Source organism: Herbaspirillum sp. LeCh32-8 (assembly GCF_017814915.1).
Classification (GTDB): domain Bacteria; phylum Pseudomonadota; class Gammaproteobacteria; order Burkholderiales; family Burkholderiaceae_D; genus Herbaspirillum.
Genome location: NZ_JAGIPZ010000008.1, coordinates 113058 through 170728, shown reverse-complemented (window position 1 = coordinate 170728; position 57671 = coordinate 113058). Strand labels below are relative to the sequence as shown.

The window sequence follows — 57671 nt, the reverse complement described above, 5'->3', positions numbered from 1 at the left end:
TTGACGGCTTTGAGCCCGCGCATTTCGCGTTCCTCGTTCAGCGCCTCGGAGAACCATTGCATCTGCACTTCGTTTTGCAGCTTGCGCCAGGCCAGCTCACCCGGGCCTTCCGGCATCCAGATATCGATATTGCGTCCGCTGGCGGCGGCCGGAGTCGAGGTGCGCAGGCCGTGCCAGGGGTCGGCGCGCAGGAACCAGGTGCGGGCGTCGCCATAGACGATGTCATGGCCGATCTCGGTGAACAGCGACTCGGCCGAGGCGAACAGTTTCCTCGACTGATCCTCGTCCAGCGCCAGCTGGCCGACGTCGGTCAGGACCAGGTGGTCGCGCGCAACGTGGATGTGGGCCGGATGCAGCACGAACCATTGGCCGGCCGACGGCGCGTGGCCCAGGCTGCGCATCAGCGCGGCGGCGGCGGCCGGGCTGCTGTCGGGCTCGGCGCGCGGCAGGCCGAAACGCCGGGCCAGCCAGTGTTCATGCGGCAGCGCGCGCGAGAAGGGGTCGTGCGCCTGCACCGGCGCGGCCTTGCCGCGTCCCAGCAGCATCGCCAGCGCCGGCGCCTTGCACTGGCGCAGCAGGTCGCGCGCCAGTTCGGCCGGGGGCAGGGCGAAGGGGATGAGGATATCGAGTTGATTCATGGGGCGATATTTTAGCGGGTGGCGGCGCAGGCTGGCGGGATGGCTTGGCAAGCGGCGATGCGTTGCGGCAAACGACGCTGGGTCCCGGCCTGCGCCGGGACGACGCTGAGGAGGTAGCTTCAACCTCTTCAGATTCGCGTTTCTTCCGGGCTGTCGTTCCTGCGAAAGCAGGAACCTAGTGTCGTTCGTTGCACTTGTACCAGCGTGGTGAAGGCGCAATCTCCGCCAACGACGCTGGATCCCTGCTTTCGCAGGGACGACGCTGAGGCGGTGGCTTGAACCTCTTCAGATTCGCGTTTCTTCCGGCCTGTCGTTCCTGCGAAAGCAGGAACCCAGCGTCGTTTCGCGGTGATCGAAGCATGACGGACGTCCCGGATTCCGCGTCGTCAAGGCAACTCAGCTTTTCTTCCACGCATTCCTGGCACGCTGCCGTACCAGCATCTTCACGCTTTCCGGCACCGGCGTGCGCGCGCCGTTGGTTTCGGCCGAGAGCCATAGGCTGTCTTCGAAGTGCGGCAGCATGCGCGGCGTGACGAAGCGGCTGCGGATGGCGTTGACGTGGCGGTCGCCCTGCGGCGTCTGCTGGGTGATGTAGAAACGCTGCGGCACTACCAGGTGCAGGTGCTCCTTGGCGCGCGTCATGGCGACGTAGAGCAGGCGGCGCTCCTCGGCGATCTCGGCTTCGCTGCCGGTGGCGAGGTCGGACGGGATGCAGCCGTCCACCACGTTGAGCACGTGCACCGAGCGCCATTCCTGGCCCTTGGCGGAATGGATGGTGGACAGGGTCAGGTAGTCCTCGTCGCGGTAGGGCGGGGCCGAGTAGTCGCTGCTCGACTCGGGCGGATCCAGCGTCAGCTCGGTCAGGAATTTTTCGCGCGAGGCGTAGCCGCCGGCCAGCGCGGCCAACTGCTCGATGTCGGCGGCGCGCGCCGATGCGTCTTCATATTTGCGCTCCAGCTGCGGCAGGTACCAATCGCGCGCAGCATTGACGTCGGTCGGCCAGGGCTCGGCGGCCCGGCGCATCAGGGCGTAGGTGTCGGCGAAGGCTTGCCATTGCAGCGCGATATTGGCCGGTGCGGAGAAATTGAGCAGGGTGTCGGCCGGATCCTGGGCTGCCGCCATCAGGTCCAGCACCTTCTTGGCGGTGGCCGGGCCCACGCCCGGCACCAGCTGCAGCGCGCGAAAACCCGCCATGCGTCCGCTCGGATTGTGCGCCAAGCGCAGCAGCGAAAGCAGGTCCTTGATGTGGGTGCTCTCCAGGAATTTCAGCCCGCCGAACTTCACGAACGGGATGTTGCGGCGAACCAGTTCCAGTTCCAGCGCCGCGCTATGGGTGGCGGTACGAAACAGCACCGCCTGCGACTTGAGCGTCATGCCTTCTTCGCGGTGCGCCAGCACCCGGTTGGCGACCCAGCGCGCCTGCTCCACCTCGTCCGGGATCAGCACCAGTTGCGGCTTTTGCGAGGACGGCCGGTCGCTCCACAGGTTCTTGTGGTGCCGTTCCGGGGCGTCGGCGATGACGGCGTTGGAGGCGGCCAGGATGGGCTGGGTCGAGCGGTAGTTCTGCTCCAGCGTGACCACCCGCGCCGGCGTGGAGAACAGCGACGGGAAGTCGAGGATGTTGCGCACCGTCGCCCCGCGGAAGGAGTAGATCGACTGCGCATCGTCGCCCACCGCGGTGACGCCGGCGCCGCTGGGCTTCATGCGCTGGATGATCTCGGCCTGCAGGCGATTGGTGTCCTGGTATTCGTCCACCAGCACGTGGTCGAAGCGCTCGCCCACCAGGCGCGCGATCTCCTCGTCGGACAGCATGTCGGCCCAGAACAGCAGCAGGTCGTCGTAGTCCAGCACGTGCTGTTCTTCCTTGGCGTCGACGTAGCGCGAGAACAGTTCGGCCAGCTGCGGCTCCCATTCGCGGCACCAGGGGAAGTGGGTTTGCAGCACCTGGCCCAGGTCGTCGCGGGTGTTGACCGCGCGCGAGTAGATGTTCAGGCAGGTGGCCTTGAGCGGGAAGCGCTTGTCGGTGGCCGACAAGCCCATCTCATGGCGCAGCAGGCCGATCAGGTCTTCCGAGTCGCCGCGGTCCTGGATGGTGAAGTCGTCCTCCAGCCCGATCTGCGTCGCATAGTCGCGCAGCAGGCGCGCGCCGATGGCGTGGAAGGTGCCCGACCACTGTAGCTCGGGCGGGGAGGCGGAGGGCGACAGCTGCATCACTTGGCGGATCACCTGGCCGACGCGGCGGCCCATGTCGGCGGCGGCGCGGCGCGAGAAGGTCAACAGCAGGATGCGATGCGGGTCGGCGCCGTCCAGGATCAGTTTGGCCACGCGGTGCGCCAGCGTGTTGGTCTTGCCCGAGCCGGCGCCGGCCACGATCAGCAAGGGGCTTTGCTGCGCCGGCGCGCGCTTGCTGTCGTGCTCGACGGCGGCGCGCTGCTCGGCGTTGAGCTTGGCGAAGGGATCGGCGGGCGCCTCGCCGGCGGGCGACAGTTCTGGAGCGGGCGTGGCAAGTTCGGGCATGGACGGGATGGCGTACGGCGGGGCGGAAAGTCGGATACTGTATATATAACCAGTCCACCCCGCAATATATCCTGCGCGGCTGTTACCAAATGACCGCGAAAAGTTGTCGCCGGGGAAACGACGCCGTGTATCCCGGACCGGGCCAAGTGTAAGGACCGGTTTCACCGGCGAACCTCTGCAGCAAACCGCGCTCTATCCCGAACGGCAGGCAAGGCCGCGCGGGAAGGGACGCAGTGACGGAGCGCAGGGCAGCACGCGCCCGGGGATGGGCCGGCTCTCCATTCTGTGGCAAACTTCGCGCTTCGCCTGTCGGATCGCATCGGCTCGCGCCTGTCATTGCGACTGCGCCGAACCGACTTTCGTGGGTCCCTCTCTCGGAGCAATTTTGAGTCTGATTAAAAACCTGCCGTTCGAATGGCTGGTCGGCATCCGCTATACGCGCGCCGGCAAGCGCAGCGGCCGCAACAGTTTCATCTCTTTCATTTCCCTCATTTCCATGGCCGGCATTGCGCTCGGCGTGGCCGCGCTGATCGTGGTGCTGTCGGTCATGAACGGCTTCCAGAAGGAAGTGCGCGATCGCATGCTCTCGGTGCTGGCGCATATCGAAGTGTTCGATGCCTCCGGCGCCATGCGCGACTGGGAGTCGGTCGCCAAACAGACCTTCCAGAACAAGGAAGTGCTGGGCGCCGCGCCTTACGTGGCCGCGCAGGCCATGATGACGCGCGACGACAATGTGCGCGGCGTGCTGGTGCGCGGCGTGCTGCCGGACCAGGAGCCCAAGGTTTCCGACGTGGCCAAGCAGATCAAGCAGGGCAGCTTCGATTCCCTGAAGCCGGGCGAATTCAACATCGTGTTGGGCGGCGAGTTGGCGCGCGGCCTGCGCGTCGGGCTGGGCGACAAGGTCACGCTGATCGCGCCGCAGGGGCAGGTCACGCCGGCCGGCGTGCTGCCGCGCCTGAAGCAGTTCACCGTGAGCGGCATCTTCGAGGCCGGGCACTATGAGTTCGACTCGTCGCTGGCCTTCATCCAGATGCAGGACGCGGAAACCCTGTTCCGCCTCGAGGCCCCGACCGGCGTGCGCTTGCGCATCCGCGACATGCTGCAGGCGCCGCAGGTGACCCAGCAGCTGGCCAATACGTTGAGCGGCGACCTCTACCTGCGCGACTGGTCGCAGCAGAACAGCAACTGGTTCGCCGCGGTCAAGACCGAGAAGCGCATGATGTTCATCATCCTGACGCTGATCATCGCGGTGGCCGCGTTCAACCTGGTGTCGACGCTGGTGATGACGGTGACCGACAAGCAGGCTGACATCGCCATCCTGCGCACGCTGGGCGCTTCGCCCGGCTCCATCATGAAGATCTTCGTGATCCAGGGCGCGCTGGTGGGCCTGATCGGCACCGCCATCGGCGTCGGCCTGGGCGTGGCGGTGGCGCTCAACATCGACGTGGTGGTGCCGGCCATCGAGCGCGCGTTCCACGTGCAGTTCCTGCCCAAGAGCATCTATGTGATTTCTGAATTGCCGTCCGACCTGATCTGGTCAGACGTCTACACCATCGGCGGCGTGGCTGTGGTGCTGGCGTTCCTGGCGACGCTCTATCCGAGCTGGTCGGCCGCCCGCGTCAAACCGGCGGAGGCGCTGCGTTATGAGTAATGCGATGAACGAGATGAACCAGAAGGAAGCGGTGCTGGCCGCGCGCGGCCTGGGCAAGACCTTCACCCAGGGCAAGTACTCGGTGAAGGTGCTGCAGGGCATCGACATTGACGTCCATCACGGCGAGCAGGTGGCCATCGTCGGCGCCTCGGGTTCCGGCAAGTCGACCCTGCTGCACCTGCTGGGCGGGCTGGATACCCCCAGCACCGGCTCGGTAACGCTGCAGGGGCGCGACTTCGCCAGCCTGGGCGAACGGGTGCGCGGCGAGCTGCGCAATAAGACGCTGGGCTTCGTCTACCAGTTCCATCACCTGTTGCCGGAGTTCTCGGCGCTGGACAACGTGGCCATGCCGCTGATGATCCGCCGCATGAAGCGCGACGAGGCCCAGACCCAGGCGCGCGAGATGCTGGCCAGGGTGGGGTTGGACGCGCGTGTCTCGCACGTGCCGGGCGAGCTCTCCGGCGGCGAACGTCAGCGCGTGGCGCTGGCGCGCGCGCTGGTCACGCGGCCGGCCTGCGTGCTGGCCGACGAGCCCACCGGCAACCTCGACCGCGGCACCGCCGACAAGACCTTCGAGCTGATGATCGAGCTGTCGCAGACCTTGGGCACGGCGTTCGTCATCGTCACGCACGACAACGAACTGGCCGGCCGTTGCGGCCGCGTGCTGCGCTTGTCCGACCAGGGGCTGAAGCAGGACTGACTTTCGACAATCCAATCGCGACGGGGGGAGCGATGCATACAACTACAGCAACGACAATTCGAGCGGCGGCGCTGGCCGCTCTGATGTCCTGCAGTCTGACGGCACAAGCGGACACCTTGCGTGTGCAAGTGCCGGCCCAGTATGCCGACAACGCGCCGGTGATGGACCGCATCCGTGATGAGTGTGCGGTGGAGGAGATGGTAGGCAACTACGTCTTTCGCCATGTGTCGCGCAAGTATCCGGATGCGCTGCAGGCGTCCGACCCGGCCGAGCTGAATAAGGGGCGCGTGCTCAAGCTGACGATCTTGTCGGTGCAGGGTGTGGGCGGCGGCGGATGGAGCGGCGCCAAGGCTATCCTCGTGCACGGCGACCTGATGCAGGATGGCCAGGTTGTGCGCACCGCCGTGCAGCGTGATCATTCGCGCGGCGGCATGCTGGGCGGCATGCGCGGCACCTGTTCCATCCTCGAGATCGTCGCGGAGTCGCTGGGCAAGCAGTTCACCGCGTGGCTGGTGCGCATGGACGGCGTGCAGCCGTCCGCCACGCCGCTTGCTGCTCCCGCCGTCGTGACGCCGGCCGACATGCCGGCCGCTGCGTCAGGCGCACCTCAGGCACAGGCCGAAACGCCCGCGTCGGGCGGCAATGTCCAATCAGCGCCATAATGTCGGCTTGCGCCTTCGGCTTTGCTGCCGGGAACGGGCCTATCCTTTTTATTTGTTGAGTAGCAAGAATCATGATGAACACTCGCCAATGGCTAGAAATGCTGGTCGGCTTCGACACCACCAGCCGCAATTCCAACCTTGAACTGATCGCGACCATCCGCGACAACCTGGAGCAGCAGGGCGTCAAGTCCTGGCTGGCCCACAACAAGGAAAAGACCAAGGCAAACCTGTTCGCGACGCTGCCGGCCACGGCCGGCGCCAATGCCGGCTCCACTGAAGGCGGCATCGTGCTGTCCGGCCACACCGACGTGGTGCCGGTGGACGGCCAGAAGTGGGATACCGATCCCTTCAAGCTGACCGAGAAAGACGGCGCCCTGTATGCGCGCGGCAGCTGCGACATGAAGGGCTTCATCGCCACCGCGATGGCGATGGTGCCGGAGTTCCTGGCCATGCCGCGCGTCAAGCCCATGCACCTGGCGTTTTCCTATGACGAGGAAATCGGCTGCATCGGCGCGCCGGTGATGCTGGAGGAGATCGTCAAGCGCGGCATCAAGGTCGACGGCTGCGTGGTGGGCGAACCCACCAGCATGAACGTGGTGGTGGCGCACAAGGGCATCAACGTGTTTGCCTGCAAGGTGCACGGCAAGTCGGCGCATTCCTCGCTGACTCCGCAGGGCTGCAACGCCATCGAGTACGCGGCGCGCATGATCTGCGCCATCCGCGACTTCGCCGATGCCTACAAGGCCAAGGGCCCGTACGATCAGTTCTTCGACGTGCCGTTCACCACCATGACCACCAACCAGATTCGCGGCGGCATTGCGGTCAACACCATCCCCGAGCTGTGTGAATTCACCTACGAGTTCCGCAACCTGCCGGGCATGTCGGTGGCTGACATCCAGGCCCAGATCGACGCCTACGTCAAGGAAACCCTGCTGCCGAAGATGCGCGCCGAGTTCGCCGATGCCCGCATCGAGATCGACAACTTCGCCGGCAGCCCGGCGCTGGAAGCGGCCGAGCAGGCGGCGATCACCGAGCTGGTGCGCGCGCTGACCGGCGACCGCGAGACCCGCAAGGTGGCCTACGGCACCGAAGCCGGCCTGTTCCAGCAGATCGGCATCCCGACCATTGTCTGCGGCCCCGGCGACATCGGCAACGCCCACAAGCCCAACGAGTTCGTGACGCTGGACCAGATGGCGCGCTGCGAGCAGTTCCTGCGCAAGCTGGGCACCTCGCTGCAGACCGCGTAAGCGAGCGCGCTTACAAAGGTCAGGAAAAAAGGACGCAAGCGATTGCGTCCTTTTTGTTTGCATGATGCGGCCTCGTGCAGTCTCTGGTTAAATTCGGTTTGCGTCGTTCTTTACCTTTGTTAAGAGTTGCAAGTGGCCGTTAAACGGTAAACTCCCGCTGCTGAACCCGGTATGAAACCGGGTATGCTGCATAAAAACAATGCGCTTCGGGGGAAGCGATGTCAGCCCGACAATGGCTGCTGAGTTGCCCTCGGCGCGTGCGCCGCTCCTTTCACGACAGGGCGGCGTTTGACCTGAACCCGGCTATCACGACTTACCAGCAAGCACATGTGGGTTGACACGCACTGCCATCTCGACGCCGGGGAATTCGGCGGCCACTCAGCCTCCGTCGCCGACGGCGCGGCGCAAGCCGGCGTGCGCGCCATTGTGATCCCGGCCATCGCGCGGGTGAATTTCGGCACGGTGGCGCAACTGGCGCGCGAAGTGGGCAACGGCGTCTACGCGCTGGGCATCCATCCGCTGTACGTCCCGACCGCGAAAGAATCCGACCTTGATGCTCTGTGCAGCGCTATCGAGGCGGCGCTGCACGACCCCTTGTTCGTCGGCATCGGCGAGATCGGCCTGGACTTCTTCGTGCCGGCGCTGAAAGAGCCGCCGCTGCGCGAGAAGCAGGAATTCTTCTTCGCCGAGCAGCTGAAGCTGGCGCGCGACTTTGAACTGCCGGTGCTGCTGCATGTGCGCCGTTCGCAAGACATCATCCTGAAGCACCTGCGCCGCATCCGCGTGCCCGGCGGCATCGCCCACGCCTTCAACGGCAGCTTCCAGCAGGCGCAGACCTTCATCGAGCTGGGCCTGCACCTGGGCTTCGGCGGCGCCATGACCTTCCCGCGTTCGCTGCAGATACGTCGCCTGGCGGCCGAGCTGCCGCTGTCTTCCCTCGTGCTGGAGACCGATGCGCCCGATATCTCGCCGGCCTGGCGCCATCCGGATGCCAATACCCCGGACCAGATCCCGCGCATCGGCGAGGTGCTGGCCGAACTGCGCAACATGCCGGTGGACGAGATTGCCGCCGCCACCACCGCCAACGCCCTGGCGGCATTGCCGCGGCTGGCGTCTTCCGGGTTGACGCTCTGATGCGCAGCCTGATCATCGGCTTTGCCATCGGCATCGGGTTGCTGCAGATGCAGGGGCATCTGCCCGGGCTGGAATGGTACGCCGCCGGCCTGGTGCTGGCCGCGCTGCTGGGGTTCACCGCCTGGAAGTTCTGGCAACCCTTCCTGCGCGTGCCGCTGCTGGTGACCTGTGGGGCGTGGCTGGGCTTCCTGTGGGCGGCTTCTTTCGCGCACTACTTCCTGGAGCAGGAGCTGCCGGCGGCCTGGGAGGGCAGGGACGTGACCGTGATCGGCACGGTGGCCGACCTGCCCGATCACACCGCGCAGGGACTGCGTTTTCGTTTTGATGTCGAGCAGGTGGTAATGCAGGGCGCGGTGATACCGCCGGTGCCGCCGCGCATCCTGCTGGGCTGGTACAGCAATCGTCGGATGCAGGCGCCGGTGGAGGATGGCGAGCAGGCGGCGCCTGCGCGCGAGATTTTGCCCAGCGTGGAGCCCGGCGCGCGCTGGAAGCTGACGGTACGCCTGAAGCGCCCGCACGGCAATGCCAATCCGGACGGCTTCGACTATGAGGTCTGGTTGCTGCAGGACGATGTGCGCGCCACCGGCTACGTGGTGGGCGCGCCGGCGCCGGCCAATGCGCCTGCAAGCGCCACCAACCGGCGCATCGATGAATTCGTGTGGACGCCTTCGCACGCGGTTGAATACCTGCGCGGCTGGCTGCGCGACCGCATCCTGACGGCGTTGTCGGGCGAGCCCTATGCGCCGGTGATCGCGGCGCTGGTGATGGGCGACCAGCGCGGCATCAGCCAATCCGACTGGACCATCTTCAATCGCACCGGCATCGGCCACCTGGTGGCCATCTCCGGCCTGCACATCACCATGCTGGCGGCCTTGTGCGGCGGGTTGGCGAGCTGGCTGTGGCGGCGCTCCTTCTTCACCGGGGCCCAGCTGCCGCTGCGCATGCCGGCGCAGAAGGTGGCCATCGCGGTGGGCATGCTGACGGCATTGTTCTATGTGCTGCTGGCCGGCTTCGGCGTGCCGGCCCAGCGCACCCTGTATATGCTGATCGTGGTCGGCATCGCCTTCTGGCGGGGGCGGCTGGTGCGCGTGTCGGTGGTGCTGTGCCTGGCGCTCGGGCTGGTGCTGCTGCTCGACCCGTGGTCGCTGCTATGGCCGGGCTTCTGGCTGTCGTTCGGCGCCGTCGGCTTGCTCATGTACGGCACGGTGGGGCGCATGCAACCCAGATACGCGATGGAGGCGGCTTCCCGCAAGCAATGGTGGGAGAAGCTATGGCAGGCCTTGAAGGAGGGCGCGCGGGCGCAATACATCATCACGCTGGGACTGGTGCCGCTGACCATGCTGCTGTTCGGCCAGTACTCGCTGGTGAGCCCCCTGGCCAACGCCGTGGCGATCCCGCTGGTGGGCCTGCTGATCACGCCGCTGGCGCTCTTGGGCAGCCTGATGCCGGCCTTCCTTGCCCAATATGCATTGCAGGTGCCGCATGCCTTGCTGGTCTGGCTGGCCGATTTCCTGCAATGGCTCAACGCCATGCCGTTCGCGGTGTGGCAGACGCCGTTGCCGAGCTGGTGGATGTTCCTGCTGGCGCTGGGCGGCACCATGCTGGTGCTGGCGCCGCGCGGATGGCCGGCGCGTTGGCTGGGCCTGTTCGGCTGGTTGCCGCTGATCCTCAATGCGCCCACCGCGCCCACCGACGGCAGCATGCGGGTGACCGCCTTTGATGTCGGGCAGGGCATGGCGCTGCTGGTGGAGACGCCCACCCACCGTCTGCTGTACGACACCGGTCCGTATTATTCGTCGCAGTCCGACGGCGCCAGCCGGGTGATCCTGCCTTACCTGCGCGCGCGGGGCATCGACCATCTGGACCGGGTGGTGATCTCGCACAACGATAACGACCATTCCGGCGGCGCGCAGTCGCTGTTCCACGGCATGCGGGTCGATAGCGTCTATTCTTCCCTGGCGGAGAGCAGTCCCATCCTGCGCGGCGCGCCTGCGCATACGCGCTGCGAGGCCGGGCAGTCCTGGAACTGGGACGGCATCGGCTTCACCATGCTGCATCCCACGCCGGAGATCTACGCGAGCGACAAGTGGAAGCCCAATGCCCGCAGCTGCGTGCTGAAGGTGCAGATCGGGCGCCAGTCCATCCTGCTGGCCGGCGACGTCGAGGCGATGCAGGAGAAGCAGTTGCTCAACAGCGCGGCGGCCGAGCAGCTGCCGTCCACCGTGCTGCTGGCGCCGCATCACGGCAGCGGCACTTCGTCCACCGAGCCTTTCCTGCGGGCGGTGCATCCGGAGCTGGCGATCTTCCAGGTCGGCTATCGCAACCGCTTCAACCATCCCAAGCCAGAAGTCTACGAACGCTACCAGCGGCTGGGCATCCGCCGCCTGCGCACCGACGCCGCCGGCGCCATCGTCATGAGTCTGGGCGACCAGCTGGCCGTGGAGACCTACCGCCAGGAGCATCCGCGCTACTGGTACGGCCGCTGAACGCCCATTTTTTGAGCGCATTTCGCGATCCGGGAAAATAGCACGCTCGCGGCTGCCGCCGTTTTGCTATGCTGCCGCCACAGCCTTTCCTGCCTTGCATTCCATGAGTTCGTCCAGCCTGCCCATCCTGCATTTTGCCCATGCCAACAGTTACCCGGCGGGCACCTACGGCATGTTCTTTGAACAACTGCGCCGCCGCTATGACGTGCGCGCGTTGGCCATGCATGCCCATAACCCGCGCTACCCGGTCGATGACGGCTGGCGGCAGCTGACCCAGGAGCTCATCGCCGAGCTGGAGCAAAGCTACCGCGAGCCGGTGATCCTGGTGGGGCACTCGCTGGGCGGCATCTTGTCGCTGATGGCGGCGCGCAAGCGACCGGATCTGGCGCGCTGCGTGGTGTTGCTGGATTCCCCGGTGGTGGCGGGCTGGCGCGCGCAGGCGCTGCGCCTGACCAAGTTGCTTGGCTACGAGAGCAAGCGCTCGCCGGCGGTGGCCTCGGTCAAGCGGCGCAACGCCTGGCCGGACATGGAGGCCGCTTACCAGCATTACGCCGCCAAGGCCATGTTCGCCGCCTGGCCGCAGCGCGTGCTGCGCGACTACGTCGAGCACGGCATCGAGCCGCAGGACGGGGGCGGGGTGCGCTTGCGCTTCACGCGCGAGGCCGAGACGGCGGTCTACCGCACCATTCCGCACCATCTTGGCAACCTGGCCCGCCAGCCGTACCCGGTGCCCATCGGCTTTGTCGGCGGGGTCGACTCGGTCGAGTGCCGCATGGCCGGCCTGGGGGCGACCCGGCGCCTGGTCGGCCGGCATTTTCGCCAGATCCCGGGCGGCCACTTGTTCCCGATGGAAGCGCCGGGAGCGGCGGCCGACGCCACCTGCGAGATGATCGCCGGCCTGCTCAGGGAGCGGGCGCCGCAGAACTAAGCCGACCGCGCCCGGTCAAGACGGGGAGCCCCGCTGCGGTTCGTGTTTTTTCCGTGCAAGTTTCACCGGGGCGAGACACTTATCGATCGCGGGGATTAAAAATACGAGCGCTTTTGGGGTATAATTTGAATTTCCCGCATGTGCCGTCCGGCACTCATCTGTAATGACCAAGTTTGTATTTGTCACTGGCGGCGTCGTGTCTTCCCTGGGTAAGGGGATTGCCGCCGCATCCCTGGCTGCCATCCTCGAATCGCGCGGCCTCAAAGTCACCCTCCTCAAGCTCGATCCCTATATCAACGTCGACCCCGGCACCATGAGCCCGCTGCAGCACGGCGAAGTGTTCGTGACCGACGACGGCGCCGAGACCGACCTCGACCTGGGCCACTATGAGCGCTTCATCTCCGCGAAGATGAAGAAGGTGAACAACTTCACCACCGGCCAGGTTTATGAATCGGTGATCCGCAAGGAGCGCCGTGGCGAATACCTCGGCAAGACCGTGCAGGTGATCCCGCACATCACCAATGAAATTCAGGAATTCATCCATCGCGGCGCCGAAGGCTTCGAAGTTGCCCTGGTGGAAATCGGCGGCACCGTCGGCGACATCGAGTCGCTGCCGTTCCTGGAAGCCGCCCGTCAGTTGAGCCTGCGCTCGGGCCGCAACGCCACCGCCTTCGTCCACCTGACCCTGGTGCCGTTCCTGGCATCGGCCGGCGAACTGAAGACCAAGCCGACCCAGCACAGCGTGCAAAAGCTGCGCGAAATCGGCATCTTGCCGGACGCGCTGCTGTGCCGCGCCGACCGCCGTATTCCCGACGACGAACGCGACAAGATCTCGCTGTTCTCCAACGTGCCGGCCGACGCCGTGATTTCGGTGTGGGACGCAGATAGCATCTATAAGATTCCGCAGATGCTGCACGACCAGGGTTTGGATACCATCATCTGCGAAAAACTGGGCCTGTCGCCGAAGGCGGCCGACCTGTCGATGTGGGACAAGCTGATCGACGCGCAAAACAACCCGTCGCACGAAGTGACCATCGGCATGGTCGGCAAGTATGTCGACCTGACCGAGTCCTACAAGTCGCTGACCGAAGCGCTGCGCCACGCCGGCATCCATACCGGCAGCCGCGTGAACATCGAATACCTGGACTCGGAAGAGATCGAAGCCAACGGCACCGACAGCCTGGCCAAGTACGACGCCATCCTGGTGCCGGGCGGCTTCGGCAAGCGCGGTGTGGAAGGCAAGATCGCCGCCGCCCGTTATGCCCGCGAAAACCAGGTGCCTTACCTCGGCATCTGCCTGGGCATGCAAGTGGCGCTGCTGGAGTATGCGCGCAACAAGGCCGGCCTGGCCAAGGCCAACTCGACCGAGTTCGATCCGGATACCGAGCAGCCGGTGGTGGCGCTGATCGACGAGTGGCAGAACCACGACGGCAAGGTCGAGCGCCGCGATGCCAACTCCGACCTGGGCGGCACCATGCGCCTGGGTGCGCAGACCTGTGCCGTCAAGCCGGGTACGCTGGCAGCAGAAATTTATGGGGATAGCGTGACCGAGCGTCACCGCCATCGTTACGAAGCAAACAACTTCTATCTCGGCCGCGTGGAAGAGGCCGGCATGGTCGTGTCGGCGCGTACGCCGTCCGAAGACCTGTGCGAAATCATGGAACTGCCGCGCGCCGGCGAGAACGCTCACCCGTTCTACATCGGCGTGCAGTATCACCCGGAGTTCAAGTCGACCCCGCGTGACGGCCACCCGCTGTTCATTTCGTACATCCGTGCCGCGTTGGCCCATCACGACGCAGTCGCAAAGGGCAAAGCATGAAACTCTGCGATTTTGAGGTCGGCCTCGACCAGCCGTTCTTCCTGATCGCCGGCACCTGTGTCATCGAGTCGGAGCAGATGGCGCTGGACACTGCCGGCACCCTGAAGGAAATCACCGGCGAACTGGGCATTCCGTTCATCTACAAGTCGTCCTTCGACAAGGCCAACCGCTCTTCGGGATCGTCGTTCCGCGGGCTGGGCATGGAGAAGGGCCTGGAGATCCTGGCCAAGGTCAAAAAGGAAATCGGCGTGCCGGTCCTGACCGACATCCACGAGATCGACGAGATCAAGCCCGTCGCCGCCGTGGTGGACGTGCTGCAGACCCCGGCCTTCCTGTGCCGCCAGACCGACTTCATCCGCGCCTGCGCGCAGTCGGGCAAGCCGGTCAACATCAAGAAGGGTCAGTTCCTGGCGCCGCACGACATGGTCAACGTGATCGACAAGGCCCGTGCCGCCGCCAAGGAAGCCGGCCTGCCGACCGACCAGTTCATGGCCTGCGAGCGCGGTGTGTCCTTCGGTTACAACAACCTGGTATCGGACATGCGCAGCCTGGCCATCATGCGCGAAACCGGCGCGCCCGTGGTGTTTGACGCCACTCACTCGGTGCAGCTGCCGGGCGGCCAGGGCACGTCTTCGGGCGGCCAGCGCGAATTCGTGCCGGTGCTGGCGCGCGCCGCGATCGCCACCGGCGTGTCCGGCGTGTTCATGGAAACCCACCCGAATCCGGCCGAAGCCAAGTCGGATGGTCCCAATGCCGTGCCGCTGGCGCGCATGAAGGATTTGCTGGGCACGATGATCGACCTCGACCGCATCGTGAAGAAAGCAGGCTTCCTGGAAAACAATTTTTCCTGATCGCACATCAAACGGCTGCCGCCCGGCGGCCGTTTGATTATGAGAGGGTGCAGCAATGCGCTCTCCGTCGCCGGGCCGAATGCCCCGCGTCCGCCAACAATTTTTAAAACCTCGATGGAGATCTGGAATGAGTGCAATCGTTGATATTATCGGCCGCGAAGTGATCGACTCGCGAGGCAATCCCACCGTGGAATGCGACGTGCTGCTGGAGTCCGGCGTGCTGGGCCGCGCCGCCGTGCCGTCGGGCGCCTCCACCGGTTCGCGCGAAGCAATCGAGCTGCGCGACGGCGACAAGAGCCGTTACTTCGGCAAGGGCGTGCTGCAAGCCTGCGAAAACATCAATACCGAAATCTCGGAAGCCATCATGGGCCTGGACGCCAATGAGCAAGCCTTCCTGGATCGCACCCTGATCGACCTGGACGGCACCGAGAACAAGAGCCGCCTGGGCGCCAACGCCATGCTGGCGGTGTCGATGGCCGTGGCCAAGGCCGCCGCTGAAGAGTCGGGCCTGCCCCTGTACCGCTACTTCGGCGGCAGCGGCTCGATGCAGATGCCGGTGCCGATGATGAACGTCATCAACGGCGGCGCGCACGCCGACAACAATCTGGACATCCAGGAATTCATGATCATCCCGGTGGGCGCACCGAGCTTCCGTGAAGCCCTGCGCTACGGCGCCGAGGTGTTCCACACCCTGAAGAAGATCCTGCACGACCGCGGCCTGGCCACTTCCGTCGGCGACGAAGGCGGCTTCGCCCCCAACGTCTCCAGCCACGAAGAAGCGATCAAGCTGATTATCGAAGCCATCGAGAAGGCCGGCTACGAGCCGGGCACCCAGATCGCGCTGGGCCTGGATTGCGCCGCTTCCGAGTACTACAAGGACGGCAACTACCACTTGGCCGGCGAAAACATGGTGCTGACCCCGGCCCAAAAGACCGGCCTGCTGGCATCGTGGTGCGACAAGTACCCGATCATCAGTATCGAAGACGGCATGGCCGAGAACGACTGGGCTGGCTGGAAGCTACTGACCGAAACCCTGGGCAAGAAGGTGCAGCTGGTGGGCGACGACCTGTTCGTCACCAACACCAAGATCCTGAAGGAAGGCATCGACAAGGGCATCGCCAACTCGATCCTGATCAAGATCAACCAGATCGGCACCCTGACCGAGACCTTCGCCGCCATCGAAATGGCCAAGCGCGCCGGCTACACCGCCGTGATCTCGCACCGCTCGGGCGAAACCGAAGACTCGACCATCGCCGACATCGCCGTGGGCATGAACGCGCTGCAGATCAAGACCGGTTCCATGTCCCGTTCGGACCGCATGGCCAAGTACAACCAGCTGCTGCGTATCGAAGAAGACCTGGGCGACATCGCCACCTACCCGGGCCGTTCGGCGTTCTACAACCTGAAGTAAGAAGCGAGCGGCGCGTGCTCCTCACCCGATGCATGCGCCGCACTGAGAGCTCCCGGCTATGCGCCTGATCATCCTGTGTCTGACCCTCCTGCTGGTACTGATTCAGTATCCGCTTTGGCTTGGCAAGGGCGGCTGGTTCAAGGTCTGGGAGCTCGACCGTCAGGTCCAGCAGGCGCGCAAGAAGAACGATGAACTCAAGGAGCGCAACGCCAAGCTGGCTTCGGAAGTCGACGACCTGAAGCAAAGCAAGGGCGCGGTGGAAGAGCGTGCGCGTTTCGAGCTGGGCATGATCAAGCAGAACGAAGTGTTCGTTCAGGTGATCGATGCCGCCTCCGGCAAGCCGTTCTCGTCGCCCAATCCGAATCCCTTCATGCCTGGTTCCGGCCAGCCCAATAGTGTCTCCGTGCCTGCCGTGGCGCCGGGCGGGGCATCTGCGACGCCAGCCAAGCCGGCGCGTTAGTCCGTCATCGGGAGCAGGCGGCTGCCGACGCCGACCAGGCCATCGCTAACGCCGCAGTTTTCTTTCCGCAGTTTCCACTTTCCTCATAGAACCCAGCCGAATGTCCATCGATACGCCGCTGTCGCTGTTCGGCCTGTCCACCACGCCGCTGGAGCTGGTGTCCTTCCTGCTGTCGATGCTCACCGTCTGGCTCAATATCCGCCAGAACCACTGGGCCTGGCTGTTTTCCATCCTGGCCTCGCTGCTGTATGCGGCGGTCTTTGCCGATGCGCGCCTGTACGGCGACGCCGGCCTGCAATTCGTGTTCGTGGCGGTATCGGTCTGGGGCTGGTATCAGTGGCTGCGCGGCGGCGAGCAGCACCGGCCGCTGCAGGTGTCGTATCTTGACCGCTCGGGCTGGATGCGGATGGCCGCGGCATGGGGGCTGGGTTTCCTGGTGCTGTCCTGGTTCCTGCGCCGCTACACGGACACCGATGTGCCGCACATGGACGGCTTCCTGACGGCGGGGAGCCTGGTGGGGCAGTTCCTGCTGTCGCGCAAGAAGATCGAAAACTGGCTGGTCTGGATCGCGGTGGACGTGCTCTACGTCGGCCTGTATGTGTACAAGCATCTGACGCTGACAGCGCTGTTGTACGCCTTGTTCGTGGTGATGGCGGCGGCCGGTTGGCGCAGCTGGCGGCGATCGGAAAAACGAGGCCGGGACAGCATCCCGGCCTGATCAGCGGAGATCGGCTCGCGCCGCGCCCGGGTTCAGGCGTCGGGGGCCGGCAGTAGTGCTCCAGGCGCCGGCGGGTCGGCAAACACGATGCGGTTCTTGCCGGCGTTCTTGGCCTTGTACAGGGCTACGTCGGCGCGCTTGACCAGATCGGCCTGGCCCTCTCCCTTGTAATGCACCGCCACGCCGGCGCTGAAGGTGATCAGCAGGCGCTGGCTCTCATGCATGAAGATGCGTTTGGTCAGCTCGCGCTGCACGCGGGTGATGATCTGCACCGCATCTTCCGGTTGGGTTTCCGGCATCAGCACCAGGAACTCCTCGCCGCCGAAGCGCGCGATCACATCCAGCTTGCGCAGCGTTTCCTTGATCACCTTGACCATGTGGATCAGCACTTCGTCGCCGGTCGCGTGGCCGTGGGTGTCGTTGATGCGTTTGAAGTCGTCCAGATCGAGCAGGGCGATGCACAGCGGCGTCTCGCGCCGCTCGGCGTTGGTGATTTCGCGGTCCAGCGATTCGTCCATGCCGCGGCGGTTCAGGCTGCCGGTCAGTTGGTCTTCGCGCACCAGTTCGCCCATTTGCACCAGCTGGTTTTCCAGCGCGTGGATGCGCGCCTCGGCCTTCTCCACTTCCTGGCGCGCGCCTTCCATGGCGTCGCGCGAGCGGGTGGCTTCTTCCTGCGCGGTCTGGGTCTCGCGCATGATCTCGTTCAGAACCGAGTTCAGGTCGCTGATGTTGCCGGCCTGGCTGATCTGCTGGGAGAAGCCGCTGATGGTCTTCTGGTAATTGTCGGTGGTGGAGACCATCGCCGAGAGCCTGTCGACGAAGGTCAGCATCATGTTCTTGACCACCACCTTTTCTTCGGACAGCGTGTTCTTCAGCAGGCCCTGCTTGTAGATCACTTCCTTCAGGTTCTTGGTGGCGTCGGCCAGCGAGGTCTGGCTGATCGGGCCGGTGATCAGGCTCTGCACCGTCTCGATCTGGCTGGACAGCCAGGAGCCCTGTTCCAGCAGGCCGTTGATGTTTTCCAGCAGCAACTGGAACAGGCGCATCAGCAGCTCCTGCTGCTGCGCCATGTCGTCGGTTTTCAGTTCGATCTGGAAGCTCAGTTGCTTCACGCGCGCGGTGACCTCGTTCATGGCCTGCTCGGAAAAGGCCATCTTCATGTCCTGGCCGCTGGAGCGCGATTCGTTGGCCAGCTCCGGTGCGTTTTCCAGCAGCGAAGGCAGGTTGAACACCAGGATGCGCGCCAGCACCTCGCGCAGCATTTTTTCCTTCTTGCTGTCGCGGATGAATTGCCGCTCCAGGTCCATCGGCACCAGCTCGCCGTGCGGCACCGCCGGGCGATTCTGCCAGTGCTCGTCGGCGAACTGGTTGAGCATGCGTTCGTATTCCAGCCAGTCGCCGTTCTCCTGGGCGCGCACCAGGCGCGTGCCGAGCAGGCCGTTTTCGCCCGGTTGCTTGGCCAGCTTGTTGGCCAGGTTGGCCAGCAGCGCCTCCGTGCTCAGCCCGGGTGGGCCGTCGCCGTCCTGGATTTCCTCATAGGCGATGCGATAGGCCTCAGGCGTCGGCGCGATGCGGCGCATGCCGAGCCGCTGGAAAGCCTCGCGGGCGATTTCGACGGGAGTGAGCGTGGACGGTTTCTTGGACATGCCGGCTGACAATATTGATTGGCTTGTTCGTATCGATGCGACACGGGGTGTTCTGTACCGGCAGGAGGCGCGGCCAGGCGCGCTGCATCCGTGCCGCCGGCCGCATTTCCCCGGTGCGGCGCAGCCTGATCGGGCCGTCCTGGAACGGCGCGAAAATGTCGGATCATTTTACGTCAAGCGTGTTTCGCGTGAGCGCTTTTTAAACCGGGAACAGAGACGGAAAAGCCCGTGAATAGGGCGTTCTGGAGGAGGGGATGAGGTGGCGCGGGAGCTTATTCGACCAGGTTGTTCTTCAGCGCGTAATGGGTCAGCTCCGCGTTGTGGCGCATCTTCATCTTGGCCAGCACCCGCGAGCGATACATGCTGATGGTCTTGACCGACAGCAGCAGCTCGGCGGCGATGTCGCTGACGGTCTTGCCGGAGGCGATCAGGACCATGGTCTGGTATTCGCGGTCGGAGAGGGTCTCGTGCAGCGGGGTGTCGTGGTCGAAACCGATCTGGTTGGCCAGTTCCTGCGCCAGCGAGGGGCTGATGTATTTGCGTCCCGAAGCCGCCTGGCGGATCGCCGCCAGCATTTCCGACGGTGCTACCTGCTTGTTCAGGAAGCCGGCCGCGCCGGCCTTGAGCGCGCGGATCGCGTACTGGTCTTCGCGGTGGATGGAGAGGATCAGCACCGGCAGCTGCGGTTGCTCCTTGCGGATCTGCTTGAGGATCTCGATGCCGCTGCGGTCGGGCAGCACGATGTCCAACAGCATGACGTCGCCATTGCCCACGCGCGCCAGCTTGATGGCCTCCAGCCCGTTGGCGGCGTTGCCGGCCACGACGATGTCCTTGGTGCCGGAGCAGATCTGGCGCAGGCCTTCACGCACGATGGCGTGATCGTCGGCGATCAGGACCTTGATGGCGGCGGGGGCTTTCTTGCTCATGGGCGGACTGCTTGTTTCCTCTCTATTGCGAGCCGATATTCTATAGCGTTCGCTCAGCGCGCGACAGGCATGTCAACCCTGATTACAGTGCCTTTACCTGTTGCGCTGTCCAGTTGCAGGTGCGCGTTCAGGGCCTGCGCGCGGCGTCGCATGTTGCCCAGGCCGTGGCCCCGGCCGGCAGCAGAGGCGGGATCGAAGCCGTGGCCGTCGTCCTCGATGCGCAGCGTGAAGAGGGTATCGGTGCGTTCGACCGTGATGCTGACGTTGTCGGCTTGCGCGTACTTGGCGACGTTGTTGAGCGCTTCCCGCACGATGCGAAACAGCGTGATCACTTCGAACTCGCCCAGCTCGTCGACGCCTTCGGCGCAGCGCTGGCGGCAGACGACGCCGGTCTGCCGGGTGAACATGCGGCTTTGCCATTGCAGCGCCTCGGCCAGGCCGAATTCGACGATGGGCGGGCACAGGTCGTCGATGATGCCGTGCATGGCGTCGCCGGCTTCGTCGATCAATTGCTCTGCGTATTGCGCCTGCTCGCGCGGCCGCTCCATTCCGCCTGCCTGGGCCAGGCTTTCGCGCAGCTGTCCCAGCGCCATCTTGATGCCGGTGAGGTGGGCGCCGAGTTCGTCGTGCAGGTCGCGCGCGATGCGGGCGCGTTCCTGCTCGCGGATTTGTTCGGCGAGGGACAAGGCTTCCTGGTCATGTTCGCCGGAGAGGGGATCCTGGGGCATGTCGGGCGTGGCGGCAAATGGAAAAGGCCCATCATATCCGCCACCGGCGGTCAGGTCATCAGGCGGCCGCAATAGATTTAATCGGCGCCAAGCGGGCAGGCAGGCGCTGTTTTTGATGCCATGCGAGAAATTTTACGAAGGGGCTTCCATTGTAGAAAACTCGCTGCTATAATTTCATTTTTCGCGGCTGTAGCTCAGCTGGATAGAGTACTTGGCTACGAACCAAGGGGTCGTGGGTTCGATTCCTGCCAGCCGCACCAGATATAAAGGGTCCATCGCAAGATGGGCCCTTTTGTCTTTTCTGCCTCCGCTTTTCTTCTCTTTGCCCCGTTCCTTCATTTCCCCGCAGTTGAGTGCCGCGGTGCTTGTTGCGCGCGCAAAGAAAACAGGCCGCAAGCGGCCTGTTGTTCATGCTGCGAAAAAGCAGGGAGGCTTAGAACTGCTCCCACGATCCGCCGTCGTCGTCGGTGCCGCCGGGCAGCTTGGATCCCGAGGCTGGCTTGGCGGGGATTTCCGGCTTCTTCGGCGTGATGTCGGCCGGGCGCTTGCGCGGCGGGGTCGACGGCGCCGGACGTGCGGCGAAGGTCTTGGCAGTCGCGGTTGTGGGTGCAGCAGGGCGCGGTGCGGCGGTGTGTGGAGCGTGCGAAGCTTGGGTCATGGCGGTGCGCTCCAGCTTGAAGACGCTGACGGTGCCGGTCAGTTTTTCGGCCTGCTCCTGCAGCGACTGGGCGGCCGCCGCGGCTTCTTCCACCAGCGCGGCGTTTTGCTGGGTCACTTCATCCATCTGCGAGATGGCGATGTTCACCTGCTCGATGCCCTGGCTCTGCTCCTGGCTGGCTGAGCTGATCTCGGCCACGATGTCGGTCACGCGGCGCACGCTGTTGACCACTTCGACCATGGTGCTGCCGGCTTCTTCCACCAGCTTGCTGCCTACGTCCACCTGCGCCACCGAACCCTCGATCAATTCCTTGATTTCCTTGGCGGCGGAGGCCGAGCGCTGCGCCAGCGAACGCACTTCCGAGGCGACCACTGCGAAGCCGCGGCCTTGTTCGCCGGCACGCGCCGCTTCCACCGCCGCGTTCAGTGCCAGGATGTTGGTCTGGAAGGCAATCCCGTCGATCACGGTGATGATGTCGGCAATCTTACGCGAGGACGCGTTGATCGAGCCCATGGTGTTGACCACCTTGTTGACTACGTCGCCGCCGGCGACCGCCACTTCCGAAGCTGACACGGCCAGCTGGTTGGCCTGGCGGGCATTGTCGGCGTTCTGCTTGACGGTGGAGGTCAGCTCTTCCATCGCCGAGGCGGTTTCTTCCAGCGAGCTGGCCTGCTGCTCGGTACGCGAGGAGAGGTCGAGGTTGCCGCTGGCGATCTCGGTCGAGGCGGTGGTGATGGTGCTGGTGCCCTGGCGTACTTCGGAGACGATATTGAGCAGGCTGTCGTTCATGCTCTTCAGGGCCGCCAGCAGCTGGCCGGCCTCATCCTTGCCGGAAGGCTGGATGTCGGCGGTCAGGTCGCCGCCGGCTACGCGCTGGGCCACCGACACGGCTTGCTCCAGCGGGCGGGCGATCAGGCGCGAGACCCAGACGGCCAGCGTCATGGCCAGCGCGATACAGACGATCAGCGTGCCCAGGATCCACAGGCGGGATTGCGCGTAGATGGCATCGGCCAAGGTGTTGGAGGCGTCGGCGCCCTTGTCGTTGACTTCAATGAGCTTGTCCAGATTCTGCAGCAGCGCGCGGTAGGCGCGGGTGGCTTCGCCGCGTTGCAGGGAACGTGCTTCCTCATCCTTGCCTTGGCGCGAAATGGCGAGGATCTTGTCATGCTCGGCGAGGAAACTGCTGATCAGCTTTTCGACTTCCGGGTACAGCGTTTTTTCCTCGGGCTCCGAAATTTGCGTCACGTACATCGCCTGCTGCTTCTTCAGGGTGTCGATCTGCTTCTTCGAGCCTTGCTCGATTTCTTCGTACTCCTTGGCGTCCTTGGCCAGGATGTGTTGCATCTCGAAGCTACGGATGCGCGCCAGTGTCAGCTGGAGGGTCGAGAGCGTGCGGATGCTGGGCAGCCAGTTGGTGGAGATTTCGGTCGAGGCCGCGTTCACCTTGTCCAGCTGTCGGATGGAGAAGGCGCCCAGAGCCGCCACCATGGCGACCACCACGAGGAAGGTTGCGATCAGTTTTTTGGAGATCTTGAGATCATAGAACCACTTCATTTTCCTTCTCCTTGTGTGATTACCCGGCCAGCCTTGCTGCTCCGGCACTGCAATGAATATTGCAAATAAAGCAATCGAATTCAAGAACTATCGAAGCGCAGCCACGCTAGTGGCGCGCATGGCACAACGCAATTCTCGAATTGACAATGTTGAAGAAAGTTTAAGGAAATGCGGTAGAAGAGAAAATCAGGATTTTCCCGGTAGGCTGTGGCAACGATGTTGCCGTGAGGAAGGAGAAGGAGAGTTTATTGTGCGCCTTGGCGCACTTGCAGCCAGTGGGCGGCGGTGTCGACCACCGCTTTCATGAACTCGCGCGCATCCACTGGTTTCAGCGCGTAGCCATTGGCGCCGGCGGCGTAGGCCTGGGCGACTTCGGGCTCGTCGTTGGAAGAGGAAAACATCACCACCGGCAGGTCTTGCGTGTGCGGATGGCTGCGCAGCTGCCGCAGGAAATCCAGCGCGTCCATGCGCGGCAGGTGCGACTCCAGCATGATCAGGAAGGGCAGTGACTCGGGCCGGTCGGCCGCATCTGGGGTGAACAGCGATTCGGCCGCCTGCTCGGCGTCCTCGAACCAGCCGAAGGAGCATTCAAGCTTGCTGCGCCAGACGGAGAAACGCGCCAACTCAACCGACTCAGGGCTGGGGTCGATCATCAATATGCTGGGGCGAGTCATTGCGGATGTTATGAGGGCGGCTGCTGATGTTTTTGGACAATGTCTCTGGCGAGTCAATCAAGTGTGACACAGAGAATTAAAGAAATCTATTGCAGATTATGCACGCCATTTTCAAGTGCAATCGCGAAGACATAGTCCAATTTAATTTCTTCCGGATAACGTATTTACCTTACAGAAAAATTACACCAAGCTGGTCTTACCGCTGAACGATCGTTCGCTTTCTTCTGTAGGGCATGTCCCGCCACTCTCATTAAATTTCTGAATGCCTGATATGCGAGAACTAAATCGCCGTATTTCATATTCCTGAATTGCTTTGCGGCTATATTTTCAGCGCACGCAATAGTTACGTAGCAGAGTAAGTTCTGCGCACGCAGTCATGTATGACGATGCCAGGGAAAGCATCGCTAAGCGCGCCTACAGGGGGTACACATGGGAAAAACAGAAGGCCAGGGGAAAAAGGCCCTGGTTATCGGGGGCGGCGCGCCGAATTCGACGCTGATCGCAGGCGCACTGGCCGCATTCCTCGCTGAGGGAATCGAGTTCGACGTCATCTCGGCTTCGGGCGCCGGCGTGCTGATGGGGCTGCTCTACACCGCGCCGCGCGACGTCTCGCCGCGCGAGGCGCTCATGCGCTGGGCCGAGGTGGGCGTGGCCGACAGCATCTACAAGCTGTTCCCGGTCAACTACAAAGTCTTCAACAAGCCCGGCGCGCAGGCCGAGAATTTCCGCGAGTCGATGATGGCGCAGATGAGTAAGCTGCCCACGCTGGGCGTGAATCCGTTCGCCGACATCTTCACTCATCATTTCGCCGAGGCCTCGGCCAAGTGGAACGACTGGATGCATCTGATGATGTCGGCGCTGTCGCCGTCCGATCTCAATTCCGGCAGCCTGGGCCTGTGCGCGCATCTGCCGTTCCTGGAGCAGTCGATCGACTTCGACGCTGTCGCGAAGATGCGCCCCGAGTTCTACATCAACGCCTACAACATCGACCGTCACCAGATGCAGATATGGAACAAGGACCAGATCACCGCGGCCCATGTGCGCGCCTCGCTGTCGTTCCCGTTCCTGTACGCGCCTACCGAGATCGACGGCGAAAACTTCATCGAGGGCGCCGCGCTCGACACGCTTAACTTCGACCCCTTCATCCCGGGCGACGACGGCGCTCCCGCGCGTGAGGCTGACGTCGACACGCTGGTGGTGCTCGACATCCTGGGCGAAGACCGCCTGATCCGCAAGCCGCGCAACCTGTACGACGCTTGGGTGCGCTCCATCATCACGCCGCTGGTCAAGATTTCCAAGGCCGAGCAGCGCCTGTTCGAGCTTGAACACAACACCAATCCAGCCACCGGCAAGCAGCGGCGCCAGATGCTCAAGGTCGACCTGATGAAGGACGTTCCCGAGCAGCACTGGCCGCAGGTGCTGGACTGGTCATCCTCCAACATGCAGCTGCTGTTCGACGTCGGCTATCGCGCCGGCATCGAGTTCTGTCGCACGCATGGCGATGCGCTGGGCGTGTCACCGAAGCAAGCGCCGCTGGCCGCATAAGCGCAGCCGGAGGCGGTTTCGCGGGCTACGCAAGACATCCATCAGCCGATCAAGGCAACAATAATATCCATCGAGGGGCCGCAGGCATCACGGTAGAGGGACAACAAGACGGCTCCGGGGCGACCCGGGATTCAATCAACATATTTTCGTGGACTTTTACATCATGACGATCACCAAGCGCCTGATCATCACCTTATCGACGGCCCTGCTAGCGCTGTTGTTTGTCGGCGCCGACGGCCTTTGGCAGTTGCAACGCTCGCAACAGCGCCTAGAGTTGATTCAGAACCGCATCATCCCCGGCATGGACAGCCTGAACCTGTTGAAGGGCTACCTGGCCGACTCGCGCCTGGCCGGTTACCGCCTGTCGGTGTTCGCCAATCTGTCCGACAAGAGCGGCCTGCAAAAGGCGGTGGACGCCGCCAACAAGTCGCTGGACGACGAGTTCGCCAACTATGAGCGCAACCTGGTCTTCGACGACAAGGACCGCGCCTTGATCCAGGCCGACAAGGCCAATATCGAAGCCTATCGCAAGGCGCTGGTGCCGTTCTTCGCGGCTGCCTACGCCAACGATATGGACGGCGTGCGCGCCACGCTGCAAGCCGGTACGCCGCTGGCGATCTCGGCCGGCGCCGCCAAGAAGGGCTTTGACGACCACATCCTGATCTATCGCAAGATGATCGACGCCATCAAGGCCGAGAGCGACGAGGCTTATGTCTTCGCTTTCCGCACCATGATCGCCGTGATCGTGGTGGCGGTGCTGCTGACCGGCTTGCTGGGCATGCAGGTGCTGCGCAACGTCAGCCGCAGCCTGGGCAAGATGCAGCAGAACTTCGAGCACGTCAGCCAGACCCTGGACCTGTCGCGTCCGGTGCCGGTGGAACGCATGGATGAAGTCGGTCGCACCGCAGCTGCTTTCAACAAGCTGCAGGCGCGTATCGTCGAGGTGGTGACCACCACCCGCAGCTCGACCGACTCGGTGAGCGTGGCCGCGCGCCAGATCGCCGCCGGCAACGCCGACTTGTCGGCGCGTACCGAGCAGCAGGCCGCGGCGCTGGAAGAAAGCGCCTCGAGCTTGGAGCAACTGACCTCGGTGGTGCAGCAAAACAGCGAGAACGCGCGTGAAGCCAACAAGCTGGCGCAATCGGCATCCAACATCGCTTCGCAAGGCGGCGACGTGGTGCGCCAGGTGGTCGACACCATGAACTCGATCAATGACTCGTCGCGCAAGATCGTCGATATCATCGCGGTGATCGACGGTATCGCCTTCCAGACCAACATCCTCGCGCTCAATGCGGCGGTGGAAGCGGCGCGCGCCGGCGAGCAGGGTCGCGGCTTTGCCGTGGTGGCCTCCGAGGTGCGTTCGCTGGCACAGCGTTCGGCCGCCGCCGCCAAGGAAATCAAGTCGCTGATCGACGACTCGGTGGACAAGGTCGGCACCGGCAGCAAGCTGGTCGAGCAGGCCGGCACCACCATGGCCGAGATCGTCGACAGCGTGGCGCGCGTGACCCAGATCGTGGGCGACATTTCCGACGCCAGCCAGGAGCAGAGCTCGGGTATCTCGCAGGTCAATCAGGCCATTTCGCAGATGGACCAGACCACTCAGCAGAACGCCGCGCTGGTGGAAGAGGCGGCCGCCGCCGCGGCAGCGCTGCAGCAACAGGCCGAGACGCTGGAGCAGGTGGTCAGCGTGTTCAAGCTGGAAGGCCGCCTGCCGGCGCCGGCCAAGGTCGTCGCTGCTCCGGTGACGCGCAAGGCAGTGGACGTCACCCCCAAGACCGCGCGCATTGCGGCTGATGGAGGCAACGTGAAGAAACTGGAAATGGATCTGGAAGAGTTCTGATTTTTTTCTTTCCTCGGCTCGAAAAAAGCTCCCCGCAGGGAGCTTTTTTCATAGTAGGTCCCAATCCGCGCCAAGGGTGTGCCCAGGGTATCAAATGATGTTACACTTAATGCTAATCATTATCATTTGATCGACCAGGAGAACTCAAAGATGATTGGTATCAAAAAACTCGCCGTCGCAGCAGCATTGATGGCATGCACCGCCGGTGTCGCCATGGCTGCCGAATACCCGATCGGCAAGCCGCAGATCCAGAACGGCTTCGAAGTCAACGCCGTCTATCTGCAGCCTGTGAAGATGGAACCGGAAGGCATGATGCTCGACGCCGCGAAGTCCGACATCCACCTGGAAGCCGACATCCGCGCCGTGGCCAAGAACCCCAACGGTTTCGCCGAAGGCGACTGGATGCCTTACCTGGTCATCAAATACGAACTGACCAAGGCCGGTTCGACCAAGACCATCAAGGGCGACATGATGCCGATGGTGGCCAACGACGGTCCGCACTACGGCGACAACGTCAAGCTGGAAGGCCCGGGCAAGTACAAGCTGAAGCTGACCATCTCCTCGCCGCAAGCCAACGAGCACGCGCACTTCGGCCGTCACGTCGACAAGGAAACCGGTGTGGGCCCGTGGTTCAAGACCTTCGAGCTGACCTACGACTTCACCTTCGCCGGCATCGGCAAGAAGGGCGGTTACTGATCCGCCTGCCGGCGTGAGGAGGCCGTGTCTCCCCATGCGCTGGCATCGCCTGATCACGCAGTGTGAACGCCGGCTGGCTGGAGCCTCTTCTTCAGCGCAGCCGGTTTCCTTTTTCTGAGTACCGGAGAGTCCATGTTCTTACCCAAAGCACGATTGGTGCGACTGACGCTGGCAGCAGCGCTGCTGGCGGGCGCTTCGCTGGCCTCGGCCGCCGAGCTGGCGACCTTCAAGCTGGAAATGCAGGACGGCAAGCTGATCCCGCCGCGCATCGAAGTGCCGTCCGGCCAGCGCATCAAGATCGAGATCCACAACATCGGCAAGTCCGCCGCCGAGTTCGAGAGTATCGAGCTGCGCAAGGAAAAGGTGCTGGCGCCCGGCGCCCAGTCCTTCGTGGTGATCGCTCCGCTGCGTCCGGGCGAGTACAAGTTCTTCGACGACTTTCACCTGAACATGCCACAAGGTGTGATCGTCGCCAAATAAGCGGGTGACTGCACCGGGGCGCATACCGATGGCCCTAACGGAGGATGCTGATGCCGCACCGGATCGCGCCCGGATGCGGCAGCACACAAGAGGCGGCACACGCCGATGCGCGGGACGCGAGGAGCACAAGCGTCGCCCGGCGCCGCTTGAGGCGGGCCGGATGGTTTGAATCAAACAAGCTTTGCAAGGGAAGGACTTCAATGGGACAGGTCATGTTCATCGTCTGGCGCGAGAGCGTCGAGGCGCTTCTGGTGGTCGGGATTCTGTACGCCTGGCTGAAAAACGGCGATGCCAGCGCACGACGCGGCTTGCCTTACCTGTGGAGCGGCGTGGTCGCCGGCGTGCTGCTGGCTGCTGCACTGGGCGCTGCACTGCTGGGCTTCTCGGAATTGCTGTCGGGCGACGCCCAGACCTACTTCCAGATAGCCATCGTGTTGATTGCCGCCGTGCTGATCGTGCAGATGGTGTTCTGGATGCGCAAGCATGGGCGTACGCTCAAGAAAGACATGGAAAGCTCCATGCAGGCCAGCGTGGACAGCGGTAGCTGGTGGGGCGTGTTCGTGCTGGTGGCGCTGGCCATCGCGCGCGAGGGCAGCGAGACCGCCGTGTTCCTGTACGGCATCGGGTTGGGCCAGCAGGACGCCAGCACCGGTTCGCTGATCCTGGCCGGGGTGATCGGGTTCGGCCTGGCCTTCCTGACTTTCTACATCCTGCAGCTGGGCGGCAAGATCTTCTCCTGGCGCCGTTTCTTCCAGGTTACCGAAGTGATCCTGCTGCTGCTGGCCGCCGGTCTGCTGGTGACCGGCGTCGAAAAGCTGTTCGACGTGCTGCTGGAAAGCTCCGACGCGCTGGCCTCCGCCGACTGGACCATGACCCTGACCGCGCCGGTGTGGGACACCTCGGGCCTGCTGGATGACTCCTCCACGCTGGGCAGCCTGATCTCCACGCTGACCGGTTACCGCGCGCGTCCGGCGTTGCTGTCGGTGATCGTCTATGCGGTGTATTGGGTTGTGGTATGCTCGGCGCTTTATCGTAAGCCGAAGCCTCAGCTGAAGAGGCAAGAAGCAGTCTGAGCCAGCCCGAGTGATGAATACCAGTACGCAATCGCCGACCCTGCTCTCGCGTACGGGCGACTGGATGCGTCGCAACGGCGCATCCATCCGCGCATTGCAGTGGATCGTGGTGGCGGTTTACGCCTTCCTGATCCTGGTGCCGGTGTTCCTGCCGCTGCCCGACGAAACCGCCCACCTCTGGTCCAATATCACGCTGATCGCCCAGTTTGCCTTCTGGGGCATCTGGTGGCCTTTCGTCCTGGTCAGCATGGTGCTGATGGGGCGCGTGTGGTGCGGTGTGCTGTGCCCGGAAGGTGCGCTCACCGAGTTCGCCAGCAAGCATGGACGCGGCCGTGCCATTCCCAAGTGGATGCGCTGGGGCGGCTGGCCGTTCGTGGCCTTCGCCCTCACCACGGTGTACGGCCAGATGGTCAGCGTCTATCAGTATCCCAAGGCGGTGCTGCTGGTGCTGGGCGGCTCTACCGTCGGCGCCATGATCGTCGGCTACCTGTACGGTCGCGACAAGCGCGTCTGGTGCAAGTACCTGTGCCCGGTCAATGGCGTGTTCGGCCTGCTGGCCAAGCTGGCGCCGCTGCACTACAAGGTCAACGAAGACGCCTGGCGCGTCTCCTACCATTCCGAACACAAGATCATCCCGGTCAACTGCGCGCCTCTCGTGCCCCTGCGCAACATGAAGGGCGCGTCCGACTGCCATATGTGCGGCCGCTGCGCCGGCCATCGCGACGCCATTGCATTGACCTTCCGCCCGCCGGCGGTGGAAGTGGTCAAGTTCGGCAAAACCCAGAACAACCTGTGGGAAAGCGTGCTGGTGCTGTATGGTCTGCTGGGCATTGCCATCGGCGCCTTCCACTGGACCGTTAGCCCCTGGTTCATCGCCGTCAAGCAGGAGATCGCCACCTGGCTGATCGATCGCGACATCATGTGGCCCTTCGGCACTCAGGCGCCGTGGTGGCTGTTGACCAATTACCCGCAGCAGAGCGATGTCTTCACCTGGCTGGACGGCGCCATGGTGGTCGGCTACATCATGACCACCGGTTTGGTACTTGGCACCGGCGTGGCGCTGATGTTCGCGCTGGCCACACGCCTGCTGGGCAAGTGGGAGTGGAGCCGCTTCAATCACCTGGTGCAGGCGCTGATTCCGCTGGCCGGTTGCGGCGTCTTCGTCGGCCTCTCGGCCACCACCATCAGCCTGCTGCGCGCCGAGCACTGGCCGGTGTACTGGGCCAACGATGTGCGTGCCGCGCTGTTGTCGGTAATGACGCTGTGGAGCCTGTGGCTGGGCTGGAAAGTGATCGCGCGCCACACCGGATCGTGGGCGCTGCGCCTGATCACGGTGCTGCCGGTGATCGGTGGCCTGGCGCTGGTCAACTACGCCTGGCTGCTGATGTTCTGGCTCTGGTAAGGCGGGTGGAACCGATATCCAAACGGCAGGTTTTCGCAGGAAGCCTGCCGTTTTTTCTTGCCGGGCCTGCGCAGGATCATGGTCGGACGCGATGGCGGCCGGTACAATCCGCTGCTTTTTTCTCCTCCACTTTCTCCATTGTCAGGATTACCCATGAGCGCCTTGCCTTCTTGCCCCCAATGCCGGTCCGAATTCACCTATGAGGACGCCGGCATGTTCGTCTGCCCCGAGTGCGCGCACGAATGGACCGCCGCGCAGGCGCCCGCCGCCGAGGAAGCGCGCGTCTGGCGCGACGCTGCCGGCAATGTGCTGCAGGACGGCGACACCGTCACCGTGATCAAGGACCTCAAGCTCAAGGGCGGCGGCGGTGTGGTCAAGATCGGCACCAAGGTCAAGAATATCCGCCTGGTCGACGGCGACCACGACATCGACTGCAAGATCGACGGCTTCGGCTCCATGGGCTTGAAGACCGAGTTCGTCAAGAAGGTTTGACCGGCCGCGCAGGCCAAACCGGCGGCGGTGCAGAACTGCCGCAGCGTGGGCGCGAGTCACGTAGAATGTCGGTTTTTCGGAGCGGCCCGGCCGCGCCCGATCTTCATCACATCAAGACCGACCTTAAAAAAGACAACGCCATGGCACGTCCGCGCTTCCTTCCCGACAACATGACCTTGCTGCTGATCGCCGTGGTGGCGACAGCTTCCGTATTGCCCTGTACCGGCGACGTGGCCGTCGCCTTCGACGGGCTCACCACCTTCATGATCGGCCTGCTGTTCTTCATGCACGGCGCCAAGCTCTCGCGCGAGGCGGTGGTGGCCGGCTTCACGCACTGGAAGCTGCACGTCACCGTGCTGCTGTGTACCTTCGCCGTGTTCCCGCTGATCGGCCTGGCGTTGAAGCCGGTGCTCACCCAGTTCATCACGCCCGAGCTGTATCTCGGCCTGCTGTTCCTGTGCGTGCTGCCGTCCACCGTCCAATCCTCGATTGCCTTTACCTCGGTGGCGCGCGGCAACGTGCCGGCGGCGATTTGCGCGGCCTCGGCCTCCAACCTGCTGGGCATCTTCCTCACGCCCTTGCTGGTGGGCGTGCTGGTGGTGGCGCATGGCGGCGAGGGACACGCCTCGCTGGACTCCATCCTGAAGATCGTCTACCAGCTGTTGCTGCCCTTCGTGGCCGGTCAGGTCGCGCGACCCTGGATCGGCCGCTGGATCGAACGCAACAAGTCCTGGCTCAAGTTCGTCGACCAGAGCTCCATCCTGCTGGTGGTCTACGTCGCCTTCAGCGAAGCGGTGGTGCAGGGGCTGTGGAGCCAGGTGCCGGTCAGCATGCTGGTGTCGGTGCTGGTGATCAACGCCGTGCTGCTGGCACTGATCATGTTCATCACCACCTGGGGCAGTCGCCGGCTCGGCTTCAACAAGGAGGACGAGATCACCATCGTGTTCTGCGGCTCCAAAAAGAGCCTGGCCTCGGGTGTGCCGATGGCCAAGGTGCTGTTCTCCAGCGGCGCCATCGGCATGGTGCTGCTACCGGTGATGCTGTTCCACCAGCTGCAGCTGATGGTCTGCGCGGTGCTGGCGCAGCGCTACGGCGCGCGCAAGGAGGAGGCGCAGGCCGCCGTCGCAACCGAGAGCGCAGGCGACTGAAGCCTTTTTGCGCGCCCATAAAAAAACCGGCCCGAGGGCCGGTTTTTGTTTGAGCCGCCGATACGGCCGCCGATGCCGCTCCCTCAATCAGGGTGCAGGATTGGGCTGGCTCTTGTGGATCGCCTCGATGCCGGCGAGCACTTCCTCGGAGAGCTTCACGTTCACGCTGTCGATATTGCTGCGCAGCTGTTCCAGCGTGGTGGCGCCGATGATGTTAGCGGTCACGAAGGGGCGGCTGTTGACCCAGGCCAGCGCCATCTGCGCCGGATCCAGGCCGTGCTGCCTGGCCAGCGCCACATACTGCGCGGTGGCGTGCTCTGCCTGCGGATTGGTGTAGCGCTTGAAGCGTTCGAACAGCGTCAGGCGGCCGCCTTCCGGGCGCGCGCCGTTCAGGTATTTGCCGCTCAACATGCCGAAGGCCAGCGGCGAGTAGGCCAGCAGGCCAACCTGTTCGCGCTGGGCGAACTCGGCCAGGTTGACCTCGAAGGTGCGGTTGAGCAGGCTGTACGGATTCTGGATCGAGACCACGCGTTCCAGTCCGTGCTGCTCGGCCGCGCGCAGGAACTGCGCCACGCCCCATGAGGTTTCGTTGGACAGGCCGATGTAGCGGATCTTGCCGGCCTTCACGAACTCTGAGAGCACCTTCAGCGTTTCATCGATGGGTACGGTGGTTTCGTCGGCCACGTGCTGGTAGCCGAGGTCGCCGAAGCTGTTCACGCTGCGGTCCGGCCAGTGCAGCTGGTACAGGTCCACGTAGTCCTGCTGCAGGCGCTCCAGGCTGCCGTTGAGCGCATCGGTCAGGCCCTTGCGGTCGAGATTGTTGATGCCGCCGCGCACATGGCGCGGGTTGTGCGGCTTGCGTGCCGGGCCGGTGCATTTGGTGGCGACCAGCAGGTTGCCGCGCTTGCCGGACTTCTTCAGCCAGGTGCCGAGGTAGCGCTCGGTCAGGCCCTGGGTCTCGGGGCGCGGCGGCACCGGATACATCTCGGCGGCGTCGATCAGGTTGATGCCGCGTTCGACTGCATAGTCGAGTTGGGAATGCGCGTCGGCCTCGGTGTTTTGCTCGCCCCAGGTCATGGTGCCCAGAGTGATCAGGCTGACCTTGGCGTCGGTGCGGCCGAGTTGGCGATACTGCATGGAATTCTCTCCTTGTTGTTGTCGGCAGCCGGCTGCCGGTGCGGCCCGGAAGACCGCGGCGGGATCGGGTAGTATATCCGCGCCGGCGCTGCATTGCAGGGCGCGGCCGGGGCGGCGCGAGAGCGCGCCTGAACGTTCGGCGCCAACCGGGAACCGGCTGCCGCCGACACGCAGCAACGCCAATAACGATCCATAAAACGCCAATAACGTCTTTCTTACGCCTTACCGCTCATGTCATCCACTTCCTCTTCCGCCCCGGCGCCGTCGCCGGACAGCCGGCCCTTGCGCCATCACACGCCGTTCAAGCTGTTCTGGTGCGCCAGCGTGGCCTCCACCATCGCATTGCAGATGCAGATCGTCGCCGTCGGCTGGCAGGTCTACCAGCTCACGCACAGCGCCTTCGACCTTGGCATCGTCGGCCTGGTGCAGTTCATCCCGTCGCTGTTCCTGGTGTTCGTGGTCGGGCACGTCGCCGACAAGCACGACCGCCGTAACGTCGCCCGCGTCTCGGCGCTGGTGGAGGCGTTGGCGGCCGCGTTGCTGGCGCTGGGCAGCATCGGCGGCTGGCTCAATCGCGAGATCATCTTCGCCATCGTGTTCATCATCGGCGCCGGACGCGCCTTTTCCAAGCCCACCATGTCGGCCATGTTGCCAAGCCTGATGCCGCCGGCGTTGCTGCCGCGCGCCGTTGCCGGATCGGCCTCGGCGACGCAGTTCGCCATCATCATCGGCCCGGCGGTGGGCGGTTTCCTGTACGTGGCCGGCCCGGCCGTGGTGTATGCCAGCAGCTGCGTGCTGTTCGCCGTCTGCAGCCTGCTGCTGACGCTGATCAAGCGACCGCCGCAGGCGGCGGCCGCGCCGGGCAAGCCGACCGGCGCCAGCTTGTCTTCGGTGTTCGCCGGCCTGGCGTTCATCCGCAGCAAGCCGGCCATCTTCGGCGCCATCTCGCTGGACATGTTCGCGGTGCTGCTGGGCGGCGCCACCGCCTTGCTGCCGGTGTATGCGCACGACATTCTTCATACCGATTCGGCCGGCCTCGGCCTGTTGCGCTCGGCGCCGGCTGTGGGCGCGCTGGCGGTGGCGCTGTTCCTAGCGCGCAATCCGCTGGGCGGCCGGGTGGGGCGCACCATGTTCATCGCGGTCGGGGTGTTCGGCCTGGCCACCATCGTGTTCGGCTTGTCGACTTCGTTCGCGATCTCCTTGCTGGCGCTGGTGGTGCTGGGCGCGTCCGACATGATCAGCGTGGTGGTGCGTTCATCCTTCGTTCAATTGGAGACGCCGGACGACATGCGCGGCCGCGTCTCGGCCGTCAATTCGGTCTTCATCGGCACGTCCAACCAGCTGGGGGAGTTCGAGTCGGGGCTGACCGCCGCCTGGTTCGGCGCGGTGCCGGCAGTGCTGATCGGCGGTATCGGCACCATCTGCATCGTGCTGCTGTGGATGCGCCTGTTCCCGGCGCTCTACAAGGTGGACCGGCTGACGTCCAGATAACGCCGCCGGTCAACGGCGTCAGCGTTGCGCGCTGCCGCCCGGCCTGACGTGAATGCCCGGCAGGCTGCCGAATTCGGAAATGACCACCGGGCAATTGACGATGATGCCGGTCTTCTCGATCTTCACGTCTCCGCCTTCTTCGGCGGCGAGGATTTGCTCTTCCGAGGTCAACAGGCGCGGCGTCCTGCCCGCTTGCCAGATCACCCGGTGCACCTGCCACAACGGCGAGTAGTTGGGATCGGCGTTGCCGCTGCCGGTGGGATTGGGCACCGAGGGCAGCACGCCGCCCTGGCGGAAGTTGACGAAGGAATAGATGCGTTCCACCGCGCTTTTGCCGCCCGGCGAGGCCGGCTGCGGCAGGATGGCGTTGGCCAGGCGCGGGACGTAGTTGGCCTGCATCTCGGCCGCGGCTTTCTGGTCCGATACGTCCGTGGTCACGTAGCGCACCGGTTTGCCTTCGTACCAGCCGGAGATCAGCGGCAGCTCCACGGTGTCGGCGTTCGCTTGCGCGTGGACGGCGGGGTTGGCAAGCAGTGTCGCTACGCTCAGCAGCGCAGCGCGAAGCAGGAGATGGGATGGTGAACGCGGCATGATGGCGATCCTTGCGTGATGTCCGCCCAAGTATTCCACGTTTCCCGCCGCAACGCCTTACAGCAGCTTGCTGCCCGCCTGCAGCAAGGGCCGGGCATCTTCTTCCGTCACCTGCGGCGCATGCTGCTGCAGCAGCAACTGCAGGAACTGCGCATAAGGCACCGGCTTGCTGAAGTAATAGCCCTGGTATTCGTCGGAGCCGAACTCGCGCAGCGCCTTGAGCTGCTTTTCGGTTTCCACGCCCTCGGTGACCACCTTCAGGTTCAGCGCGTGGCCCATGGCAATGATGGCCTGCACGATGGCGCTGCCGTTCGGATCGTCCGGGATGTCGTTGATGAAGGACTTGTCGATCTTCAGCGTGTTGACCGGGAAACGTTTCAGGTAAGCCAGCGAGGAGTAACCGGTGCCGAAGTCGTCGATCGAGATGGTGAAGCCCTCGGCGCGGATGCCGTCCATGATGGCGATGGCCTGGTCGCGGTTGTGCATCACCATGCTCTCGGTGATTTCAAATTCCAGGCAGGTCGGCGGCGTGCCGTGGTTCTCGACCACGCGCTTGATGTCTTCCAGCAGGTTCTCGTCGCCGAACTGGCTGCCGGTCAGGTTGATCGACACGCGGCCGAACTCCAGCCCGCGGGCCAACAACTGCCCCATGTCGCGACACGCCACGTCCAGCACGGCCAGGCCGATCTGCTCGATCAGGCGGGTCTCCTCGGCCAGGGTAATGAATTCCCCGGGCGGCAGCAGGCCGCGCACCGGGTGTTGCCAGCGCACCAGTGCCTCGGCGCCGACGATGCGCGCGCTGGCCAGGTTGATCTTGGGCTGGTAATGCACCACGAATTCGCTGCGCTCGATGGCGCGCCGCAGCTCGGACTCCAGCGCGATGCGCTCCACCGTGTTGGTGTTGATCTCGTCGGAGAAGAAGCGGTAGTCGTCCTTGCCGTGATGCTTGGCGCGGTACATCGCGATGTCTGCGTTCTTGATCAGCGCCTGCGCGTTGCCTCCGTCGCCGGGGTAAGTGGCGATGCCGATACTGGCGGAGAGCGTGGCTTCCTGGCCGTCAATGATGAAGGGTTTGCGCGCTTCGGCCAGCAGTTTCTGGGCGATCTCGCCCAATTGCAACGGATCGTCGAAGTCGTCCACCAGCACGATGAATTCGTCGCCGCCCACGCGCGCCAGAATGTCAAGTTCGCGCAGGCTGTTGCGGAAGCGCTGAGCGATTTCCTGCAGCACCGCCTCGCCGGTCTCGTGGCCGAAAGTGTCGTTGATGTTCTTGAAGCGATCCAGGTCGAGCAGGAACACCGCCACCATGCCGTCGCGGTGCTCGGCATGGGTGATCGCGTTGGATACGTGCTGGGTGCACAGAAAACGGTTGGGCAGGCCGGTCAGCTCGTCGTAGTGCGCCAGGTGGCGGATGCGCTCGTCGGCGCGGCGACTTTCAATGGCCACGCTGGCGAGGTCGGCGGCGATGTTGGCCAGCTGCAAATATTCGGTGCTGGGCGCCTGGTTTTCCTTGAGCAGGGCGGAGAACACACCCAGCAGCTGGCCTTCCTTGCCGATGATGGGCCAGGCGCCGCAGGAAGGGTAGACCTCGGCGTCGATCAGGGGGCGCAGGTGCTCCACCATCGGGTCGCGCGCAATGTCGGTGACGATGCACGGCGCGCGGCGCAGCGCGGCCTCGGCGCCCACGCCGTTGCCGTGGCGGATCGCCATGCCCTGCATCTGGCGCAGCAGGCTTTCCGGATGGCGATGGCTCAGGATGGAGGTGAAGTGCGTGGCCTGGTCGTTGACCAGCAGCACGCAGCAGGCGCTGTAGGGCACCTGCGAGTCGGCGAAGGAGACGATTTCGGAGAGGATGGTGTCCAGGTCTTCATCTGCCATCACCATGTGCAGCACGCGATTCTGTTCGCTTTGCAGCAGCTCGGCGCGCTTGCGGGCGCTGATGTCGCGCAGGATGGCGAAGATCGCGTAGCCGCGGTCCAGCTCGGCGCGGTTCAGGGTGACGTCGGTATAGATGATCTTGTTGCGGCGCACCGTCACCCACTCGAACTGCTGCGGTTGCCCGGCCAGCGCCTTGGCGACCAGCTCGTCAATGTCGGGCTGCTCGATGTGCACCGATTTCTGGCGCGAGAACAGGCCGACCTTGCGGCCGATGATGCGCTCTTTGTCCGGCACGCCGAAGAAGCGCACCGCGGCGACGTTGCAGTCGAGATAACGAAGGTCGGCCGAGATCAGCACGATGGGGTCTGTGCCTTCCTCGTAGAGCTTGCGATAACGGTATTCGCTGACGGTCAGCGCGTTGTCCAGGCGACGCTGGTAGCGGTAATAGACCAGGAAAGAGATCAGCGCAATCAGGATGAACCCGAGGATGCCGGTGGTCAGCAGAATGCGGTTCTCGGTGCGGCTGCGCCACGGCGCCAGCACATCGCTCATGCGGCGCGCGTAGACCACCACCATCGGCCAGTCCTGCAGGCGCTTGTAGGTGAACAGCAGCTGTTCGCCGGTGAGATAGGAGTTTTCCTCGAAACCGCCTTCCTCCGCGCCGCTGCGGATGCGCGCCATGCTCTTGGCGTCGGCCATGCTGGTATTGAGCCAGCGTTCCTCGAAGGGCGAGCGGATCATCATCGAGCCGTCTTCGCTGCGCAGCGAGACGATCGCCTCATAGTTGGTGATGCGCTTGTAGAAGTCGAAGAAGTGCGCGGCGCGCAGCTCGGCCACCAGCATGCCGGCCGGATGGGCGGTGCGGTCATACAGGTTCATGGCCACCGGCAGCACCAGCTCCTGGTTGCTGCGGCTGCGCATGAGGCGGCCGACGAACAGGCGCGGGCGCGCCGGGTTGCGGTCGATGTATTTCAGGTTCTGGTCTTCCGGCACGGTTTCCTGGTCCATCGGACGCAGCGAGCTGGCGCGCGTCACGCCGTTGCGGTCGACGTAGCGTATGGCGAGGATGGCTTGCTGGCGCTGCTTCTGGCTGCTCAGCAGCTGATAGAGCGCCTGGTCGTCCTGGGTCAGGTCACGGTCGGAATTGCGGATCGCGTCGGAGCTGGCCAGCAGGATGTTGTCGAGGCTGCGGAAAGCGCGCTCGGCGTGCTCCTGCACGCTGCGCACGGCCACCATGGAGCTGGTCTTTTCGGCGTCGATGGTGAGCAGGCGATCCTGGCGGACTTCCCACCAGGTCTGGATGACGATGAACGAGCCGACGAACGCGACGAACAGCAACAGGGTCTTGAGGGTGTAGCCCGCACGTCCGGCCGTTTTATTCTGTTTTCCCATGTAGACGAATATCGCAAAAACCTGTCAAGACCATGTCGCCATGCAGCTCCCCGCCGCAGCCCCTGTACTTCCGGCACACGCCGGATGCTCATTTCGACAGCGCGCACTCGCGATTTGTCGCCGGCTTGCGGTACGGCAACGTACTTACGTTCAAGTTACGTCGCCACCGTCAATTTGAGGCAAGCAAATTGGCAGTATGCCACTATCCGTCCAGCCAGATGGTTTTTGTTGGTCTTTATCTAACGGACAGCATGCGTCTGTCTGTTTTCTGTCCACGCCCGGCTTGCATCGAGGAGGATGGCCGTTGGCACGCCCGATGTTTGCGCTGACAAGGCTGCTGCAGCAACCCCTGTTGACACCGCCGATGCAGCCGGACACGATATCGATCCACCGGCTGCGCGCCCGAAGCGGACGCTGCGTCACAGGGTAACGGCCCGGTTGCGAAAACCTTGAGTGTGATACGCCTCCCATGCAGCAAAAAACGTAACTTTGAGTGCTTCCTGGATACGTGCTGCCGGATACTTTTATTTGGTTGAACATTACCGCAAGCGGCGGGCTTTGTCATTATCGTCCGACGGGAAATGCCGTGCTTGCGCGCAGGTCGCCAAGGATTTCATGACGCGCGGAAAGATTTTCAGGCGCGGCTTGCGCGGCCCGGTCGGCGGGCTTGTGTTTGCAATGCGATAATACCGGCCTGTTTCAGGTCGGCATCAGCGCGTTAGTAATCGGCGTCGATCCACCCACTATTGAGAAAGGACAACGTCCTATGAAGACAAGAGCAAGCTTGGTAGCGCGATCGCTCGCGGGCAAGCGCTTGGGCGTCGGTGGCGTTGGCCTGCAGGCCGGATGTTGAGAAAAGGAGAGAGCATGCTGGAAACCATCAGCGAACACGCCTGCTTTGGCGGCGTCCAAGGCTATTACCGTCATGAGTCGGCCGAGATCGGCCTGCCAATGCGCTTCTCGGTCTTCGTGCCGCCGCAGGCCAAGGCCGGCGCCAAACTGCCGGTGCTGTTCTACCTGGCCGGCCTGACCTGCACCGAAGAAACCTTCATGATCAAGGCCGGCGCGCAGCGTGTGGCGGCCGAGCTGGGCATCATCCTGGTGGCGCCCGACACCAGCCCGCGCGGCGCCAACATCGAAGGCGAGAGCGACAGCTGGGACTTTGGCGTGGGCGCCGGCTTTTACGTTGACGCCATCCAGCCGCCGTGGGAGAAGAACTACCGCATGTACTCCTACGTGGTGCATTGCCTGCGCGAAGCGGTGCTGCGCGAATTCCCGGCAGACCCGCAACGCATCGGCATCTTCGGCCACTCGATGGGTGGCCACGGCGCGCTGACACTGGCGCTGCGCAATCGCGACATCTATCGCTCGGTTTCGGCGTTCGCGCCGATCGCCGCGCCGACCAAGTGCCCGTGGGGGCACAAGGCCTTCGGCAACTACCTGGGCGCGGATCGCGAGGCGTGGAAGCAGTATGACGCCAGCGAACTGATGCGCGGCCTGCGTTCGCCGTATCCGCAGGGCATCCTGATCGACCAGGGCCTGTCCGACAAATTCCTCGCCGAGCAACTGTTGCCGGAGGAGTTCGAGGCTGCCTGCAAGGCCGCCTCGCAGCCGCTGACCTTGCGCCGGCATGAGGGCTACGACCACGGCTACTACTTCATCTCCACCTTCATGGAAGATCACATCCGCTTCCACCACAAGGTGCTGGCGGGCTGAGTGTCGCCGGTCGCCGGGCAAGAAAAAAGCGCCGATCCGCAAGGACCGGCGCTTTTTCATTGGCGCGGTGAAACTGTTTGGATGCTCAGTGCGCGGCCGAGGCCTCCGCTGCGCCGGCGCCGCCCTTGGAGGGCTTGATGATCCAGATCAGCGGGATGATCACCAGGAAGATTACCGCCGACACATAGAAGATGTCGTTGATGCCCAGCATCGCCGCCTGAAAGGTGATGGTGCGCTCCACCATGCCGGCGGTCTGCTCCTGGTTCAGGCCCAGCACGCTGCTGATGTTGCTGAAGGTCTGTTGCAGCCAGGGGCTGTAAGGCGTGGCGTGCTCGGTCAGCTGCGCGTGGTGCATGATGGTGCGGTTGTTCCACGCGGTGGTCGAGATCGAGGTGCCCACCGCGCCGCAGAACACGCGCACGAAGGACGACAGGCCGGCGGCGGCCGGGATGCGCTCCGGCGGCAGGCCCGACAGCAGCAGCACCGTGAGCGGCACGAAGAACATCGCCGTCGGGATGCCCTGCAGTAGCGTGGGCAGGATCACCGTCACCTGGTCCACGTCCAGGTTGTAATGCGAGCGCAGCCAGAACACGAAGGCGAAGCCGATGAAGGAGGCGGTGGCCACCTTGCGGGCGTCCACCATCGGCAGGAAACGCCCGATCAGCGGCATCAGGATCACCGCAAAGATACCGATCGGCGCGGTCGACAGCCCGGAGTCGATGGAGCGGTAGCCGAGGTATTGCTGCAGCCACTGCGGCAGGATCACCAGGTTGCCGAAGAACACGCCGTAACCGATCGAGATCGCGATGGTGCCGCCGGCGAAATTGCGCCGGCCGAACAGGCGCAGGTCCACCACCGGATGGTCGTTGTTGAGCTCCCACACCACGAAGTAGGCGAAGGCGATCGCAGCGATGATGCCCAGCGTGACGATGGTGGGCGAGGAGAACCAATCCAGGTCCTTGCCCTTATCGAGCATGATCTGGAAGGCCGCCACCCAGGTCACCAGCAGCGCCAGCCCGATCTTGTCGATCGGCAGCTTGTGCGTGGGCGTCTCGCGCGAGCGGTAGATCGCCAGCGTGACGCCGGCCGCGATCAGGCCCACCGGGATGTTGATGTAGAAGATCCACGGCCAGGTGTAGCTGTCGGTGATCCAGCCGCCCAAGGCCGGGCCGGCCACCGGAGCCACCACCGCCGTCATGCCCCATAGCGCGAGCGCGAACGAGGATTTCGACTTCGGATAAGCGCCCAGCAGCAGCGACTGCGACAGTGGCACCATCGGTCCTGCCACCAGGCCTTGCAGCACGCGCGCGGCCAGCAGGATGGGCAGGGTGGGCGCCAGCCCGCACAGCCAGGACGCCAGCACGAACAGCAGCACCGAGGTGACGAACAGGCGCACCGCGCCCAGTCGCTGGGTGAGCCAGCCGGTCAGCGGGATGGAGATCGCATTGGCCGCCGCGAAGGAGGTGATCACCCACGTGCCTTCGTCGACGGAGACGCCGAGGTTGCCCGAGATCGTGGGGATGGCCACGTTCGCGATCGACGAGTCGAGCACGTTCATGAACACCGCCAGCGACACCGACAGCGTGCCCAGCACCAGGCTGGCGCCGGTCAGGGGCGGTGGCGGCGCGTAGGGAGTAGTAGGGCTATTGGCCATGACAGTATCCGTTTGGCACGGCCGATCAGGTATGCGGCACAGCCACCGGCGCGGCTGCTTTCTTCTTCGGCGGCAGGCCGCTGGCGTTGTCGCTGATGATGCGCTCGACGATGGCGTCAGCCTGCTTGCCCAGGTCTTCGTAGACCTTGGTCTGGTAGTCGGTCTGCACGGCTTCAAGCTGCTTGCCGTCGCCGTGGATGTCGACGGTGGCGGTGGTGGACAGGCCGATGCGCAGCGGATGCGCACGCACCTGCTCAGGATCCAGCGCGATGCGCACCGGCACGCGCTGCACCACCTTGATCCAGTTGCCGGTGGCGTTCTGCGCCGGCAGCAGCGAGAAGGCGCCGCCGGTACCGGCCGAGAAGCCGATGATGGTGCCCTTGTACTTCACGTCAGAGCCGTAGACGTCCGCCACCACTTCGACCGGCTGGCCGATGCGGATGTGCTTCAGCTGGCCTTCCTTGAAGTTGGCGTCGATCCAGATCTGTTCCAGCGGCACGATGGCCATCAGCGGGCTGCCGGCGGCGATGCGCTGACCGACCTGCACCGAGCGCTTGGAGACGAAGCCCGAGACCGGCGCCACGATATTGACGCGGGCGTAGTTCAGGTAGGCGTTGCGCACGGCGGTGGCGGCCTGCAGCACGTTGGGGTGCTCGGTGACGCTGGTGTGGTCGGTCAGCGCGCGGTTGGCGGCGGCGGCGGCGCGGGTCTGGTCGAGTGCGGCGGTGGCGCTCTTCAAGGCGTCGCGCGCGTGCGAGACATCCTCCTGCGAGACTGCGCCCGAGGCCAGGCCGGCCTGACGGCGCTGCATGTCGTCCTTGGCGCGCGCCAGGTTGGATTCGGCCGCGGCGACGTTGGCGGCCAGCGTGTCGTTGTTCAGGAACAGCTGGCGGGTCTGGCGCACGGCCTGGGCCAGCGCGGCCTCGGCTTGCGACAGCGCCAGCCTGGTGTCGGCAGCGTCCAGCGTCACCAGCTGCTGGCCGGCCTTGACGATCTGGGTGTCGTCGGCCTTGATCGAGGTCACGGTGCCGCCGACCTGGGCCGAGATCTGCACGATATTGCCGCCGACGTAAGCGTCGTCGGTTTCCTCGAAGAAGCGGGCGTGCAGGAACCAGTACAGGAAGCAGACGACGGCGATGATCAGCAGCACCAGGGTCAGCAGGAACAACTGGCGCTTGCGTTTGCCGTTTCCATTGCCGTTGGCGGGTTTGCCGTTGGCATTCTGCGCGGGAGCGCCGGCGTTGGGGGTAGTGCTTTCACTCATGGATTACTCCGTTTATTTTTCGTAAGCGATTGTCGGGCGCCGCCGCTGTCACGCGGCCCGCCGCGCCTGTCGCCGGCCGGATTGGATGAGAGTCCGGCGGCAGGCGGTGTTTTCATGGGGTCAGGGTTGCCGGGGCGTGGACTGTCCGGATTGGCCGTTCAGCGCCAGGCCCGCCTGCTGGGCGTCGAAGCCGCCGCCCAGCGCCTTGTACAGCGCCACCTGCTGGTCGCGGCGCGCCGCTTCCAGGTTGACCATGGCCTGGCGCTGGGCCAGCACGCCGGTCTCGGCCGAGAGCAGCGTCAGCTGCGACACCAGGCCGATGCGATAGCGCTCGCGGGCCAGGTCGTAGGCGCGCTCGGCCGCTTCCAGCGCCTCGCGGCGAATCGGCAGCTGGCGCTCGGTGGAGTTGATCGAGGCGATCTGGCGCGCGACATCGGCATAGGCGTCGTTGAGCGTCTTGTTGTAGGTCGCCACGGCCAGGTCGTAGTTCGCGTACTCGCCCTTCAGGCCGGCGCGCAGGGCGCCGCCCTCGAAGATCGGCAGCGAGATCGCCGGGCCGTAGGCGATGCTCTTGCTGGCGGCGGTGAATGGGTTGTTGTTGATCAGCGTATCGAAGCCGATCATCGCGCTCAGGTTGATGTCCGGATAGAAGCGCGCCTTGGCGACGTCGATGCCGTGGCTGGCGGCTTCCACCTGCCAGCGTGCGGCGACGATGTCGGGGCGGCGGCCCAGCAGGTTCAGCGGCAGGTCGGCCGGCAGCGCCGGCGTGGTCAGGCGTGTCATCTGCGGCGCAACCAGTTGCAGGCCGCGGTCGGGACCCTTGCCGGTCAGTGCGCCGAGCTGCTGGCGGGTCAGCAGGATCTGGCCTTCGCTTTGTTCAAGCTGGGCGCGTGCGTCGGCGCTGCTGCTGCGCGACTGGTTGCGTTCGATCTGGGTATCCAGGCCGGTGCGCACGCGGTCGGCGGTGATCTTCTGCAGCGACTCGCGCTGATCGACGGTGCGCTGGAGGATGTCATGCAGCGCATACTGTGCGGCCAGCTGGCTGTAGGCCGAGACGATCGAGGTGGTCAACGCCAGGCGGGCTTCCTGCTCGCTGGCTTCGGCCGCCTTCTCGCTGGAAATGGCCTGTGCGAGGGCGGCGTGGTTCTTGTTCCACAGATCGAGTTCGTAGCCAATGTTGATGCCGGCCTTCTTCTCGTTGTACCAGTTGCCGCCGTACGGTTCCGGATAGATCGTGGTGGCCGAGAACTGGTTGCGGGTGAATGAGGCTTCCGCGCTGACGTTGGGCAGCAGCGGCGCGCCGCGCGCCTCGGCCATCGCGCCGGCGGCGGCGATGCGCGCCTGGGCCTGCTGCAGGTTGGGGCTGGAGGCCAGCGCTTCGTCGATCAACGCGGAAAGCTGGGCGTCACCGAACTGGCGAACCCAGTCGCTGCCGGGCCACTGGCCGGCAGTTTGTTGCTGCGGATTGGACAAGCTCTGTTGCGTGGCAAAATCGGAAGCCTGCGCGGGCTTCTTGTCGCTGCCGATGCCGCTGAAGCTGGCGCAGCCGGACAAGCCCAGCAGACCGATCATGGCGACAACAGTAGCGATCGCCCGCGGCCGGAAGGCGGGCGACGTGATGCGTTTCATAGAATTCTCCACGATGAAATTTTGGCGATGCGAGTTTTTTTGCAATCTCTTGTTACGGTTTCATCTCGCTTGGCGGGGCGTGGCAGGATCGGGCGCAGAAGCAGGCGGAGAGGGGATCTCCGGCGGCCTACAAAGATTTACGCGAGTCTGCTGCATAATGCCGCCGTGTGGCTGGCGAGTAAAAACTCATTTTTGTATTATACTCTGAGATACGAACAATAACTCATGTTGCGAATTCGCGTCGGAGACCGGCGAATTCCTTACTGAAGCTGAAAATGAAACTGCAACCCCGTAAAGAACCCCGTCAGGCACGTTCGCGCGCCATGGTCGACACCATCCTCGACGCCATGTCGCGCGTGCTGGTTGAGCGCGGCTACGCCAAGACCAACACCAACCTGGTGGCCGAGTCGGCCGGCATCAGCGTCGGCTCGCTGTACCAGTATTTCCCCAACAAGGACGCGCTGATCTTCGCGCTGCGCGAACGTCACGTCACGCGCATGCTGGCGCTGTTCGAGGATGTCGCGGCGCACATCGACGGCGCCGGTTCGCTGCAAAGCGACTTCGAGGCCCTGATCGACGCCCTGGTCGCGGCCCACCTGGTGGAGCCCGAGCTCAATCGCATCCTGGAAGAGGAATTCCCGGCCTACAACCTGCCGGTCTCCACCGAGATCCGCCAGCGCTTCTTCGATGCCATCCGCGGCGTGCTGGAGAAGCACCGCGGCAGCATCACCACGCCCGACCTGGACGTGGCCACCTTCGTCATCCAGCGCATGTTGAAGGCGCTGATCAACGCGGTCGTGCTGACCGGCCCCGGCGGCTTGTCGGCCGGTAGCGTGCGTCCGGAGATCCTGCCGGCCGTGATCGGCTACCTGACGGCTCAGCGCAAAGACGCGCCGTCGGCCTGAGGCGCCCACCGGCTCTCGTATTCCGGGAAAATCAGAGCTTGTGCGCACGGGGCGCGCACAAGCTCTGCAGTGCTGTGCGGCAACTCAGAAACTTCCTTATTTTCTTTCTTGCATCCTGCCGTATAGTGGACGGAAATCAATAGCAGGCGCATCGCTCAGGCGCCCACTTCCGACACTTTCATTGAATCGATCATGCGGCACACAATAATCAGCCTGACCGGGCGCAAGGGGGCGGCGGTATTGGCCGGCATGCTGGCCATCGGCGCGGCGCACGCGGCGGTCACCGTCGAGGTGCTGGACGCGGCCGGCCAACCGGTGCCCAACGCCGTGGTGTATGCCGAGCCGGTGGGTGCGCCGGTACCGGCCAACGCGCTGCGCCAGACCGAGATCGAGCAGAAGAACAAGACCTTTTTCCCGCTGGTGAGCGTGGTGCAGACGGGTACGCCCATCCTGTTCCCCAACCGTGATTCGGTGCGCCACCAGGTCTACTCCTTTTCCCCGGCCAAGACCTTCGAGCTGAAGCTGTACTCCGGCACGCCCGGCACGCCTATCGTGTTCGACAAGGCAGGCACCGTGGTGCTGGGCTGCAATATCCACGACCAGATGGTGGCCTACGTGCAGGTGGTCAACACGCCGTACTTCGGCGTCACCGACCGTGGCGGCGCGGTCAAGCTCGATGGCATGGGCAATGGCAAGTACACGCTCAAGGTCTGGTATTTCCGCATGGCCCAGAACGAAGCCGCGCTCGAACAGCCGTTGCAGGTGCAGGGCGGAGAGGCCCGGGCCGCCGTCAAGCTCAACGTCAAGGCGGTGCCGTTGTAAGGCATGCGTCACGTATGTCACGTATTCGGATTCATTAGGATAAACAAGGAAGCGGGGTAGCCAGGTGCGTTTGTATCGTCTGGAAAGCAAGATCGTCGCGCTGTTCATCGTCTTGATCGTGGTGGTGCAGCTGGCCGGCTTCGCCGCCATCCGCAAGGCGATCGACGGCAATGCGCGCAGCGCCATCACCGACGAGCTGGCCATCGGCCAGCGCGTGTTCGTGCGCCTGCTGGACCAGAACGCCCAGAAGCTGACTCAAGGCGCGCGTCTGCTGGCTTCCGATTATGGATTTCGCCAGGCCATCGGCACCGACGACCGCGACACCATCAACTCGGTACTGGCCAATCACGGCGCGCGCATCGGCGCCTCGATGGCGATGCTGATCGGCACCGACGGCCAGATCCGCGCCTCCACCCTCGAATATCCCGACACCGACCTGCAACGCAGCAGCATGGAGCTGATCCGCAAGCCCGAGGCGGAGAACGGCGCGTCCGACAACGTCATCGTCGGCGACAGCCTGTTCCAGATCGTGGCCGTGCCGATCAAGGCGCCGGTCACCATCGCCTGGGTCGTCATGGGCTTCCCGGTCGATCGCCAGCTGATCACCGACATGCGCGCGCTGTCCTCGCTGCAGGTCTCGATCCTGGTCAGCAACCGCGGCGCCACCGGCTGGGCGGCTGACGTGTCGACGCTGTCTCCGGACGCCTCCGGCATGCTGACCAAGGAAATCAGCCAGCCATCGATGAAGGGCGCGGGCATTGCCGACCTGCAGATCTACGGCAACGAATACCGCGCCCGGGCCTTGCCGCTGGCGCGCTCCTCCAGCGGGCAGGAAGCGGTCGCGGTGCTGCAGCGCTCGGTGAGCGAAGCGGTCGCGCCTTACCACCGGCTGCAGGTGATCCTGCTGACCATCAGCATCGTCGGCGTGCTGGTGGCGGCCCTGGCCAGCGCCGTGATGGCGCGCCGCATCACCAGCCCGCTGCGTGAGCTGGCGGCCGTGGCCAAGCGTTTGGGCGCCGGCGACTACAGCGAAGGCGTGCACATCCGCCGCCGCCGCGACGAGATCGGCCGCCTGGCCGGCGCGTTTGAGAACATGCGCACCGAGATCGCCACCCGCGAACTGAAGATCACCCGCCTGGCGTACCAGGATCACCTGACCGACTTGCCCAACCGCGCCCAGTTCGCCGACTTGCTCAAGACCGCGATCGCGGCCGCGCGCGAAGTGCCGCACGGCACCTGCCATATCCTGATGCTGGACCTGGACCGGTTCCAGCAGGTCAATGATGTGCTGGGCCACAGCTTCGGCGACGACCTGCTGCGCCAGGTGGCGCATCGCCTGGTCGAGCAACTGCAGCATCCGGACGCCAAGGTGGCGCGCCTGGGCGGCGACGAATTCGCCATTCTGCTGCCCGGCGCCGACCATGACGAAGCGTTGGAACAGGCCATGCGCGTGCTGCGCGCGCTGGAGCATCCGCTGTCGCTGCAGGAGCAGACCGTGGACCTGGGCGCGGGCATCGGCGTGGCCGGTTTCCCCGCCCACGGGCAGACCAGCGACGAGCTGTTGAGCCACGTCGAGGTGGCGATGTACACCGCCAAGCGCAAGGGCAGCGGCGTGGTGGTCTACGACCCGGCCATCGACAAGACCAGCCAGGAAAGCCTGTCGCTGCTCTCCGAGCTGCGCCGCGCGCTGGAGCGCGACGAATTCATGCTGTACCTGCAGCCCAAGCTGAACCTGGCTTCCGGCGGCGTGATCGGGGCCGAGGCGCTGGTGCGCTGGGTGCATCCGGAGAAGGGCTTCATCGGTCCCGACAATTTCATTCCCTTCGCCGAAACCACCGGTTTCATCCGCATGCTGACGACCTGGATGATGGAGAAGACGGCGCGCCTGTGCGGTGAGCTGCAGGGACGCGGCATCCACCTGAAGTTCTCGGTCAACCTGTCCACCCGCGACCTGATGGACCTGGAGCTGCCCAACACCTTCGCCACCATCCTGAACACGTATCGCCTGTCGCCCGAGTCGTTCTGCCTGGAGATCACCGAGAGCGCCATCATGGACGACCCGGCGCGCGCTCAGAACACGCTGGAGCGGCTGTCGCGCATGGGTTTTGCGCTGGGCATCGACGATTTCGGCACCGGTTATTCCTCGCTGGCCTATCTCAAGAGCCTGCCGGTCGATGAGCTGAAGATCGACAAATCCTTCGTCATGAAAATGGAGCAGGACCAGGACGACGCCAAGATCGTGCGCTCCACCGTCGACCTCGGACACAACCTGGGGCTGCGCGTGGTGGCCGAGGGCGTGGAGAGCGAAGCGGTATGGTTCCTGCTGCGCCAGATGGGCTGCGACCAGGGGCAGGGTTACTTCATGGGCAAGCCGATGCCGGTCGAGCGCTTCCTGGAATGGATGCAAAGCTGGCGCGCGCCGGCGATGCTGGATCAATCGGAGAACGTCGCGGTCTGACGCGACGTCGCGCAACAAACAATCGCACTATCAGTAAAAGTGACTGTGGGGAAAGCGTCGGCGGCGCATCCGGGGGGATGCTATGCCGCAGGCGTGATGGATCGTAGCGGATCGTAGCAATACGGTCGCAACAAGCAAGAGGGGGGGAATATGCATCAAGCACACAAGAGGGGCAGCATCGCGCTGGCCGCCGGGACGATCCTGGTCGTGTTGGCGGCGCCGGCCATGGCGCAGGCCGCGGGGCCGATGAGCGCGGCCGAACAGAGCGCCTGGAACGCGGCGCAGGAAAAGAAGGCCGAGCAGGTCATGCAAGGCGCGCAGGCGGGGCCGGATCCGGTCGAACCGGAACAGCGCAACCGCTGGGCGCCGGACCTGGGCAAGCTCACCGCCACCGGCGGCGTGATCCAGGTCGAAGGCGCCGGCGGCGGCGGTCTCACGCCGTGGGCGCTGATCACCGGCTACGGCTCGCGCGACAGCTACGGGGCCAGCGCGCACTATACCTACGTCACCACCCAGGACTACACGCTCAAGTCGTATGGCGTGGCCGTGGGCATCATGGACCGGGTCGAGCTCTCTGCGGCCAAGCAGGAGTTCTACGGCAGCCTGGCGCCACTCAACAGCCTCAAGATCACCCAGGACATCTTCGGCGTGAAGGTCAAGCTGGCCGGCGACGCCGTCTACAACCAGGACCAGTGGATGCCGCAGATCGCCGCAGGCGTCATGTTCAAGCGCAACAACGGCATCGGCGGCCTGGGCGCGGTCACCAGCGTCAAGCAGCTGGGCGCGGCCAGCGACAGCGGCATCGACTATTACGTCGCGGCCACCAAGCTGTTCCTGCAGCAAAGCGTGCTGCTCAACGCCACGTTGCGCCTGACCAAGGCCAACCAGATGGGCCTGCTCGGCTTCGGCGGCGACAAGAACGACCGCTACCAGCCCATGGGCGAATTCTCGGCGGCCTACCTGATCAACCGCAAGCTGGCCATCGGCGCCGAATACCGCATGAAGCCGCGCAACCTCAGCGCCGACAACGAGAAGGACTACTACGACGCCTTCCTGGCCTGGTTCCCCAGCAAGAATCTGTCGGTCACGTTGGCCTACGTGTCGCTGGGCGACATCACCATTTACAACCCCAAGCGGCAGAACGGCGCATACCTGTCGCTGCAGGCCGGATTCTGAGGAGAGCCCCATGACCGCACGCAATATCACGATGTTCCGCGGCGCGCTGGCGGCTCTGCTGGCGCTGAGCATGGCCGCGTCGGCTTCCGCATTTGCCCAGATCAGCCCGGAAGCCTCCGGCACCGCCGCGACGGCGCCGGCCAGGACCGCCGACCCCAGCCTGTTCAACGACCTTGGCGGCTTGCCGGTAATCCGGCCGCTGGTGGCCGACTTCGTCGCCATCATGTTGCAGGACGACCGCATCAGGCACACCTTCGCCGGCACCAACCTTGAGCGCCTGGACAAGACGCTGGTCGAGCAGTTCTGCCAGATCAGCGGCGGCGGTTGCGCCTATACCGGCGACCCGATGAAGGAAGTGCACCAGGGCTTGAAACTGACCAACGCGCATTTCAATGCGCTGGTGGAAGACCTGCAGCTGGCGATGGACAAGCACGGCATCCCGTCGCACACGCAGAACCGTCTGCTGGCCTTGTTGGCGCCGATGCAGCGCGATACCGTCACCCGCTGATCCGGCCGCTCGGGGCGGTCGCGCGGCAGGGAAAATATTTTTTGGCGGATCGGGAATAATGGCGCGGGGCGCCTCGTATACCTCGGCATGGGTACGGCACACCGCGCAACCCGATCATGAAAGGAAATGACATGAAACTGCTCGCTACCTCCCTGATGTCCGTCGCGGCACTGGTCTGCGCCGTCGCCTCGCTGCCGGCTTCGGCCCAGAGCGCCGGCGTCAAGGCCATGAACGGCGTGCTGGTCGATGCCAAGGGCATGACGGTCTACACCTTCGACAAGGACACCGCCAACAGCGGCAAGAGCGTCTGCAACGGTCCCTGCGCCAAGCTGTGGCCGCCGGTCGCCCCGATGGGCACGCCGGCTGCTCCGTACTCCACCGTGACCCGCGACGACGGCAGCGCCCAGCTGGCCTACCAAGGCAAGCCGCTGTACCTGTACGAGCAGGACAAACAGCCAGGCGACCGCGCCGGCGACAACTTCAAGGACATCTGGCACGTAGTCAAGCAATAAGGCCCGCCGGCAAGCTCACAGGAAACCGCCCCCCATGTTCGGACGCAAGGCTGCGCCAGACCGGATGCGACAGGAAGACGAGCAGTTGATGCTCGCCTGCCTGCCGCGCCTGCGTCGCTATGCTCGCGCCCTGGTGGGCGACCGCAATGACGCCGACGACCTGGTGCAGGACACGCTGGAGCGCGGCTGGCACAAGCTGGACAGCTGGCAGCGCGGCAGCGACATGCGTCCCTGGCTGTTCGCCATCATGCACAACCTGCACGCCGACCAGCGTCGCAAGCCCGCGCTGGCGACGGTGGAGCTGGATGAAGCCGAGCTGGCCTCGGCCTATGTGATGCCGGCCGAGCGCAGCCTGGCGCTGGATCTGGAGGCGGCCATGCAACTGCTGCCGGCCGAACAGCGCGAGATCCTGCTGCTGGTGGTGCTGGAAGGCATGCGCTATGAAGACGTTGCCGGCACGCTGGGCATCCCGGTGGGGACGGTGATGTCGCGGCTCTCGCGCGCTCGCGAGCGGCTGCGCCTGTTGATGGAAGGCGGCAGGGAAGTGCGTCCCGATCCTTCGGGCGCAGGGGGCGCGGCCGCGCTGAAGGTGGTGAAATGAACAATCCGGTGATCAGGGAAGACGAACTGCATGCCTACGTGGACGGCCAATTGCCGTCGGCGCGTGCGCGCGAGATCGCCGCGTGGCTGGAGCAGGAGCAAGAGCATCGCGATGCGCTGGAGCGCGTGCGCGCCTACCAACGCCAGAATGAATCCTTGCAGGCCCTGTATGGAGAGGTGCTGGACGAGCCGGTGCCATCCAGGCTCGCGGGATTTGCGCAATCGGCCGAGCGCCGCGGCGATGCCGGCCTCGGCGCGCGCCCCGGACACGAAAGCGAGGCCGCCAACAGCGCATCCTGGCTGCGTCATGCGGCCATGGTGCTGCTGGCGCTGGCCGGCGGCGTCGGCGGCTGGATGTTGCATGACGCAAGCGGTGAGGGCGGCATGCAATGGTGGCCCGGCGCGCGATCGCAGATGGTGGCGGCGCCTATAACATTGGCGCGCCAGGCTGCAGTGGCGCACAACGTCTACAGTCCCGACCTGCGCCGTCCGGTGGAGGTCGGCGCGGACCAGGAGCAGGCGCTGGTCACCTGGCTGTCGCGCCGCATCGGCGCCAACGTGCGCGCGCCCAAGCTGGCGCCGCTGGGCTACGACCTGATTGGCGGACGCCTGCTGCCGGGCCAGAGCGGGCCGGTGGCCCAGTTCATGTATCAGGACGCCGGCGGCCAGCGCCTGACGCTGTACGTCTCGCGCGACCAGGTGCAAAGCCAGGGCACCGGCTTCCGCTTTGTCCAGGAGGGCAGGGTCAACGTGTTCTACTGGATCGACGGCCAGTTCGGCTATGCGCTCTCGGGCGGCATCCCGCGCAATGAGCTCTCGCGCATCGCCAGCTCGGTATACGAACAGCTGGAGCTGCTGCCGCCGGCCAAGCCGGCCAACTGAGGCATCAGGGGTGTCTTGCCTCATCCGTCGTTGCGGCGTCGGCGGGCAGATCCTTCGGCGGCCAGAAGAAAGATCCCGGATTTTTCAGCAGCCGTGAGAGCAGGGCCTTCACCAGTTTGCCGCCCTGGCGGAAACGCACCTGGCGCGACCTCAGCGCCACGAACAGCGCCAGCGAAAAGCTCACCCACAGATTGACCGCGCCCACCGCCAGCACGCCTGCCGCGCTGAGCACGAAGGTGGACATCCCCACATGCCATTGCAGCGCCTCCATCGCGATGGCCAGGTTGGCCGCCGAGAAGGTGATGTGGCGGATGTCGATCGGCAGGCCCAGCAGGAAACCGACGGTGCCGATGGTGCCCAGCATGATGCCGAAATAGAAGTTGCCCATCAGGCCGCCCAGGCCTGTCTCCAGGTATGTCCCCAGCTTTTGCGCGCCGCGCCGGCCGATCACGCCGGTCAGCCAGCGCGCCCGCACCACGCGCTGCGCCATGCGGGTGTAGAGCGCCTTGTTGTCGTAATAACCCGAGATCAGGCCGGCCAGGAACAGGCAGACGCCGGCGATGGCGGCGTGGAACAGCGCCAGGCTGCCGATCGGATCGAGGTCGTGCAGCAGGTGGCCGGCCTTGTCCGCATCGACGAAGTGCGTGCCGGCCAGCCCGAAGTAGCCGGCCGCCAGCAGGTAAGCCACCGGGAAGGCAATCGTCAGGTTGCCCAGCACCGCGATGAACTGGGTGCGAAACACCTTCACGATCACGTCCACCAGGCTGTCGATGTCGAGGTTGCGGCCGTCGCCGCTGCGGTGCAGGTCGGCGGCGATGCGCGAAGCCGTCATCGCCGGCTGCTTGGTGGCCACGGTGAAGTGCAGCACGTGGATCAGCATGAAGCCCAGCGAATAATTCATGCTGTAGAGGAAGGCCTCCACCAGCGGCGCCGCATGCAGGTAGGAGAACAGGATCTTGATCATCGCCATGAAGCCGATGATGAAGCCGGCGCCGGCGGCCGAGCGATACATGGCGCCGAACTCGCGGCGGTTGTCGGCGATGTAGTGCTCGCCGGTGCGGCTGGCGTTCTCGGTGATATTGCGCGCCAGCAGGTTGATATTGCCGGCCAGCAGGCCGCGCAGCGTGTACTTGCGGTTGTGGGCCTCGACCAGCTCCAGGCCCAGCGCCAGGCCGGTGCGGCGCTGCTGCGCAGAACCGGCGCCGACGCCGGCCAACGCCTTGTCCGCTGCCGTGATTGCCTGCGCATGCGGCTCGGCCAGCGCCAGCAGCTGGCGCAGCCGCTGCAGGGTCTGTTCCAGGCGCAGCATGCGGTAGGTCAGCGAGACGCTGGTGCCGATGCGCAGGGTCTGCTTGCGGATGCGGTCGATCACTTCCTGGCACTGGTCCAGCAGCACCAGCACATGACGCGTGTCCTCCATCGGCGCGGTCTCGTCCTGCAGGCGCCGGCGGTAGCTTTCCAGCCAGCCGTGCAGCTCCACGTTTTGCATCAGGAACGGCGATTCGAAGGCCTTGACGTCGCTGTAGACGCGCACCAGCTCGGGTTGCGTGCCGATGGCGCTGATCCGGTAGGACAGCACCTGGATCGCCTGCAGCAGCTCGGTGAGCGTCTTGCCGCGGTCGCTGGCGCTGGCCTGGTGCAGCGGTTCGGGCAACGCCGCGCCGGCAACGGCTTGCCAAAGCGCTTCCCAGTCGTCGAACGGCACGGCCTGCAGCCACAGGTAGTCGTCTTCATGAGGGAAGACGATGTCCAGGCAGTCCTGCAGATTGCGCTCGTCCAGCGCCGGCGGGAGCACGCGATAGGCGATGCGTCGGCGCAGTTCATGGAAAAAGCCGTCGTTGGAGAAGATGCCGGTGTCGGTGTAAAGGCTGACCTGCCGGCGCGTCGACAACAGATGCAGCAGGTGGCTGCGCAAGGCGGCAGCAAGTTCGGGCCGGTCGCGCAGCAGTTGGGCGAGGGCGCGCACCTTGCCGGCGGCGGCCTGCGGCTCGGTCTTGCGCGGCGGGCGCAATGATGCGGCCAGCGCGGCGATGCCGGAGAGCTCGGTGGACAGCGGATCGGAGGCGATGTGTTCGAGTGCGGGCAGCATCTTGGATCTTGGTTGAAAGCAGAAGGCGCAAAGGCGGCAAGTGTAGCGGGCGAAGTGTAGCGCCTCAACGCCGCGTGTAAATTAACAACTGCAAATTAAGGTAAGGAGCTGCCAATCACTGTTAAGGCTGGAGGTATGCTTGCCGCTAACACATGTGCCCATGGCGTAAAGAACCGGCGAATGCACTGGCGATTTGCGCGATGGTCCGGTTGCACTTCAACGAAGGAGTTTCTATGGAGATGGCAACTATCGCCAGCGGCGTCGCAGTCGCCTGGCTGGCCGACAAGGCGGCGCAGTCCGTCGGCATTGACCTGGGCAAGGTCGCCAAGGAAGCGGTGGACGACGTCGTCGGCGTCGCTTCGGTGGTGAGCCGCTTGCCCACCAATGTCAACATAGGCCGCATCATCAATACGATCGCCTAGGCCAAAGACAGGCCGCCACGCATCGTAGTGGACTGGAATCGCATCCCTCGGGATGCGATTTTTTTTGTTTCATCGATGACAAGTGACGCGCTACGGCCGCGCTGTGAACAATCGGTGGGGATGGCGTCCAACCCTTAACGGTGCCTGCCTTTTCTTAAAAATTTCCTTAGGGAAATGCCGAAGGTGTCATGAAAGAAGTTTGAAACATGCCTTTTAATTTCTTGATTGATGTAAAGAAACAGGTTTGAATGCCGTTATGCAGATACTGCCTGTCGCAATCCGGCCGGGCGGTGACTTTCCCTCGAAGGAGTCGTCTATGGATGTTTCTCAAATCGCATCGTTGGCCACCAGCATGGCATCGGCGCAGACTTCGGATCAGGTCAATGTCCTGATGCTGAAGAAGGCGCTCAATACCCAGGCTGCCGCGGCAATCGGCGTGCTGCAGGCACTGCCGCCCGTTCCGGCCAACCCGAACATCGGTCGCAACATCAACACGACCGCCTGATTTGCCGTCTTGTCAGGTTTGAAAATCGCAGCCTTCGGGCTGCGATTTTTTTTGGGGCCAGCCATGGCGCATGCTGGTGTAGGCGAGGGCATGGGGCGAGGCAAGCGCCCTCCGTGCAACAGAAGAATATGAATGTATATTTAATTGGTCTTTTTACTTAATGCCTGATTAAATGGATTTGACGTCCTCATTTTGACCAATATAATGTTCTATAGATAGAAAGAACATTTTATTGGATCATCATGATCAGCCTGCAAGACATCGGCGCCCGCATCCGCGCAGCGCGCAAGGCCCGGAACCTGACCGCCATCGAACTGGCCGACCGGGCCGGCATGCATCGCAATACCTTGTTGGCGCTGGAAACCGGCAAGGGCAATATTGAGCTCGGCAAGTTGCTGTCCCTGTGCAGCGAGCTGGAGTTGGAGCTGCTCCTGGTGCCGCAGCAGGCGGCCGACATGCGCGCCGCCGAGCACGCCGACCAGGCCGGCAGCCAGACCGAGCTGGCGCAGCGACTGCAGCAACTGATGCAGCAAGGAGAACGGCCATGAGCATGCTGCGTTCCCTGCGCATTCGCCTGGGCGCCGTCGATGCCGGCTCGCTGTTCGCGCTGGACGACGGCCGCTGCTACTTCCGTTTCGATGACGATTACGCCATCCAGGGCGCGTCGCGTCCCATCCTGTCCCAGCTGTACAGCGCGGCGAGCGAGGAACGCACCCGCGCCCAGCTGCTTGATCCCACGTTGGCCGCCAATCGCGGCGACGGCCGCGGCGGCCTGCCGCCGTTCTTCCAGAACCTGCTGCCCGAGGGCCAGTTGCGCAAGCATTTGGTGCAGCGCGCCGGCCTGGCGCCGGACGACGAGTTCGGTCTGCTGGCCTATTGCGGCAAAGACCTGCCGGGAGACGTCTCGGCAGTGGCCGAGGAGCTGGACGAACGCGGCCTGGGCCGATTGCTGGGCCAGGGGCATGACAGCTACGAGATGAGCTCCGGCCAGCTCCCGGTGCCGGGCGGGGAGTCGCTCTCCGGCGTGCAGCCCAAGCTGGCGCTGGTGCGGCAGGCCGGCGGGCGCTACGTGATGCGTTCGCGCGACCGCGCCGGCGCGCACTTCATCGCCAAGCTGCCGGCCACCGACTATCCCAACATGCCGCAGGTCGAATTCGCCTCCCTGACGCTGGCCGCCGCGGCTGGCGTCGATACCTGCAAGTTTGAGCTGGAGCCGCTGTCAGCGATTGCCGAGCATCTGCCGTTCGGCTTGCGCAACGACGCCAGCCGGTTTTTGTTGGTGCATCGTTTCGACCGCGATGCACCCACGCCGACGACCCGCCTGCACATGGAAGACTTTGCCCAGGTCACCGGCACCGCGCCCGGCGCCAAGTACGTCGGCACCTATGCAGCCATCGGCGTGGTGCTGGCTGAGCGCAGCGCGCGCGGCGTCGAGGATGTGTTCGAGCTGCTGCGCCGGATCAAGGTCAACGAGCTGCTCGGCAACTTCGACGCGCACCTGAAGAACTTCAGCCTGTTGTACCGCAAGCCGCAGGAGGCGGTGCTGTCGCCGGCCTACGATATCGTCGCTTACGCCGCCTATGTCGGCGGCGACGGTCATGCGCTGGCCTTCGTGCCGGGGCAGAAGGGCAAGCAGCTGCTGACGCCGGCCATCCTGCGCCGGCTGGCCAACATCTGGAACATTCCCGAGCCCAAGCTGCAGGCGGTGCTGGTGGAAACGGTGGAACGCGCCATGACGCAATGGCCGGCATTGATCGGGCAATTGCCTTTCACCGACGACCAGCGCGCCAAATTGCTCAAACATATCGACGGCAACGCCAGCGTGCAGGCATGGCGCCGTCGCGCAGCGCGCAAAGAGGCGCGGCGCGGAGAGCAGGGATGAGGCCCACGCCCACGTTACCGGTGCGCGACGGCCTTTCACCCAGCTACCTCTGGCTGCAGCCAGGGCCGTGGCCC

At 64.4% G+C, this 57671-nt stretch carries 49 protein-coding genes and 1 tRNA gene (2 of these 50 cut by a window edge); 36 read left to right on the top strand and 14 right to left on the bottom strand.

Going from position 1 to position 57671, the window contains the following annotated elements:
- Positions 1–638, bottom strand: partial view of a hypothetical protein gene (locus tag J8I26_RS15475; RefSeq protein WP_209607999.1) — the 5' portion only. It extends 391 nt beyond the left edge of the window; 638 of the gene's 1029 nt are visible here — the first part of the coding sequence; its start codon is at positions 636–638; its stop codon lies beyond the left edge, outside the window.
- A gap of 396 nt (positions 639–1034) precedes the next feature.
- Entirely contained in the window at positions 1035–3155 is a 2121-nt protein-coding gene (locus J8I26_RS15470; protein ID WP_209607998.1) for an ATP-dependent helicase, read from the bottom strand.
- Positions 3156–3540: 385 nt separating this feature from the next.
- Between J8I26_RS15470 and J8I26_RS15465 the strand changes: the two genes are divergently transcribed.
- From J8I26_RS15465 to pnuC, 12 genes are all read left to right on the top strand, one after another.
- A complete protein-coding gene (locus J8I26_RS15465) occupies positions 3541–4806 on the top strand; it encodes a lipoprotein-releasing ABC transporter permease subunit (RefSeq protein ID WP_209607997.1) in 1266 nt (421 codons plus the stop codon).
- Between the two features lie 4 nt (positions 4807–4810).
- Positions 4811–5506, top strand: a complete 696-nt coding sequence (gene lolD, locus J8I26_RS15460; RefSeq protein WP_209608052.1) for a lipoprotein-releasing ABC transporter ATP-binding protein LolD — start codon at positions 4811–4813, stop codon at positions 5504–5506.
- An 83-nt stretch (positions 5507–5589) separates the two neighbouring features.
- Complete coding sequence (locus J8I26_RS15455) at positions 5590–6168, top strand: hypothetical protein (RefSeq protein ID WP_209607996.1); 579 nt, start codon at positions 5590–5592, stop codon at positions 6166–6168.
- 74 nt (positions 6169–6242) lie between these two features.
- Positions 6243–7415 carry an acetylornithine deacetylase gene (argE, locus tag J8I26_RS15450; protein WP_209608051.1) on the top strand — a complete coding sequence of 391 codons (1173 nt, stop codon included), beginning with the start codon at positions 6243–6245 and terminating at the stop codon, positions 7413–7415.
- 327 nt (positions 7416–7742) lie between these two features.
- Positions 7743–8549 carry a TatD family hydrolase gene (locus tag J8I26_RS15445; RefSeq protein WP_209607995.1) on the top strand — a complete coding sequence of 269 codons (807 nt, stop codon included), beginning with the start codon at positions 7743–7745 and terminating at the stop codon, positions 8547–8549.
- Entirely contained in the window at positions 8549–11035 is a 2487-nt protein-coding gene (locus tag J8I26_RS15440) for a DNA internalization-related competence protein ComEC/Rec2 (protein ID WP_209607994.1), read from the top strand. Before J8I26_RS15445 ends, J8I26_RS15440 begins: the two co-directional genes overlap by 1 nt.
- A 103-nt stretch (positions 11036–11138) precedes the next feature.
- A complete protein-coding gene (locus tag J8I26_RS15435) occupies positions 11139–11963 on the top strand; it encodes an alpha/beta hydrolase (RefSeq protein WP_209607993.1) in 825 nt (274 codons plus the stop codon).
- Positions 11964–12126: 163 nt separating this feature from the next.
- Positions 12127–13782, top strand: coding sequence for a CTP synthase (locus J8I26_RS15430; RefSeq protein ID WP_209607992.1), 1656 nt, complete (start codon positions 12127–12129; stop codon positions 13780–13782).
- Positions 13779–14633 (top strand): 3-deoxy-8-phosphooctulonate synthase, encoded by an 855-nt coding sequence (kdsA, locus tag J8I26_RS15425; protein WP_209607991.1) that lies wholly within the window; start codon positions 13779–13781, stop codon positions 14631–14633. The genes J8I26_RS15430 and kdsA overlap by 4 nt, the downstream gene beginning before the upstream one ends.
- Before the next feature lie 127 nt (positions 14634–14760).
- On the top strand, positions 14761–16044 hold the full coding sequence (gene eno / locus J8I26_RS15420) for a phosphopyruvate hydratase (protein ID WP_209607990.1): 1284 nt from the start codon (positions 14761–14763) through the stop codon (positions 16042–16044).
- A gap of 58 nt (positions 16045–16102) precedes the next feature.
- A complete protein-coding gene (gene ftsB, locus J8I26_RS15415; RefSeq protein WP_209607989.1) occupies positions 16103–16504 on the top strand; it encodes a cell division protein FtsB in 402 nt (133 codons plus the stop codon).
- A 100-nt stretch (positions 16505–16604) separates the two neighbouring features.
- Positions 16605–17222: a nicotinamide riboside transporter PnuC gene (gene pnuC / locus J8I26_RS15410; RefSeq protein ID WP_209607988.1), complete on the top strand. Its 618-nt coding sequence runs from the start codon at positions 16605–16607 to the stop codon at positions 17220–17222.
- 32 nt (positions 17223–17254) lie between these two features.
- Here pnuC and J8I26_RS15405 read toward each other — a convergent pair whose 3' ends face one another.
- The 3 genes from J8I26_RS15405 to J8I26_RS15395 form a co-directional block, all read right to left on the bottom strand.
- Positions 17255–18868, bottom strand: a complete 1614-nt coding sequence (locus J8I26_RS15405) for a GGDEF domain-containing protein (RefSeq protein WP_209607987.1) — start codon at positions 18866–18868, stop codon at positions 17255–17257.
- Positions 18869–19140: 272 nt separating this feature from the next.
- Positions 19141–19794, bottom strand: a complete 654-nt coding sequence (locus tag J8I26_RS15400) for a response regulator transcription factor (protein ID WP_209607986.1) — start codon at positions 19792–19794, stop codon at positions 19141–19143.
- Positions 19795–19847: 53 nt separating this feature from the next.
- Entirely contained in the window at positions 19848–20522 is a 675-nt protein-coding gene (locus tag J8I26_RS15395) for a sensor histidine kinase (RefSeq protein WP_209607985.1), read from the bottom strand.
- Between the two features lie 183 nt (positions 20523–20705).
- On the opposite strand from J8I26_RS15395, the gene J8I26_RS15390 reads away from it, so the two are divergent.
- Positions 20706–20782, top strand: a tRNA-Arg gene (locus J8I26_RS15390).
- A gap of 173 nt (positions 20783–20955) precedes the next feature.
- Here the strand turns inward: J8I26_RS15390 and J8I26_RS15385 are convergent.
- Together J8I26_RS15385 and J8I26_RS15380 are read right to left on the bottom strand one after the other, a co-directional pair.
- On the bottom strand, positions 20956–22734 hold the full coding sequence (locus J8I26_RS15385; RefSeq protein WP_209607984.1) for a methyl-accepting chemotaxis protein: 1779 nt from the start codon (positions 22732–22734) through the stop codon (positions 20956–20958).
- A 245-nt stretch (positions 22735–22979) separates the two neighbouring features.
- Positions 22980–23387, bottom strand: coding sequence for a response regulator (locus J8I26_RS15380; RefSeq protein ID WP_245200345.1), 408 nt, complete (start codon positions 23385–23387; stop codon positions 22980–22982).
- A 450-nt stretch (positions 23388–23837) separates the two neighbouring features.
- Here J8I26_RS15380 and J8I26_RS15375 point away from each other — a divergent pair, with 450 nt between their 5' ends.
- The 8 genes from J8I26_RS15375 (at position 23838) to J8I26_RS15340 (ending at position 32084) form a co-directional block, all read left to right on the top strand.
- The gene (locus tag J8I26_RS15375) at positions 23838–24953 is read left to right on the top strand and encodes a patatin-like phospholipase family protein (protein WP_209607982.1); all 1116 of its coding nucleotides are present in this window, start codon (positions 23838–23840) and stop codon (positions 24951–24953) included.
- Positions 24954–25116: 163 nt separating this feature from the next.
- Entirely contained in the window at positions 25117–26793 is a 1677-nt protein-coding gene (locus J8I26_RS15370; RefSeq protein WP_209607981.1) for a methyl-accepting chemotaxis protein, read from the top strand.
- Between the two features lie 150 nt (positions 26794–26943).
- Entirely contained in the window at positions 26944–27489 is a 546-nt protein-coding gene (locus J8I26_RS15365) for an iron transporter (protein ID WP_209607980.1), read from the top strand.
- A 132-nt stretch (positions 27490–27621) separates the two neighbouring features.
- Positions 27622–27969, top strand: a complete 348-nt coding sequence (locus tag J8I26_RS15360; RefSeq protein WP_209607979.1) for a cupredoxin domain-containing protein — start codon at positions 27622–27624, stop codon at positions 27967–27969.
- A gap of 200 nt (positions 27970–28169) precedes the next feature.
- On the top strand, positions 28170–29042 hold the full coding sequence (locus J8I26_RS15355; RefSeq protein ID WP_209607978.1) for an FTR1 family protein: 873 nt from the start codon (positions 28170–28172) through the stop codon (positions 29040–29042).
- Between the two features lie 64 nt (positions 29043–29106).
- On the top strand, positions 29107–30444 hold the full coding sequence (locus J8I26_RS15350; RefSeq protein WP_209608050.1) for a 4Fe-4S binding protein: 1338 nt from the start codon (positions 29107–29109) through the stop codon (positions 30442–30444).
- Positions 30445–30597: 153 nt separating this feature from the next.
- Positions 30598–30936 carry a zinc ribbon domain-containing protein YjdM gene (locus J8I26_RS15345; RefSeq protein ID WP_209607977.1) on the top strand — a complete coding sequence of 113 codons (339 nt, stop codon included), beginning with the start codon at positions 30598–30600 and terminating at the stop codon, positions 30934–30936.
- A gap of 140 nt (positions 30937–31076) precedes the next feature.
- Positions 31077–32084, top strand: a complete 1008-nt coding sequence (locus J8I26_RS15340) for a bile acid:sodium symporter family protein (protein WP_209607976.1) — start codon at positions 31077–31079, stop codon at positions 32082–32084.
- Positions 32085–32171: 87 nt separating this feature from the next.
- On the opposite strand, the gene J8I26_RS15335 is transcribed toward J8I26_RS15340, so the two are convergent.
- Complete coding sequence (locus J8I26_RS15335; RefSeq protein ID WP_209607975.1) at positions 32172–33221, bottom strand: NADP(H)-dependent aldo-keto reductase; 1050 nt, start codon at positions 33219–33221, stop codon at positions 32172–32174.
- Between the two features lie 231 nt (positions 33222–33452).
- On the opposite strand from J8I26_RS15335, the gene J8I26_RS15330 reads away from it, so the two are divergent.
- Positions 33453–34712 (top strand): MFS transporter, encoded by a 1260-nt coding sequence (locus tag J8I26_RS15330; protein ID WP_209607974.1) that lies wholly within the window; start codon positions 33453–33455, stop codon positions 34710–34712.
- An 18-nt stretch (positions 34713–34730) separates the two neighbouring features.
- On the opposite strand, the gene J8I26_RS15325 is transcribed toward J8I26_RS15330, so the two are convergent.
- Positions 34731–35303, bottom strand: a complete 573-nt coding sequence (locus tag J8I26_RS15325; protein ID WP_209607973.1) for a hypothetical protein — start codon at positions 35301–35303, stop codon at positions 34731–34733.
- Positions 35304–35360: 57 nt separating this feature from the next.
- Positions 35361–38573 carry an EAL domain-containing protein gene (locus J8I26_RS15320; protein WP_209607972.1) on the bottom strand — a complete coding sequence of 1071 codons (3213 nt, stop codon included), beginning with the start codon at positions 38571–38573 and terminating at the stop codon, positions 35361–35363.
- An 867-nt stretch (positions 38574–39440) separates the two neighbouring features.
- Here J8I26_RS15320 and fghA point away from each other — a divergent pair.
- Positions 39441–40289 (top strand): S-formylglutathione hydrolase, encoded by an 849-nt coding sequence (gene fghA, locus J8I26_RS15315; RefSeq protein WP_209607971.1) that lies wholly within the window; start codon positions 39441–39443, stop codon positions 40287–40289.
- 85 nt (positions 40290–40374) lie between these two features.
- On the opposite strand, the gene J8I26_RS15310 is transcribed toward fghA, so the two are convergent.
- The 3 genes from J8I26_RS15310 to J8I26_RS15300 all read right to left on the bottom strand — a co-directional run bounded on the left by J8I26_RS15310 (position 40375) and on the right by J8I26_RS15300 (position 44836).
- A complete protein-coding gene (locus tag J8I26_RS15310) occupies positions 40375–41943 on the bottom strand; it encodes a DHA2 family efflux MFS transporter permease subunit (protein WP_209607970.1) in 1569 nt (522 codons plus the stop codon).
- 25 nt (positions 41944–41968) lie between these two features.
- Positions 41969–43207, bottom strand: coding sequence for an HlyD family efflux transporter periplasmic adaptor subunit (locus tag J8I26_RS15305; protein ID WP_209607969.1), 1239 nt, complete (start codon positions 43205–43207; stop codon positions 41969–41971).
- Between the two features lie 120 nt (positions 43208–43327).
- Entirely contained in the window at positions 43328–44836 is a 1509-nt protein-coding gene (locus tag J8I26_RS15300) for an efflux transporter outer membrane subunit (protein WP_209607968.1), read from the bottom strand.
- A gap of 275 nt (positions 44837–45111) precedes the next feature.
- Between J8I26_RS15300 and J8I26_RS15295 the strand changes: the two genes are divergently transcribed.
- From J8I26_RS15295 to J8I26_RS15260, 8 genes are all read left to right on the top strand, one after another.
- On the top strand, positions 45112–45741 hold the full coding sequence (locus J8I26_RS15295) for a TetR/AcrR family transcriptional regulator (protein ID WP_209607967.1): 630 nt from the start codon (positions 45112–45114) through the stop codon (positions 45739–45741).
- Positions 45742–45990: 249 nt separating this feature from the next.
- A complete protein-coding gene (locus tag J8I26_RS15290) occupies positions 45991–46563 on the top strand; it encodes a methylamine utilization protein (protein ID WP_245200363.1) in 573 nt (190 codons plus the stop codon).
- A 64-nt stretch (positions 46564–46627) separates the two neighbouring features.
- Positions 46628–49021, top strand: coding sequence for an EAL domain-containing protein (locus tag J8I26_RS15285; RefSeq protein WP_209607965.1), 2394 nt, complete (start codon positions 46628–46630; stop codon positions 49019–49021).
- A 306-nt stretch (positions 49022–49327) separates the two neighbouring features.
- A complete protein-coding gene (locus J8I26_RS15280; protein WP_245200361.1) occupies positions 49328–50197 on the top strand; it encodes a DUF3034 family protein in 870 nt (289 codons plus the stop codon).
- Positions 50198–50207: 10 nt separating this feature from the next.
- Positions 50208–50705, top strand: coding sequence for a group 1 truncated hemoglobin (locus J8I26_RS15275; protein WP_245200344.1), 498 nt, complete (start codon positions 50208–50210; stop codon positions 50703–50705).
- 131 nt (positions 50706–50836) lie between these two features.
- Entirely contained in the window at positions 50837–51217 is a 381-nt protein-coding gene (locus tag J8I26_RS15270; protein WP_209607964.1) for a hypothetical protein, read from the top strand.
- Positions 51218–51251: 34 nt separating this feature from the next.
- The gene (locus J8I26_RS15265; RefSeq protein ID WP_209607963.1) at positions 51252–51818 is read left to right on the top strand and encodes an RNA polymerase sigma factor; all 567 of its coding nucleotides are present in this window, start codon (positions 51252–51254) and stop codon (positions 51816–51818) included.
- On the top strand, positions 51815–52699 hold the full coding sequence (locus J8I26_RS15260) for an anti-sigma factor (protein WP_209607962.1): 885 nt from the start codon (positions 51815–51817) through the stop codon (positions 52697–52699). The genes J8I26_RS15265 and J8I26_RS15260 overlap by 4 nt, the downstream gene beginning before the upstream one ends.
- A gap of 4 nt (positions 52700–52703) precedes the next feature.
- On the opposite strand, the gene J8I26_RS15255 is transcribed toward J8I26_RS15260, so the two are convergent.
- Positions 52704–54788: a site-specific recombinase gene (locus J8I26_RS15255; RefSeq protein ID WP_209607961.1), complete on the bottom strand. Its 2085-nt coding sequence runs from the start codon at positions 54786–54788 to the stop codon at positions 52704–52706.
- A gap of 233 nt (positions 54789–55021) precedes the next feature.
- Here J8I26_RS15255 and J8I26_RS15250 point away from each other — a divergent pair, with 233 nt between their 5' ends.
- From J8I26_RS15250 to J8I26_RS15230, 5 genes are all read left to right on the top strand, one after another.
- Entirely contained in the window at positions 55022–55210 is a 189-nt protein-coding gene (locus J8I26_RS15250) for a hypothetical protein (RefSeq protein WP_209607960.1), read from the top strand.
- Between the two features lie 316 nt (positions 55211–55526).
- The gene (locus J8I26_RS15245; protein WP_209607959.1) at positions 55527–55715 is read left to right on the top strand and encodes a YjfB family protein; all 189 of its coding nucleotides are present in this window, start codon (positions 55527–55529) and stop codon (positions 55713–55715) included.
- A 242-nt stretch (positions 55716–55957) separates the two neighbouring features.
- On the top strand, positions 55958–56263 hold the full coding sequence (locus J8I26_RS15240; protein ID WP_209607958.1) for a helix-turn-helix domain-containing protein: 306 nt from the start codon (positions 55958–55960) through the stop codon (positions 56261–56263).
- Entirely contained in the window at positions 56260–57597 is a 1338-nt protein-coding gene (locus tag J8I26_RS15235; RefSeq protein ID WP_209607957.1) for a type II toxin-antitoxin system HipA family toxin, read from the top strand. Before J8I26_RS15240 ends, J8I26_RS15235 begins: the two co-directional genes overlap by 4 nt.
- Positions 57594–57671 carry the 5' end (the start) of a pseudouridine synthase gene (locus J8I26_RS15230; RefSeq protein ID WP_209607956.1) on the top strand. It continues 822 nt past the right edge of the window, so the window shows 78 of its 900 coding nt (coding positions 1–78); its start codon is at positions 57594–57596; its stop codon lies off the right edge, out of view. The genes J8I26_RS15235 and J8I26_RS15230 overlap by 4 nt, the downstream gene beginning before the upstream one ends.

What these genes read in the sequence shown, in the direction of transcription:
- J8I26_RS15470 (WP_209607998.1), bottom strand. Translation starts at nt 3,155, where the DNA reads ATGCCCGAACTTGCCACGCCCGCTCCAGAACTGTCGCCCGCCGGCGAG.
- lolD (WP_209608052.1), top strand. Translation starts at nt 4,811, where the DNA reads ATGAACGAGATGAACCAGAAGGAAGCGGTGCTGGCCGCGCGCGGCCTG.
- J8I26_RS15455 (WP_209607996.1), top strand. Translation starts at nt 5,590, where the DNA reads ATGTCCTGCAGTCTGACGGCACAAGCGGACACCTTGCGTGTGCAAGTG.
- argE (WP_209608051.1), top strand. Translation starts at nt 6,243, where the DNA reads ATGAACACTCGCCAATGGCTAGAAATGCTGGTCGGCTTCGACACCACC.
- J8I26_RS15445 (WP_209607995.1), top strand. Translation starts at nt 7,743, where the DNA reads ATGTGGGTTGACACGCACTGCCATCTCGACGCCGGGGAATTCGGCGGC.
- J8I26_RS15440 (WP_209607994.1), top strand. Translation starts at nt 8,549, where the DNA reads ATGCGCAGCCTGATCATCGGCTTTGCCATCGGCATCGGGTTGCTGCAG.
- J8I26_RS15435 (WP_209607993.1), top strand. Translation starts at nt 11,139, where the DNA reads ATGAGTTCGTCCAGCCTGCCCATCCTGCATTTTGCCCATGCCAACAGT.
- J8I26_RS15430 (WP_209607992.1), top strand. Translation starts at nt 12,127, where the DNA reads ATGACCAAGTTTGTATTTGTCACTGGCGGCGTCGTGTCTTCCCTGGGT.
- kdsA (WP_209607991.1), top strand. Translation starts at nt 13,779, where the DNA reads ATGAAACTCTGCGATTTTGAGGTCGGCCTCGACCAGCCGTTCTTCCTG.
- eno (WP_209607990.1), top strand. Translation starts at nt 14,761, where the DNA reads ATGAGTGCAATCGTTGATATTATCGGCCGCGAAGTGATCGACTCGCGA.
- ftsB (WP_209607989.1), top strand. Translation starts at nt 16,103, where the DNA reads ATGCGCCTGATCATCCTGTGTCTGACCCTCCTGCTGGTACTGATTCAG.
- pnuC (WP_209607988.1), top strand. Translation starts at nt 16,605, where the DNA reads ATGTCCATCGATACGCCGCTGTCGCTGTTCGGCCTGTCCACCACGCCG.
- J8I26_RS15405 (WP_209607987.1), bottom strand. Translation starts at nt 18,868, where the DNA reads ATGTCCAAGAAACCGTCCACGCTCACTCCCGTCGAAATCGCCCGCGAG.
- J8I26_RS15400 (WP_209607986.1), bottom strand. Translation starts at nt 19,794, where the DNA reads ATGAGCAAGAAAGCCCCCGCCGCCATCAAGGTCCTGATCGCCGACGAT.
- J8I26_RS15395 (WP_209607985.1), bottom strand. Translation starts at nt 20,522, where the DNA reads ATGCCCCAGGATCCCCTCTCCGGCGAACATGACCAGGAAGCCTTGTCC.
- J8I26_RS15385 (WP_209607984.1), bottom strand. Translation starts at nt 22,734, where the DNA reads ATGAAGTGGTTCTATGATCTCAAGATCTCCAAAAAACTGATCGCAACC.
- J8I26_RS15380 (WP_245200345.1), bottom strand. Translation starts at nt 23,387, where the DNA reads ATGATCGACCCCAGCCCTGAGTCGGTTGAGTTGGCGCGTTTCTCCGTC.
- J8I26_RS15375 (WP_209607982.1), top strand. Translation starts at nt 23,838, where the DNA reads ATGGGAAAAACAGAAGGCCAGGGGAAAAAGGCCCTGGTTATCGGGGGC.
- J8I26_RS15370 (WP_209607981.1), top strand. Translation starts at nt 25,117, where the DNA reads ATGACGATCACCAAGCGCCTGATCATCACCTTATCGACGGCCCTGCTA.
- J8I26_RS15365 (WP_209607980.1), top strand. Translation starts at nt 26,944, where the DNA reads ATGATTGGTATCAAAAAACTCGCCGTCGCAGCAGCATTGATGGCATGC.
- J8I26_RS15360 (WP_209607979.1), top strand. Translation starts at nt 27,622, where the DNA reads ATGTTCTTACCCAAAGCACGATTGGTGCGACTGACGCTGGCAGCAGCG.
- J8I26_RS15355 (WP_209607978.1), top strand. Translation starts at nt 28,170, where the DNA reads ATGGGACAGGTCATGTTCATCGTCTGGCGCGAGAGCGTCGAGGCGCTT.
- J8I26_RS15350 (WP_209608050.1), top strand. Translation starts at nt 29,107, where the DNA reads ATGCGTCGCAACGGCGCATCCATCCGCGCATTGCAGTGGATCGTGGTG.
- J8I26_RS15345 (WP_209607977.1), top strand. Translation starts at nt 30,598, where the DNA reads ATGAGCGCCTTGCCTTCTTGCCCCCAATGCCGGTCCGAATTCACCTAT.
- J8I26_RS15340 (WP_209607976.1), top strand. Translation starts at nt 31,077, where the DNA reads ATGGCACGTCCGCGCTTCCTTCCCGACAACATGACCTTGCTGCTGATC.
- J8I26_RS15335 (WP_209607975.1), bottom strand. Translation starts at nt 33,221, where the DNA reads ATGCAGTATCGCCAACTCGGCCGCACCGACGCCAAGGTCAGCCTGATC.
- J8I26_RS15330 (WP_209607974.1), top strand. Translation starts at nt 33,453, where the DNA reads ATGTCATCCACTTCCTCTTCCGCCCCGGCGCCGTCGCCGGACAGCCGG.
- J8I26_RS15325 (WP_209607973.1), bottom strand. Translation starts at nt 35,303, where the DNA reads ATGCCGCGTTCACCATCCCATCTCCTGCTTCGCGCTGCGCTGCTGAGC.
- J8I26_RS15320 (WP_209607972.1), bottom strand. Translation starts at nt 38,573, where the DNA reads ATGGGAAAACAGAATAAAACGGCCGGACGTGCGGGCTACACCCTCAAG.
- fghA (WP_209607971.1), top strand. Translation starts at nt 39,441, where the DNA reads ATGCTGGAAACCATCAGCGAACACGCCTGCTTTGGCGGCGTCCAAGGC.
- J8I26_RS15310 (WP_209607970.1), bottom strand. Translation starts at nt 41,943, where the DNA reads ATGGCCAATAGCCCTACTACTCCCTACGCGCCGCCACCGCCCCTGACC.
- J8I26_RS15305 (WP_209607969.1), bottom strand. Translation starts at nt 43,207, where the DNA reads ATGAGTGAAAGCACTACCCCCAACGCCGGCGCTCCCGCGCAGAATGCC.
- J8I26_RS15300 (WP_209607968.1), bottom strand. Translation starts at nt 44,836, where the DNA reads ATGAAACGCATCACGTCGCCCGCCTTCCGGCCGCGGGCGATCGCTACT.
- J8I26_RS15295 (WP_209607967.1), top strand. Translation starts at nt 45,112, where the DNA reads ATGAAACTGCAACCCCGTAAAGAACCCCGTCAGGCACGTTCGCGCGCC.
- J8I26_RS15290 (WP_245200363.1), top strand. Translation starts at nt 45,991, where the DNA reads ATGCTGGCCATCGGCGCGGCGCACGCGGCGGTCACCGTCGAGGTGCTG.
- J8I26_RS15280 (WP_245200361.1), top strand. Translation starts at nt 49,328, where the DNA reads ATGCAAGGCGCGCAGGCGGGGCCGGATCCGGTCGAACCGGAACAGCGC.
- J8I26_RS15275 (WP_245200344.1), top strand. Translation starts at nt 50,208, where the DNA reads ATGACCGCACGCAATATCACGATGTTCCGCGGCGCGCTGGCGGCTCTG.
- J8I26_RS15270 (WP_209607964.1), top strand. Translation starts at nt 50,837, where the DNA reads ATGAAACTGCTCGCTACCTCCCTGATGTCCGTCGCGGCACTGGTCTGC.
- J8I26_RS15265 (WP_209607963.1), top strand. Translation starts at nt 51,252, where the DNA reads ATGTTCGGACGCAAGGCTGCGCCAGACCGGATGCGACAGGAAGACGAG.
- J8I26_RS15260 (WP_209607962.1), top strand. Translation starts at nt 51,815, where the DNA reads ATGAACAATCCGGTGATCAGGGAAGACGAACTGCATGCCTACGTGGAC.
- J8I26_RS15255 (WP_209607961.1), bottom strand. Translation starts at nt 54,788, where the DNA reads ATGCTGCCCGCACTCGAACACATCGCCTCCGATCCGCTGTCCACCGAG.
- J8I26_RS15250 (WP_209607960.1), top strand. Translation starts at nt 55,022, where the DNA reads ATGGAGATGGCAACTATCGCCAGCGGCGTCGCAGTCGCCTGGCTGGCC.
- J8I26_RS15245 (WP_209607959.1), top strand. Translation starts at nt 55,527, where the DNA reads ATGGATGTTTCTCAAATCGCATCGTTGGCCACCAGCATGGCATCGGCG.
- J8I26_RS15240 (WP_209607958.1), top strand. Translation starts at nt 55,958, where the DNA reads ATGATCAGCCTGCAAGACATCGGCGCCCGCATCCGCGCAGCGCGCAAG.
- J8I26_RS15235 (WP_209607957.1), top strand. Translation starts at nt 56,260, where the DNA reads ATGAGCATGCTGCGTTCCCTGCGCATTCGCCTGGGCGCCGTCGATGCC.